General features: G+C 34.4%; 53 protein-coding genes and 1 pseudogene (1 of these 54 running past the window's edge). 28 read left to right on the plus strand and 26 right to left on the minus strand.

Annotation, left to right across the window (positions count from 1 at the left end; all coding sequences use genetic code 11):
- Positions 1 to 731 precede the first annotated feature (731 nt).
- Positions 732 to 934: pseudogene (locus TY19_RS25435) on the plus strand (IS982-like element ISPasp3 family transposase); the annotation flags it as partial.
- A 122-nt stretch (positions 935 to 1,056) separates the two neighbouring features.
- On the opposite strand, the gene TY19_RS25440 reads toward TY19_RS25435, so the two are convergent.
- Positions 1,057 to 1,704 carry a histidine phosphatase family protein gene (locus TY19_RS25440; RefSeq protein WP_042281978.1) on the minus strand — a complete coding sequence of 216 codons (648 nt, stop codon included), beginning with the start codon at positions 1,702 to 1,704 and terminating at the stop codon, positions 1,057 to 1,059.
- A gap of 37 nt (positions 1,705 to 1,741) precedes the next feature.
- The gene (pgeF, locus tag TY19_RS25445; RefSeq protein ID WP_042281980.1) at positions 1,742 to 2,512 is read right to left on the minus strand and encodes a peptidoglycan editing factor PgeF; all 771 of its coding nucleotides are present in this window, start codon (positions 2,510 to 2,512) and stop codon (positions 1,742 to 1,744) included.
- 181 nt (positions 2,513 to 2,693) lie between these two features.
- On the opposite strand from pgeF, the gene TY19_RS25450 reads away from it, so the two are divergent.
- On the plus strand, positions 2,694 to 3,332 hold the full coding sequence (locus TY19_RS25450; protein ID WP_042281983.1) for a hypothetical protein: 639 nt from the start codon (positions 2,694 to 2,696) through the stop codon (positions 3,330 to 3,332).
- 7 nt (positions 3,333 to 3,339) lie between these two features.
- Here the strand turns inward: TY19_RS25450 and TY19_RS25455 are convergent, their stop codons facing one another.
- The 5 genes from TY19_RS25455 to TY19_RS25475 form a co-directional block, all read right to left on the minus strand.
- Positions 3,340 to 4,236, minus strand: coding sequence for an HvfC/BufC family peptide modification chaperone (locus TY19_RS25455; protein WP_042281986.1), 897 nt, complete (start codon positions 4,234 to 4,236; stop codon positions 3,340 to 3,342).
- Between the two features lie 6 nt (positions 4,237 to 4,242).
- Positions 4,243 to 5,103 (minus strand): MNIO family bufferin maturase, encoded by an 861-nt coding sequence (gene bufB / locus TY19_RS25460; protein WP_042281987.1) that lies wholly within the window; start codon positions 5,101 to 5,103, stop codon positions 4,243 to 4,245.
- A 116-nt stretch (positions 5,104 to 5,219) separates the two neighbouring features.
- Entirely contained in the window at positions 5,220 to 5,852 is a 633-nt protein-coding gene (locus TY19_RS25465) for a hypothetical protein (protein WP_042281989.1), read from the minus strand.
- Between the two features lie 28 nt (positions 5,853 to 5,880).
- Positions 5,881 to 6,333 (minus strand): hypothetical protein, encoded by a 453-nt coding sequence (locus TY19_RS25470; protein WP_148300663.1) that lies wholly within the window; start codon positions 6,331 to 6,333, stop codon positions 5,881 to 5,883.
- Positions 6,334 to 6,354: 21 nt separating this feature from the next.
- On the minus strand, positions 6,355 to 6,849 hold the full coding sequence (locus tag TY19_RS25475) for a hypothetical protein (RefSeq protein WP_042281992.1): 495 nt from the start codon (positions 6,847 to 6,849) through the stop codon (positions 6,355 to 6,357).
- A gap of 269 nt (positions 6,850 to 7,118) precedes the next feature.
- Between TY19_RS25475 and TY19_RS25480 the strand changes: the two genes are divergently transcribed.
- Positions 7,119 to 8,321: an MFS transporter gene (locus TY19_RS25480; RefSeq protein WP_011176406.1), complete on the plus strand. Its 1,203-nt coding sequence runs from the start codon at positions 7,119 to 7,121 to the stop codon at positions 8,319 to 8,321.
- A gap of 84 nt (positions 8,322 to 8,405) precedes the next feature.
- On the opposite strand, the gene TY19_RS25485 is transcribed toward TY19_RS25480, so the two are convergent.
- From TY19_RS25485 to TY19_RS25505, 5 genes are all read right to left on the minus strand, one after another.
- The gene (locus TY19_RS25485; protein WP_042281994.1) at positions 8,406 to 9,383 is read right to left on the minus strand and encodes a hypothetical protein; all 978 of its coding nucleotides are present in this window, start codon (positions 9,381 to 9,383) and stop codon (positions 8,406 to 8,408) included.
- A 330-nt stretch (positions 9,384 to 9,713) separates the two neighbouring features.
- A complete protein-coding gene (gene rsmD, locus TY19_RS25490) occupies positions 9,714 to 10,292 on the minus strand; it encodes a 16S rRNA (guanine(966)-N(2))-methyltransferase RsmD (protein ID WP_042282077.1) in 579 nt (192 codons plus the stop codon).
- Positions 10,293 to 10,299: 7 nt separating this feature from the next.
- On the minus strand, positions 10,300 to 11,571 hold the full coding sequence (locus TY19_RS25495; RefSeq protein ID WP_042281996.1) for a DUF4864 domain-containing protein: 1,272 nt from the start codon (positions 11,569 to 11,571) through the stop codon (positions 10,300 to 10,302).
- 47 nt (positions 11,572 to 11,618) lie between these two features.
- Positions 11,619 to 12,650 (minus strand): tetratricopeptide repeat protein, encoded by a 1,032-nt coding sequence (locus tag TY19_RS25500; RefSeq protein WP_039360516.1) that lies wholly within the window; start codon positions 12,648 to 12,650, stop codon positions 11,619 to 11,621.
- A gap of 83 nt (positions 12,651 to 12,733) precedes the next feature.
- Positions 12,734 to 13,666, minus strand: a complete 933-nt coding sequence (locus TY19_RS25505) for a DMT family transporter (RefSeq protein WP_042281997.1) — start codon at positions 13,664 to 13,666, stop codon at positions 12,734 to 12,736.
- Between the two features lie 453 nt (positions 13,667 to 14,119).
- Between TY19_RS25505 and TY19_RS25510 the strand changes: the two genes are divergently transcribed.
- Together TY19_RS25510 and TY19_RS25515 are read left to right on the plus strand one after the other, a co-directional pair.
- Positions 14,120 to 14,809 (plus strand): response regulator transcription factor, encoded by a 690-nt coding sequence (locus TY19_RS25510; RefSeq protein WP_042281998.1) that lies wholly within the window; start codon positions 14,120 to 14,122, stop codon positions 14,807 to 14,809.
- Positions 14,810 to 14,869: 60 nt separating this feature from the next.
- The gene (locus tag TY19_RS25515) at positions 14,870 to 15,322 is read left to right on the plus strand and encodes a hypothetical protein (RefSeq protein WP_052354884.1); all 453 of its coding nucleotides are present in this window, start codon (positions 14,870 to 14,872) and stop codon (positions 15,320 to 15,322) included.
- A gap of 597 nt (positions 15,323 to 15,919) precedes the next feature.
- Here TY19_RS25515 and murI read toward each other — a convergent pair.
- The 7 genes from murI to TY19_RS25550 form a co-directional block, all read right to left on the minus strand.
- Positions 15,920 to 16,741, minus strand: a complete 822-nt coding sequence (gene murI / locus TY19_RS25520; RefSeq protein WP_042281999.1) for a glutamate racemase — start codon at positions 16,739 to 16,741, stop codon at positions 15,920 to 15,922.
- Between the two features lie 3 nt (positions 16,742 to 16,744).
- Complete coding sequence (locus TY19_RS25525) at positions 16,745 to 17,425, minus strand: LysM peptidoglycan-binding domain-containing protein (protein WP_226988509.1); 681 nt, start codon at positions 17,423 to 17,425, stop codon at positions 16,745 to 16,747.
- 28 nt (positions 17,426 to 17,453) lie between these two features.
- Positions 17,454 to 18,194 carry an OmpA family protein gene (locus TY19_RS25530; protein WP_039360502.1) on the minus strand — a complete coding sequence of 247 codons (741 nt, stop codon included), beginning with the start codon at positions 18,192 to 18,194 and terminating at the stop codon, positions 17,454 to 17,456.
- A gap of 301 nt (positions 18,195 to 18,495) precedes the next feature.
- Entirely contained in the window at positions 18,496 to 19,905 is a 1,410-nt protein-coding gene (gene tolB / locus TY19_RS25535; RefSeq protein ID WP_042282001.1) for a Tol-Pal system protein TolB, read from the minus strand.
- Between the two features lie 61 nt (positions 19,906 to 19,966).
- On the minus strand, positions 19,967 to 21,031 hold the full coding sequence (locus tag TY19_RS25540) for an energy transducer TonB (RefSeq protein ID WP_042282002.1): 1,065 nt from the start codon (positions 21,029 to 21,031) through the stop codon (positions 19,967 to 19,969).
- Positions 21,032 to 21,046: 15 nt separating this feature from the next.
- Entirely contained in the window at positions 21,047 to 21,475 is a 429-nt protein-coding gene (locus TY19_RS25545; RefSeq protein WP_042282003.1) for an ExbD/TolR family protein, read from the minus strand.
- A gap of 14 nt (positions 21,476 to 21,489) precedes the next feature.
- Entirely contained in the window at positions 21,490 to 22,242 is a 753-nt protein-coding gene (locus TY19_RS25550; RefSeq protein ID WP_042282004.1) for a MotA/TolQ/ExbB proton channel family protein, read from the minus strand.
- A 390-nt stretch (positions 22,243 to 22,632) separates the two neighbouring features.
- On the opposite strand from TY19_RS25550, the gene TY19_RS25555 reads away from it, so the two are divergent.
- The 11 genes from TY19_RS25555 (at position 22,633) to TY19_RS25600 (ending at position 36,271) form a co-directional block, all read left to right on the plus strand.
- Positions 22,633 to 24,876 carry a protein-disulfide reductase DsbD family protein gene (locus TY19_RS25555; protein ID WP_052354885.1) on the plus strand — a complete coding sequence of 748 codons (2,244 nt, stop codon included), beginning with the start codon at positions 22,633 to 22,635 and terminating at the stop codon, positions 24,874 to 24,876.
- A complete protein-coding gene (locus TY19_RS25560) occupies positions 24,864 to 25,661 on the plus strand; it encodes a TatD family hydrolase (RefSeq protein ID WP_042282005.1) in 798 nt (265 codons plus the stop codon). The genes TY19_RS25555 and TY19_RS25560 overlap by 13 nt, the downstream gene beginning before the upstream one ends.
- Positions 25,662 to 25,904: 243 nt before the next feature.
- The gene (locus TY19_RS25565; protein ID WP_042282085.1) at positions 25,905 to 26,867 is read left to right on the plus strand and encodes a succinate dehydrogenase cytochrome b558 subunit; all 963 of its coding nucleotides are present in this window, start codon (positions 25,905 to 25,907) and stop codon (positions 26,865 to 26,867) included.
- A gap of 14 nt (positions 26,868 to 26,881) precedes the next feature.
- Positions 26,882 to 28,765, plus strand: coding sequence for a succinate dehydrogenase flavoprotein subunit (gene sdhA / locus TY19_RS25570; RefSeq protein WP_011176387.1), 1,884 nt, complete (start codon positions 26,882 to 26,884; stop codon positions 28,763 to 28,765).
- Positions 28,766 to 28,782: 17 nt separating this feature from the next.
- Positions 28,783 to 29,553: a succinate dehydrogenase iron-sulfur subunit gene (gene sdhB, locus TY19_RS25575; RefSeq protein ID WP_042282006.1), complete on the plus strand. Its 771-nt coding sequence runs from the start codon at positions 28,783 to 28,785 to the stop codon at positions 29,551 to 29,553.
- 102 nt (positions 29,554 to 29,655) lie between these two features.
- Positions 29,656 to 31,209: an ArnT family glycosyltransferase gene (locus tag TY19_RS25580; RefSeq protein ID WP_042282007.1), complete on the plus strand. Its 1,554-nt coding sequence runs from the start codon at positions 29,656 to 29,658 to the stop codon at positions 31,207 to 31,209.
- A gap of 636 nt (positions 31,210 to 31,845) precedes the next feature.
- Positions 31,846 to 31,935 carry an AURKAIP1/COX24 domain-containing protein gene (locus TY19_RS27330; RefSeq protein WP_075882539.1) on the plus strand — a complete coding sequence of 30 codons (90 nt, stop codon included), beginning with the start codon at positions 31,846 to 31,848 and terminating at the stop codon, positions 31,933 to 31,935.
- 227 nt (positions 31,936 to 32,162) lie between these two features.
- Positions 32,163 to 34,040: a tRNA uridine-5-carboxymethylaminomethyl(34) synthesis enzyme MnmG gene (gene mnmG / locus TY19_RS25585; RefSeq protein ID WP_042282008.1), complete on the plus strand. Its 1,878-nt coding sequence runs from the start codon at positions 32,163 to 32,165 to the stop codon at positions 34,038 to 34,040.
- Positions 34,041 to 34,046: 6 nt separating this feature from the next.
- A complete protein-coding gene (locus TY19_RS25590) occupies positions 34,047 to 34,766 on the plus strand; it encodes a lipoate--protein ligase family protein (protein ID WP_042282009.1) in 720 nt (239 codons plus the stop codon).
- Between the two features lie 184 nt (positions 34,767 to 34,950).
- On the plus strand, positions 34,951 to 35,367 hold the full coding sequence (locus TY19_RS25595; protein ID WP_042282010.1) for a DUF1761 domain-containing protein: 417 nt from the start codon (positions 34,951 to 34,953) through the stop codon (positions 35,365 to 35,367).
- Positions 35,368 to 35,635: 268 nt separating this feature from the next.
- On the plus strand, positions 35,636 to 36,271 hold the full coding sequence (locus tag TY19_RS25600; RefSeq protein WP_042282011.1) for a hypothetical protein: 636 nt from the start codon (positions 35,636 to 35,638) through the stop codon (positions 36,269 to 36,271).
- A 59-nt stretch (positions 36,272 to 36,330) separates the two neighbouring features.
- Here TY19_RS25600 and TY19_RS25605 read toward each other — a convergent pair whose 3' ends face one another.
- Positions 36,331 to 36,852, minus strand: coding sequence for a methylated-DNA--[protein]-cysteine S-methyltransferase (locus TY19_RS25605; protein ID WP_042282012.1), 522 nt, complete (start codon positions 36,850 to 36,852; stop codon positions 36,331 to 36,333).
- 173 nt (positions 36,853 to 37,025) lie between these two features.
- On the opposite strand from TY19_RS25605, the gene TY19_RS25610 reads away from it, so the two are divergent.
- Positions 37,026 to 38,456 carry a DNA-3-methyladenine glycosylase 2 family protein gene (locus TY19_RS25610; protein WP_042282013.1) on the plus strand — a complete coding sequence of 477 codons (1,431 nt, stop codon included), beginning with the start codon at positions 37,026 to 37,028 and terminating at the stop codon, positions 38,454 to 38,456.
- A gap of 30 nt (positions 38,457 to 38,486) precedes the next feature.
- Here TY19_RS25610 and ligD read toward each other — a convergent pair whose 3' ends face one another.
- The 5 genes from ligD to TY19_RS25640 form a co-directional block, all read right to left on the minus strand.
- Positions 38,487 to 40,973, minus strand: coding sequence for a DNA ligase D (gene ligD / locus TY19_RS25615; RefSeq protein ID WP_042282015.1), 2,487 nt, complete (start codon positions 40,971 to 40,973; stop codon positions 38,487 to 38,489).
- A gap of 402 nt (positions 40,974 to 41,375) precedes the next feature.
- A complete protein-coding gene (locus TY19_RS25620; protein ID WP_052354886.1) occupies positions 41,376 to 42,746 on the minus strand; it encodes a BTB/POZ domain-containing protein in 1,371 nt (456 codons plus the stop codon).
- Positions 42,747 to 43,151: 405 nt separating this feature from the next.
- Positions 43,152 to 43,829, minus strand: coding sequence for an O-methyltransferase (locus TY19_RS25630; RefSeq protein WP_042282018.1), 678 nt, complete (start codon positions 43,827 to 43,829; stop codon positions 43,152 to 43,154).
- Entirely contained in the window at positions 43,826 to 44,680 is an 855-nt protein-coding gene (locus TY19_RS25635) for a glutaminyl-peptide cyclotransferase (protein WP_052354887.1), read from the minus strand. Before TY19_RS25635 ends, TY19_RS25630 begins: the two co-directional genes overlap by 4 nt.
- A 7-nt stretch (positions 44,681 to 44,687) precedes the next feature.
- The gene (locus TY19_RS25640; RefSeq protein WP_042282020.1) at positions 44,688 to 45,158 is read right to left on the minus strand and encodes a nucleoside deaminase; all 471 of its coding nucleotides are present in this window, start codon (positions 45,156 to 45,158) and stop codon (positions 44,688 to 44,690) included.
- A 222-nt stretch (positions 45,159 to 45,380) separates the two neighbouring features.
- On the opposite strand from TY19_RS25640, the gene TY19_RS25645 reads away from it, so the two are divergent.
- The gene (locus TY19_RS25645) at positions 45,381 to 46,316 is read left to right on the plus strand and encodes a phosphatase domain-containing putative toxin (protein ID WP_052354888.1); all 936 of its coding nucleotides are present in this window, start codon (positions 45,381 to 45,383) and stop codon (positions 46,314 to 46,316) included.
- A 195-nt stretch (positions 46,317 to 46,511) separates the two neighbouring features.
- Positions 46,512 to 47,720, plus strand: coding sequence for a hypothetical protein (locus tag TY19_RS25650; protein WP_042282022.1), 1,209 nt, complete (start codon positions 46,512 to 46,514; stop codon positions 47,718 to 47,720).
- 34 nt (positions 47,721 to 47,754) lie between these two features.
- Here the strand turns inward: TY19_RS25650 and TY19_RS25655 are convergent, their stop codons facing one another.
- Positions 47,755 to 48,435 carry a hypothetical protein gene (locus TY19_RS25655; RefSeq protein WP_052354889.1) on the minus strand — a complete coding sequence of 227 codons (681 nt, stop codon included), beginning with the start codon at positions 48,433 to 48,435 and terminating at the stop codon, positions 47,755 to 47,757.
- Between the two features lie 149 nt (positions 48,436 to 48,584).
- On the opposite strand from TY19_RS25655, the gene TY19_RS25660 reads away from it, so the two are divergent.
- From TY19_RS25660 to TY19_RS25700, 9 genes are all read left to right on the plus strand, one after another.
- Positions 48,585 to 50,237 (plus strand): glycoside hydrolase family 3 protein, encoded by a 1,653-nt coding sequence (locus TY19_RS25660; protein ID WP_052354890.1) that lies wholly within the window; start codon positions 48,585 to 48,587, stop codon positions 50,235 to 50,237.
- 9 nt (positions 50,238 to 50,246) lie between these two features.
- Positions 50,247 to 51,065: a hypothetical protein gene (locus TY19_RS25665; RefSeq protein WP_052354891.1), complete on the plus strand. Its 819-nt coding sequence runs from the start codon at positions 50,247 to 50,249 to the stop codon at positions 51,063 to 51,065.
- 198 nt (positions 51,066 to 51,263) lie between these two features.
- On the plus strand, positions 51,264 to 51,833 hold the full coding sequence (locus TY19_RS25670; RefSeq protein WP_052354892.1) for a biotin transporter BioY: 570 nt from the start codon (positions 51,264 to 51,266) through the stop codon (positions 51,831 to 51,833).
- Between the two features lie 444 nt (positions 51,834 to 52,277).
- Entirely contained in the window at positions 52,278 to 53,645 is a 1,368-nt protein-coding gene (locus TY19_RS25675) for a sodium:solute symporter family protein (RefSeq protein WP_042282024.1), read from the plus strand.
- A gap of 250 nt (positions 53,646 to 53,895) precedes the next feature.
- Positions 53,896 to 54,333, plus strand: coding sequence for a hypothetical protein (locus TY19_RS25680; RefSeq protein WP_042282026.1), 438 nt, complete (start codon positions 53,896 to 53,898; stop codon positions 54,331 to 54,333).
- Between the two features lie 177 nt (positions 54,334 to 54,510).
- Positions 54,511 to 55,563 carry a DNA polymerase IV gene (gene dinB, locus TY19_RS25685; RefSeq protein ID WP_042282028.1) on the plus strand — a complete coding sequence of 351 codons (1,053 nt, stop codon included), beginning with the start codon at positions 54,511 to 54,513 and terminating at the stop codon, positions 55,561 to 55,563.
- Positions 55,564 to 56,317: 754 nt separating this feature from the next.
- On the plus strand, positions 56,318 to 56,539 hold the full coding sequence (locus TY19_RS25690; protein WP_052354893.1) for a methionine adenosyltransferase domain-containing protein: 222 nt from the start codon (positions 56,318 to 56,320) through the stop codon (positions 56,537 to 56,539).
- A gap of 1 nt (position 56,540) precedes the next feature.
- On the plus strand, positions 56,541 to 56,837 hold the full coding sequence (locus TY19_RS25695) for a methionine adenosyltransferase domain-containing protein (RefSeq protein WP_052354894.1): 297 nt from the start codon (positions 56,541 to 56,543) through the stop codon (positions 56,835 to 56,837).
- A 74-nt stretch (positions 56,838 to 56,911) separates the two neighbouring features.
- A protein-coding gene (locus tag TY19_RS25700) for an F-box protein (protein ID WP_042282030.1) crosses the window boundary here: on the plus strand, positions 56,912 to 57,671 show its 5' end (the start). Its footprint extends 1,439 nt past the window's final position; 760 of the gene's 2,199 nt are visible here — the first part of the coding sequence; it begins with the start codon at positions 56,912 to 56,914; the stop codon falls past the right edge of the window.

A 57,671-nucleotide genomic window follows, 5' to 3' on the forward strand; every position in this document is an offset into this window, starting at 1 on the left:
TTAGCAGAGCAGCATCGCTTATTGTTAATGGCTGCCTAAAAACCCAAAATTCAGGTTAATAAAGTGTTTCGTCATTGCAATATTAGTAGAAAAAATAGTAGTTTTTACTTCTACTTCTTCTGGTTTATTTTCCGATTTAATTATAATTTGATTTGTTAAAGTAGAAATTGGTAAAGACATGAAATCTTTAATTTTTGTTTTTATTTAATTATATACTTTGAAAAAATAAATTCAATTAAATTTATTTGTTAATTAAAATTCAATTTTATTTTATTTATTTAAATTATGATAATAAACATTTATATTTTATAAATAAATTGTTGTTTTTACATTTATTTGTTTTATGAATATGCTCATGATTTATAATTAATTAATTTTGATATTTTATTTAGATAAATTTTTTTTGATTATTTATTAAAATTGAATATTAATTATCTTTTCTGTTAAAAATTAAATTTATAACTTTCCTATGTTTTTAAAATAGTTCGTAATTTAAAGAAAACTCAATACAATATACACTCTCGTACCTTGACATATTTGGTAGTGCCAAATAGGTAAGACTATTTCAATAAACTAACTAATTAGGTAGACTAATTATCCTAACTCAAGCGAAGAAGAACAATGAGATGTACACACCTACGGCTCGGGTTTGGTAAAGAGGAATGGTGATATAAGACAATAAAAGCAAAATTTTCACTGTTTAGAGCATGGCAAACAGTGGAGCGAAAACAATAAAGCCAAAATTTCAATCCCTTCACTTAATCGGTTTACAATGATTTTGTAAACTTGAAGCACATTAGAAAAATTATTGAGGGGGATCTGGCATGATATCAAGACTGATGCCTAGAAAAATTTATGTAACGACGTTTAATGGATGTGAGATTAAAGTGTTAGGATTTTAGTAGCAGCTGCAACAAATTTTTTAACAAATTAGTTATTTGCAATTTACATTAAATATGTAAGTTTAAATCTTTATCTTTTTAACGAACAGACACAAATTTTAATCGATAGTATGAAGATCAATTATTGAATTCGGATTTTAACTCCCTTATAAGGTCAAAATGTTGAAGAGGAGGCTCTTGAAGTCTTAATCCCATGATATTCCGCAATAGTCATTTCACCTCTATTATTGGCACGTAATTTAATAAATCCACAATTACCTACATGCCATCTGAGTTCACTTTTAAAATCCAACTGATAAAGAACTGAGCGTAATAATCCTCCGTGGGAAGACAGCAAAATTGTAGAGCCTAAGTACAATGGAGAGATCTTTAAAACAAGCGTAGACAAGCGATTGAATACTTCTGCATAATTTTCAGATATTGAATCCCACTTGTAGGCTAAAAAATCTTCTTGAGTGAAAGAATCAATTTGACTGTTCTTTTGCAACCAATTTTTTAGGTCATCTATTGATTGACCTTCCCACTCGCCTAGCTGTCGCTCTCTTAAAACAGCTGTTTCCTTTATCTTAATATCTTTTGATTCGAGAACAATTTCTGCCGTTTGACGCGCTCGGCTAAGATCAGAGGAAAAAGCTGCTGCAAAATTAATGTGATTCAGTTGCTTTTGAAGGTTCCGAGCTTGGATCTTACCTGAGCTGTTAAGAGAAATATCGATATGCCCTTGTAATTTTCCTAACATGTTCCAATCTGTCTCTCCATGCCGGATTAAATAAATATCGCAAAATAAATTTTTATCTACCATTGATGTGCCTTTTTAGTACTTTAAATAGGGCTACTTTTTACAAAAGCATAATAATTGTGGCATTCCTTCCCGTCATTTTTTCTCTCCGATAGGAAAAATAATCGTTTGGATTTGTAAATGTACTTAATCTTGCCACTTCGATGTGATGAAAAAGAATTCCCTCTTTTTGCAATTGATACTCCGTTAATGACCAAAAATCAAAATAATTTGGTTTAAATTGAAATTCCCAAAATTCTTCAGGGAATTCATTTTTATAATGAATAAATTCTGATTCCTCAGGGCCAAGACTGGGGGAAATGCAAACAAGTAAATTTTTAGGATCAGATCCAAACCGATCTTTCATCTGCGTAATAGTTTTTGCATAAATATTTTGTACACTGCCTCTCCATCCAGCATGAACATTCGCAATCACGTGATGTTGAGGATCATAAAATAAAGCAATTTGACAATCTGCATGGGTCATCATTAAAGCAATACCTGGTGTTGCGCAAGTTAAACCATCTGTCAACAGAATAGTTGGAGGAGAATCGATCTCCACTGGAGCGACTTGATGGCCATGACAAGCATGCCCATGAATCATTTTAAATGTATGAGGAGTGCCATTTTTTAGACTGTTTTCAATCAAGCTACGATTTTTTTCAACTGAGATTGGATTGTCTCCTACAGAATAGCTCACATTCAATTGATTAAAAGGTTCAACACTATATCCCCCTTTACGAAGAAAAACAGCATGTTTTAAGTGAGGAATATCTGTTAAAAGCTCAAATTCTAACCACTCGAGCCGATCTTCTTTGAAATGTCGCATCATTTAACCGTAGTAGGATTATTATTATTATTGAAGAGTAAAAAAATTTATGAAGAAAAAGGCAAAACTTTGCGGGGTAACAGACAAATGCTATTGACTTCTGTGATCTGCTAATTTATAAATTTTCTCAAACTTCGATTGAAATAAGAGATAACGTCAGTATTTAACCCTTAAGTTGAAAAATATGAAATTTAATTCTTTCCTTCTTTTTCTTTTACTTCCTATTTGCTTATGTGCATCTGATTGGACTTTAGAGGTTCGAGGCGCTTATTTTCAACCCTCTTCTAAACAATTTAGAAAAGTTTATTCTTCTTGTTTAATTGACTACCAAGTCGAAACATCCAAACGCGTTCACCCATTCTTTGAAGTTTGGGCAGGGATCAATTGGATGAATAAAAAAGGAAATTTGCGCGATGACTATAGCATGTTTAAACAAAAGAATCGAATTTATATTCTTCCCCTCACTTTAGGCTTTAAGTTTACCTATCCTTTAACAAATTATTTAGATATTTATACGGGAGTAGGAGCTTGTTATTCATTTTTGCATATAAAGCATCGCTGGGAAGATTTTAGTCGAGACAGCAGCTATTCTTCTTACTTTTCTTCCTTAAAAAAACATATTTCAAAGCACGGAGTAGGAGTTGTTGCAAAAGTTGGTTTAAGATGGACAATAGGACCAACGACGTTTATTGATCTATTTGCTGATTACTTTGTCCAACAATTTCATTTTTCACGCAAACATGATTTTAATGGGAATCATGTTTGGAAGCACTTAAATTGTGATGGTTTGAAGTTAGGGGCTGGCTTTGGGGTCTATTTCTAAGACCTCTTCATTTTTCAATTAGCCAATGTTGCTGAGCCCAATTTTGGATCCATTTTTGTAGATGATTGCAAGCTTGCTCGTAAAGTTTTGTACTTTGCTGTTCAATCTTTTCGCAAGCTTTTTCAAGGCTTATGCCTTGTTGAAGAAGTTGAAGTAAGAAAAACTCTCCTTCTAATACCTCTCTCCACGCTAATATATTTTTTTCAGTACGATAAAGAACGTAGTAATGAATCTCTTCTTTTTTAAGTAGGGGAATGCGGTGATTCGTCCAATAATGGATATCCTGTTTTATTAATTCTTCTCGAAATAAAAATAAATTAACATTCCAATTAAAAAGATGAATATGAGGCTGAAGAAAAAGTGTTTTACTTAAAATCTCTTCCGGATTTTGTTTGGTGAGTTCTGAGAGATTCAAAGGAATATGCTTAGAAGCAATCCAACTAGCTGTAAAAGCCCAGTCAAGTTGAACAGCTTGTTCTATCAGTGAATGATCCGGTCTCTTATAATTTTTAGAAATCCAGTCCGGTAAACGCTCTCCTACTAATGATAATGCCCAGTGATTGGGAGGACATTCCGATAAATAAGGGATGGCAATTTTTTCTTTAAATATTTTGCAACCTGTCAAACGTACAAGAAGCGGAAAATTTGTATAAAGTATATTAATTAATCGCCACCAGTATTGTTGATTATAAATTTGTATGCATTGATGAGGAAGAAGCGTAGGGCTTGGAGCAATATAGTTTTTTGCTTCCTCGGAGATTAAATCTCCGTTTTTAGTTTTATAATGAATCGTATCATTTTTTGCTAAAGGTGTAGTAATAACATTTGCAAACCATTCCTGGATTAGTTGAAGATCTCTTGGAATATTTACTTGTTTACAACTTGAGTTGGGAATTCTATTCATTTATCCTCAAACAAAGTTGACTAAAGAAGGAGGTAAAGGAGAAGAAATATTTTTTTGAAATTGTTTGGCTTTTAAAGCTTCTTTCCAAGTTTCTTCAAAAGATAAAAGATTGTCATCCCATTCAAGAAGAGTAGAAACTCCTCCAGTCAATGGATAGATTTCTGCATATAATTCCCAGACTTCATCTCTGACGGGATGATCGTGTGTATCTAAGACATAATCTCCAAAATCTTGGTGGCCTGCTAAATGAATTTGAATGACTCGTTCTAGGGGAATATTTTGATAGTAAAGTTTGGGATCAAATCCATGATTTCGACTAGAAACATAAATATTATTGACATCTAGCATCATGTAAATGTTTGCTTTTTCTACGATGGCAGCATAAAATTCCCATTCTGGCATTTGATCTTGTGTAAATGCCACATAAGAAGAAAGATTTTCTAAAGCAAAAGGAATTTCTAAATAATCTTGAACAATCCGAGCTCTTTCTGCCACATAATCAACGACTTCTCGTGTATAAGGAAGTGGAAGTAAGTCATGGTAATGAGCACCTGGTTGGTGTCCCCAACATAAGTGATCAGAGACCCAAGGAGTTTTTGTTAGTTTAGTGAGCGCTTTGAGTTTTTTTAAGTACGCGTAATCAAGAGGAGCAGAACTTCCAATTGCCAAGGATACCCCATGTTGAACTACTGGATAGCTTTCTAAAATTTTTTGTAAATACTCTAAAGACTTACCCTCATCTAACATAAAATTTTCACTGATGATTTCAAACCAATCGATTTCTGGCTTGAATTTAAAAATATCTTCTAAATGGGGAAAACGTAATCCAATACCAATGCCTAAATTTGGAATTTGACGGGGTGCCATTTTTTGCCTATCTAAAAAGTCATTGAACGTGTCTTGTCAGCTTTTAAAAATGTTTAGAAAAAATAAATGTGCGCAACCACTATTGGCACGCACATGCATCTATTTGACAAAACAGATTAACGAACCATTACGTCTGCTTTTTCAGTTCTTTTTTGCGCTTCTTTAACAGCCAAATTCTTATCACGGTAATTATCTTGGCTAGCTAATTGAATTGCTAAAGCCTTACCTTGAGTACTTAAGTTATCATAGATCTTACGTGTTTCACCGTTAAGTGAACTCACTAATTGCTCTTCAGAGATTGTATTAGACACTGCAGATGTTGCATGGTTATAATCAACTTCTTCTGCATTGTTATAACTGTGATAGCCATTAGCGTTTGATTGATACTGCGTACCCGTTTGAGAATAAGAATGATTAGAGCTATGCGCTGCATTCCAGTCATTATTCTTGCGATTTGGAGTGCTTACACTATCATTTCCTGGACTTGTGCTTGTCCCATTATAAGTATTGCTTATATTTTCATAGCTACTATTTGAATTCATTTGGTATGAATTATTATTCGCATCATAGGAATTTGTGCCAGTAGAGTTGTCAGCAATTTCTCTTTTGCCTTGTGTAGGATGATAAGCTCCACAGCTAGCCGCTGCAAGTAATAACTCTTGCGAATGTTGATCAGCTTGAGCGACAATAGGCAGAGCTGATGCGAGCATCAGAGCTGCTAAAGCTGATTGAGTTAGACCTTTCTTCATAACTTTCCTCGCATAATTTAATTTGTAATTATTTTTTAGTCGTCGGATTTGTTGTTACTCCGTCACGTGTATTCATCCCATTGGGGTTTTTGGCATCTATCGAATTTGTTGTCGTTGGTAACGTATTCCAGTTACTATTAGTATTAGATGTAGCATCTGCTAGATTTGAATTACTAGACCGGTTATAGTTGTTTTTAGCTGTATTACCGTTGTTATTAGATGCTGTTGTGTGATTTGAATTGTTTAATATGTTGTCTATTTTTGCACTTGTTTCTTTTGGAGGAGGGGTAGCTGCACCACAACCATGAGAACCGTCGCTTGCACCGCAACCTGCCGTCGCAAGCAATGTCTCAGAAATTACCCAACCGTCAGTCGCTGTTCCATCTGTTGCCTGAGCAGTAACAGGGCTAGATGCTAATACTAAAGCTGTAAAAGCGGCTTTCACTAATTGTTTTTTCTTATTTTCCATTTTTTCCTCCAAAAAGTTAATATTTTTGTTCTCTTATCTCTTTATTTGATAATAAGTATCTAAATTAGCTTTGATATTTCGATCATAATACCGACGATCAGTTTTATAAGTGCCATTAGGGGTGCTATGATATCCATTGCTAATTCCAGAGCCGGTACTTGTTCCCGAATAGCTGCTTATCCCAGAGGGATAATTCCCTGCATTAAAACTTGTATTGTAATATCTATTAGAACGGTTCGCTCTGTCAGAACTTTGTTTTGAACGACAAGAATAGCTAGTTTCAGACCCTCTAGAATGTCCTTTATAAGAGTAAAGGCTATTGTCACATCCATACGAATAATTATCAGCTAAATCACTCTGAGTAGAATGAGATTGAGAATCAAAACTCACTTGATTGTCACAATCTCCCTTGATTAAGTTGGGAGAATAGCTTGAAGCTTCTTTACAATTTGCTTGTGCATTAATGGATTGAACGGAGGCTAATAAAAGCGTTGCAAAAACAACTTTTGCTAAATTTTTAATTTTCATAAAGCCTCTATGGTATAATTAAAAGAGGGGATAATTCACTAAGTATTTTTTGAATTTAACCTGACCATAAAAGCAATAAGAATTTTTTGTCCATCATCATTTGGAAATTTTATCCGATAAAAAGTGTTTTTCTTGAATTGATAATCGAAACTATTTAATCATTAATCTATTTAAAAAAATTTATAATTATTTTATTATATTTATAATATTAATTTAATTTATCTAATAAAAACTGTTGTTATATTCGATAAATTTTGAAAAAGGTTTGTATGGTTTTTTCTGCGAAACAATCTATTCCATTATCGTTAGCTCCGTTACTGGCTTTGACATGGTTAGCACATTTTTTTATTGATACAATGCTAGGAATTTGGCCTGTCTATAAGTCGATGGCTCAATTAGATTTCGCCAAAGCTGGCCTTGTCGTTGCAGCAGGAGCATTTATTGGGGAAGGAGCTCAATTATTTTTTGGAGCATTTAGTGACAGAGGTTATCGAAAGCATTTAATGATTTTAGGATTGCTATTAGTGGTTGCTAGTACACTTGTAGTCCAATTTAGTCATTATGGGATTTTATTTTGTCTTTACTTATTTACCTGTTTAGGTTCAGGTAGCTTTCATCCTGCTGCAGGCAGTTTAATGGGAAGTTTGATTCCAACGAGGCGAGGCTTATTAATGGCTATTTTTGCTTCAGGGGGGAGTTTAGGACTTGCTTTTAGCCAACTAATTTTTTTATTTGTGTATAAAAATATGAATGGACAAACGTATTTACTAGCCATCCCCGCCATTATTTTGAGCTTTTTTTTGATTTTTTATCGTTTTCCCGTGATACAATCTGTTCAGCATACTTTAAAGAAGGGGATTTTAAGAGATTTTAAGGCTTTTTTTTGTCATATTCCTTTGCGAATGCTTTATTTAGCACAAGTGGCCAATCAATCCATTTTATGGGGGATGATTTTTATTTTACCAGATGCTTTAAAAACCCTAGGTTTAGCCGAATGGATTTATTATGGAGGAGGGCATCTATGCTTAATTTTGGGTGGAGCATGTATGATGGTGCCAGCTGGCTATTTAGCTGATAAATACTCTCCTCGGCAAGTCATCTTATACGCTGGGATAGTCAGTTGTGCGACTTTTTATTTTATCTTGTTTTTTGGAAGTTTTTCTATGTGGCTTTCTCTCCTATTACTTTTTATTTTAGGAGCTTCATTGACGCTTGTGAATCCGATTGGAATTGCGCTTGGTGTACGCTATGCACCTGGGCAGGCAGGATCTATCAGTGCTTTTTTAATGGGGATGGTTTGGTGTATATCTGAAGCAATCGGTCCAGGATCGGTTGGGTTGATGACAGCTTTTTTTGAGAATTATGCACCTATCAAAGCGTTGGCTGTGCTTGGTTTACTATTCCTCATTCAAATTTATGCAACATTCTCTCTTCCAAAAGAAGAACAAGAATTAGTTTTTTCTCCTTGTTAAACAATCTTCATTTTTTAACAGCTATTTCAGAAATTTGGTTTAGCTCGATGTGAATGAGGAGTTCCACATCGAGCTAAGATGGACTTAGAAAGAATGGGACAATGCTGCGTTGATTCCAACCGATTCCCATTTAAGTTCATCTTTACGGGTATGAGATTTCAACCATTTATAATCCAAGGAAATCTTTCCATACCAACAATTAGATAAACAAAAAGTTGTTCCTAAATTTGTATTGAAACCCCAAGCCCAACGATTACGATGGTAATGGTCAACAAAATACACACCTGTCCAAGATTTTCTTTTACGGTGGCAACTATCTAAACAGTGGGCTTCTAATTCTGCATAGAGAGTCCATTCTTTATCAAGGGCGTAGGCGATATCAGTGCCTAAATAAAATCCATACCAGTTAAAACGGTAAGTACTTGTCTGTCTTGATACATTAAGTCCCAGTTTATTGGCGATAATGGGGTTTGAGTCACTGGATGGTTTTCCAAAAGGATTAGAGTCATTACCATAGAGTGGGTTAGACGAAGAGATAGGAGAAAAATAAGACAAAGAAGAGGAAGAATCTTTTTTTCCTTTAACTCTTAAATGTTGGCGATGAAAAGAAAAACCGATTAAAGGAACCACATTCAAACGTCCGTAACAGAAACTTAAAGGAAAACCTGTGGCGATGTCAAAGTCGTAGACTTCACTTCTTTTTTTAATAGGATCATGTGTATTTACTAAAATATCTTTGTTCAATAAGGGTGTATCCAACTGAAAATGCTCTCTTGCTTCTCCTTTGAAAGATGTGCCGTAGTCAGCAGATAAGCGCACATAATATTTTGAGCCGATCCATTTTGCTTTTGCATAAGCCATGTACAACTCAAGTTTTTTAAATTGTATATGGGAATCCACATTTCCAGAAATCTGATCCAGCTCTAAATTTTTTAACTTCCAATTCAGCTTATCTCGTCTCCAACCTACACCCATTTCCACACTTTGTTGACAACTTGCAATACACAACGTAGATAAAGTCGTTAGGCAAATGGCCATCAAAGCGACCAGAGATTTAAACATGAATCGTCTCCTTTTCAAATTAACGCGAGATAGATAAATTTCTTACGCTCGCCTGGAATTAAACATCTTTTGAATACATCACTTGTATGTAGAGTGCTAAAATAAAGCAATAAAATTTCAAAAATTTAAATAGATAATCACTTTTTGAAGTTTATTAATGGGATAAAAAAACTAAATTATAATGAGAATTTCTTTATTTGAAGACTGGCTTACCACTGCAATAAGAACAACAAGATTTGCACTCTAATAAATTGAAAAGATGAATTATTTGTCATCTCAATCTAATCAATTTCAAATCAGAGTGGAAAAAGCGAAGTCATTTTTATTATTCTAGTTTATGAATGAATAACGCTGTAGAGAAGAATGCCCTATTTTTCTGCTATTAATGAGTTGAAGTTTTTTTAAATCGTTCAATTGAGGGGAAAAACGACTGTCTTCTTCAATAAAAAGAGTTCCTTTTTCTGCTAGTAAGTCACTTGTATCGATGCAACGGATAATTTTCTCGCTATAAGAAGGCTCGTTTGCATAGATCTGTTTAGCATAGGGAGGATCGGCAAAAATGATATTAAAACGTTTTTGTTGTTTTTTGAGGTATTCTAAAAGAGTAAATACTTCTCCATATAATAGTTGACATTGTTGTTCGACACCTAAAAGAGAGGCATTTTTTTGCTGACATTTTAAGGCTTCTTTGCTGGAATCAATAAAGGTTACTGATTTGGCTCCTCGACTTAAAGCTTCAAATCCTATCGCTCCTGATCCAGCAAATAAATCAAGAAATGCTGTTTCTTCAATAAAGTTTTGACAAATGTTAAAAAGAGCTTCTCTTAAGCGACTAGCTGTTGGACGTGTTAAATCGTCTTTAGGAGTTACTAAGCGTTTATGGCGATATAGTCCTGTAATGATATACATAAAGAAATCACTCAACATTAAAATCTATAATTTTATTCAAACCGGAAGAGGTGGTGATAATCAGTCTGTAATGTCCTTTTGGCCAGCCAGCTGATGGAGGAGTAAAAACAGACATCAATAGGGTATCTCCCTCTTCTTCAATAATTGCTTTCGCCGGGATCGATGTCCCACTTTCTAAATGTTGAAGATTTAACTGAATAACACTGTTTTTAGCCGCATTAGCTATTTCTAGATCAATATAAAGATCTTTCAAATCCCCTTTAAATTCTGTTTGTGGATGATCAATGGATCCTTCTTTATTAACTGAAGATCCTAAATGATAAGAACCAAAACTCATTTTTGTTGTTTGCAAATGTTTAGGATTTTTTTTTGCATGCTGACGAGACTCTTGAGCACCTTCTTCTGGAGATAGGATTCGCATACTCCAAACTTTCCATGCGTTGTCTTCGTAAACAAGATAATACTTAACATAAGTGGTCAGGTGATTTGTTTGCAGAATGACAGCAAGTGTTCCTATTCCATCACTTACTTTCCGTTTATGATATGAGGCTGTTTGATAATCCTGTAAAATGGAATAACGCTTCACAAAATTTTCAAATTCAATTTTTGAAGTTGTTTCTTTGAATTCCTCTGCAGAATATTCTTCATATGCCTTCAAAAGTTGATTATTTTGAATTAATTGAAGTTGGTTTTGAACAACGTTAATTAAGTCTTGAGCATTTGATAAAGTTTTTTCTGTATAGGGGCTTAGTGATTGAAGTAAGCGGATACTAAGAATTTTCCATTTATTATCTTCCTTGATCAATCTGTATTCTACAGGAATATTAATGTGGTTTTGAGTGGAGAGGTTTCCTTTTAATGTACTTACATTATTTTTAATGGCGCGTTGCGTAAAGTGAGCAGAGTGATTGTTTAAAAAAGCAGGATAAGATTCTACAAATTGACGATATTGATCTAGCGATGTCGCTGCTTGAAATTCTTTTGAAGTATATTCGTAATAAGCTTTAGAAATCTCGTTATTTCTAAGAGCCTCTAATTGTTTATCAATGACATCGACAAGAGTTTCTGTAAATAAAATCCCTCCCGTGACTCCAACGAGTAATAAAAAGGCTACCCCAATTAAAATTTTAAACCAAAGAGGCATTTTTTTCTTTTTGACGGACTGAGAAGAGGGAATTGTAGCAGACGCGCCAGAAATACTTTTATGAGAAGGGGTTCCACAAGAAGGACAAGTTTGATCATTTTTACCGATTTCAGTGCCACATTGCGAACAAAACATAGCGTCATTTTCCTTTGTGAATACAATTATCTGAATATAACAAATTTTTAGATCGCGTAGGCGCCATAAAAATGGATTAAACTTTCTGCTTTTTTATAGTTCGATTTTTTTAAAATTTCGTAAATTTGCAGCCCTTTAGCGTTTAAGCCCTGTTCAAAATAAAGTTTACCCAGTTTAAATAAGGTTTCTTTATCCTCAGGACATAATTGCAAAATAATTTCATATTCTTTGATTTCTTCTTCGGGCATTTGAAGATCATGATAACTATAAGCTAATTGAGCATGAACCCATGGATCTTGAGGAGCATAATCACTTAAAATTTTAAATTCTTCAATAGCTCGTTCGGCAATGTATCTAAATTTTAACTGAAAAGATTCGTTGTATTTAGTGGCTGGCAGCCATCGGTCGTCATCTAAACCCTCTATAGTTCTAGGATCAACATACAGTCCAGATAACATGACATAAGCATTAGCAAGTCCTGTATGAGCTTCTAGATCAGTTGGTTCAAGTCTAACTAACTTGATGTGCTCTTCAATACATCCTTGAAGCAATAATTCTTTCATCGTATGAACATCTTGCCAATGAACCCAGCAACTTATTTTTTCGATCATCGGAAATAAAAAATTTAGTCTAAAAGGAACTTGGTAGATGACATATTCTTTACCGTGTAAATCTGCGGCTAGTCGACAACAGGCATAGGCAATAGTGAGATGATATTCTGGAGAATCTTCTAAATCTTGAATATTTAATTCACATGCATGAATAAAATCAGATTTTAAATCCATTAATTGCTCTGTTTTCCGACTCTCAAAATAAACTTTCAGAGTAAAGTAAGAAAAAATTGTTGCCACAATTAATGCTAAATGAATTGCTAAAACAAATGTTTGCGCTAAAAAAGTGAGGTGGATAAAAAAATAAATTATTTCCGCTGAGAGTAAGCTGAGAAAAAAGATATTAAATAGGGTATAGGATTTGATAACACGTAAAAATTGTTCTATTGCAGGCTCCATCAAAGCTTGCGTACGATTTTTATAAAATTCTCTATCAAATTCTAGTATAATTTCTTTTTCAGCAGCCATAACCCTCTGATTTTCCTGATATCTAAGAAATTTTTATATCATTAGTTGACAAAATTTAAACAAATATTTTTTGAAAATTTTTATTATTCGGACAATTGAGGCTGAGAAAGCAATTTTCCTCGATAGCTTTGTTGCAATTCTTCTTTATCAAATAAAACTAGCCCTAAAAAAACTATTCCAAATGAAATATAAAATGGCCAAGTCACTACCTCTTCTAAGAAAACCCATCCAAATAGTGCTGTAAAGAGAGGAGTTGTGAAACCAGCAAAAGAAATAAAAGTTGCTGAGTATTTCTTCAATAAAGTTCCATAAAGATTATAACAGATAAGATTGGAAATCAAAATGAGTAGGAAAGTACATTCTAAATAAATGGGTATGTTTGTAACGGGAATAGGTGACCAATTTTCAACCAATAATGAATGACAAAGAGCAAATGCGCCCCCTATAAACATACTTGTTCCATTAGCGGTTATAGGAGAAAGATTATTTTCTTTAACTAATTGCATCAGAACAATCCATCCATAAACACTGCAGATAGCAGCCATCATGACAGATAATTCTGCCCAAGAGAAAAATAACAGATGGCCGGTTGCTTCCTCCGAAGATGTTTGATTCATTAAAATAGGCAGAAAACCCATAAATCCAATTAATAATCCCATCCATTTTTTTGTTGTTAATTTTTCTGAGAAGAGGGTGTAGCAAAACAAAGCTGATAAAAATGGAGATAAACTATAAATGAAACATGTCTTGAATGATGTGAGATATTTTAATCCCCAGAACTCAAAAACATTTGTTAAATAAATGTTAAAAGCCGCAAGTTGTACAATACGCCACCAAGTTTGCTTATCAAATGAGAAGTGTTCCTTATTCACAATTTTTTGATAACCTAATAAAAGGCATCCAGCTAATAACATTCGGGTTCCTACCAAGAAAAAAGGTTGAGAATATTCCAATCCTGTTTTAGCAATCGTGAAAACACTTGCAAATAAAGCATACAAAAGAATGACGTAGAACATAAAACCTATTAATTCATTTCATTTATTAATATAAACGGCAGAGGTTGCAAGATTGTTTTTCTTGCCTGATCCTTTGCTTTAGAGTTTTTTTGGATAAAAATTTTCTTTAATGAGATTAATTTCGAAAAATTTATATTCAGTATATCCTTCTTCAAAAAAAAAATAAAGTTAAAAGGGTTAGTTCTCTAATAAAATTATCATTCTATAAATCTTTGAAAACAAACTATTTAATAAATAAAAATTTTAAAAATTTTCAATTAAAATTAAATTTTATTTTATATTAATGAAATAACACATTTATATGATTTAAATTTTTGTTATAATAAATAATAGATGTATTTTAAATGTTAGCTGTAGTTATCAAATGGAAATAAAAATAATTATAATAAAAAAACTTGAATATTAGAAAAATTTAAATTATAAAATACCAATTCAGTACGCGGAGCTATTAAAATGCAAAAAACAAAAATATTGCTTATTGAAGATGAAGAGGATATAGCCTCTTTGATTAAACTCCAGGCAGAATTGGCTGGATATAAAGTCCATCTGGAAATGGATGGATTAAATGGTTTTTTGGCTATAGAAAGAGAAAAACCAGATGTTATTATCCTTGATATTATGCTACCTGGATTAAACGGACTAGATGTATGTCGTAAAATCAAAAGTAATCCTGATTTAGAAAATATTCCTATTATTATAATTTCAGCAAAAAGCGAAGAGCTCGATGTTGTTTTAGGACTTGAGCTAGGTGCGGATGATTATGTCGCTAAACCATTTTCTCTAAAGGTTTTATTTTCACGTATTAAAGCTGTTATGAGACGTGGAAAAGAAGGAGAAAAGGAAGCAAAAACATTAGTTTTTGGCGAATACACCATGGAAATCGATCGGTATTTGTTGAGAAAGAAAGATAAGTCTATTGCTTTAACCCTTTCTGAATTTGGAATTTTGAGACGCTTACTTCTTAATCGTGGAAAGGTATTGACTAGAAATCAATTATTAGACGATGTACAAAATGACGAAGCCTTTATCATCGATCGTAACATTGATGTGCATATTGCCTCTTTGAGAAAGAAATTAGGTCCTAATTTTGATGGTATTGAAACTGTCAGAGGGGTAGGTTATCGTTTTAAAGACGATGAATAAGATAAATTAAAACTGAATTAATCCTTTGCAGGATTAATTCAGTTTTTCTCGGGTATGAGAATGTGGGTTCTAAAACTTATTATTTTTAGCTTCTTTTTTTTATCCTTTACAACTTCCTCACAAATAACTTTTGAAGAATTACAAAGCGAAAATTATTTTTTCGTGCCTGAACAACCCGTTCAAATCAAAGGCTTTATTTATCAATCTCCTGAGAATACCTTTATACTAGCTTCTCAACCTAATTTAAAAAGTTGTTGTATTGGCAATTCTCATCAAGTAGCACAACAAATTTTTTTGAAAGGAATTGATAAAATTTCTACTAATCAAATAGTGACAGTTCAGGGGATATTAAAGTTACAAGCGCAAGAGGAAGGGAAAAAATTAAGGCAATTTTATATTTTAGAAAATGCAGAAATCATTTCTCAGAAAGTCCTTCCTTTTTGGACGGTAATTTTTTGTTTCATTTTTATCATTTTTTCTTTTTTCGTTTCTAAGAAGAAACAAAAAACATAACTTTTTCAAGGCTTATGCCTTTGCCTCCCAGAAAAAATCTTGTTAAACTCAAAATTTAGGTTTAAAAAGCCGTAACGAGAATGATTCAATTTAGAACACTTCTTAGATATCAAAAAGTATTTTAAACATTAAATGAACGACACTCGATTTTTAAAGGTGAATGAATTTACCTTTATCTTTAATGGTCGTGTGACTAGGAATGAATTCATCACTAGAGTACTGATATATTACTTTTTCCACATCAAGTATTCTGTTTGCTGAATATTTTTCAGGATTTCCACTTTTTTAAAAGTTTTTAAAATAAGTTTCCCATCTTTTAGGTAAGCGTTAATTTGATTGACAAAACCTAAGCTGTTTACCATAGCTCATCGTTGCCACAAGGTTAAACTACAATTTCATATAATTAACTGCTTGTAAACTATTTATTTGAATAATGTATTTTCTTGTATATAAATATTAATTTTAATTAATGTTGAATTTGATTTATTTAAAGCAACCAGAGAAATAAGAAATGTTATTATTTCTGCAGGGAATATTCAATTAAATTTTCTAATAAAATGCGATAATTCGGTTTTTAATTGACTGAACTCAAATAGATTACGAATGAATTACTTTGTGCAATTCTACTAAAGGAAGAGGAGATTGAAACAAATATTCACCAAGTTGGCGAAATTTCTCTGGATCATCTGTGACGAAATATTGGTGAATTGCGTGTTGATTCGAATGGACAAGTTGATGACTTTCTAAAAGTTTTTTGACGGTTTGGGCACAGGTCAAGGCTGAATCTATAATTGTAACAGATGGGCCCACTATTTCTTCAATAAGGGGTTTAAGTAAAGGATAATGGGTGCAACCAAGCAAAATAGTATCGACATCTGCCTTCTCTAAATTTTTTAAATATTCTTGAATAATGAGTTTTGAAGCAGAATGATAGAGAAAACCTTCTTCAACGAGAGAAACCAATAGAGGACATGCAATTGGAAAGATAATCGCATCAGGAATTAGTTGATGAATTGCAGATTGGTAAGCACCAGATTCAATGGTTCCTTTAGTTCCTAAAACGGCTATACGTTTGTTACGTGTTGTTGCAGCTGCTAATTTAGCCCCAGGTTCAATGACGCCTATGATTGGGAGTTGAAAGAGTTGTTTTAATTTTGGAAGCGCTAAAGCTGAGGCTGTATTACAAGCAACCACCAATACTTTAATTTGCTTTTCAAGTAGAAAAATAGCATTTTCAATGCTATAGCGAATAATTGTTGCTGCGCTCTTATTTCCATAGGGTACTCTTGCTGTATCCCCAAGATACAAGAGGTTCTCCTGGGGCAGCAAACGAATCATTTCTCGCATGACTGTTAACCCCCCTATCCCTGAGTCAAATAAACCAATAGCATGAGAAGAAGCAAGGTGATTGAATGCCATAGATTAAGGAAGTTTAAGTACTTGTCCGACCACAATAAGATCAGAAGTTAACTGATTACATTCTCTCAAAATTTTGACAGTCGTTTTATTAGCCTTTGCAATTTTTTCTAAACTATCGCCGGGTTGGACCTTGTATGTTTTAGATGAATTTATCACTTGTTTGTTTGCAATTTCTTGTGTTGCTGTTTCTCTTGCCTGCCAGACATCTATGAGAGAATGCAAAGCTACCTCCAGGCTGCTAATATGCTGATCCTGTGCTTCAAGGATTTTCTCAACATCAATCAATTTTTGTTTATATTGAGCTAAAACATTTACCGAATCATTGGCATGATTTTTTAATTGTCTAAGATCATTCATCAAACCGTTGACAGCTTTATCAAGAGTATCAATTTTCCCTTCTAAATTAATACTCATCGCTCGTGTATATTCTCTTTGCCCCTCTAAATCATCTACAATTTGTTGACGAATTTGATCAAGTGAACTTTCTTGATTATGCAATTTGTTTTCAAAAATGCGTATCTCTGCTTCATGATTACTTAATTCGTGTTTAAGATCGGCTAAACTATTCTTAAATCGGATTGTATTATTATCAATAACTGGACGAGTAGATTGTTGATTAGGCAAGTTAGAATGTGCCGAGTAATTTGGATAAGTTGCACTCATGCAATTTAAAAGTGGGAACATGATTAGTGTTCCCATAAGAAAAGAAAATTTAACGTTCATAAATCTTGAACTCTACGCGACGGTTTCTAGACCAACCTTCTTCATGTTTTTCTAAGACGACGGGTCGTTCTTTCCCATAAGAAATGGTAAAGAGATTATCTGGATTAACATCTTCACTAATCAAAAGATTACGAACGGCATTGCTACGACGGGAACCTAGAGCCAAGTTATAAGCTTGAGGTCCTCTTTCATCGGTATGCCCTTCAATAAAAATATAAACATTTGGATGGCGACGCATGAAATCAGCAATTTGATGAATTGTTTGTAAATTTGCCTGACCTTTAATCATACTGCTATCATAATCGAAGTAAATCGTTTTAAAAATGGCTGCGAGTTGGGGAATCATGCAAGGATCTTGAAAAGATTCAATACTCGGAATGGAACTACCTATTTCACCAGGCGTTTCTCGAGGTTGGCGAGCAAGGATATCAGCCATTGCAAACTCATTGTTGGCTTGATCTTGTAAGGGAATGAAGTCTGCGCGAGAATAATCACAGTCTTGAAAACCTCCTTCTTGATGACTATACTCATCATCTACGCATTCAAAATCGTTTTTTGAATGAATTTGGCGAGAGTCGCCATGTTTGCCGCCAAGAGCCCTTACACCACGGTTCATGTGCCGGCCAGCTGATTTTGTATCTTCCCAAACATCGCTACCATTTCTTGCGCAACTTTGAAGTAGACAGGCAGACCCTAATAAGGCTACTAAATAAAAAGAATATATTCTCATAAGATTTTCTCCGGAAATTAGAGAGAGCTCATTGAAGTTTTGTAAGTGAAAAACAGTTTCTTTTTGAAATTTACTCTATTTGCAAAAAAAAAATTTTGAATGAATTTGTAATTAAATTTTTGAGAAAAAATAAAATATAACGTTAAAAAAAATTGATCATAAAAGCTTCAAAAAAAACATTTTAGCAAATTAATGAAATCTCGAAAAAAGTCGAACTTAGTTTAACAAAAATCATGTCAAATTAGCAAAAAAAAACACTAGCATTCTCAATCTCTTATCTAATTAGATGATAAACAAGCGATTAGCGATCAAAACGTAACTCCCAATTGGGATAACGTTTTTCTCCTTTTCCTGAAGTTATGCGAGTTGCCTCTGTTTGATTCAAATTAATCAAATAGAGCTGGCTATCATTTGTATCAGCTGAATTATAAACAAGATGAAGGCTATTGGGGGCCCACGAAGGATTTTCCTTGTTAACAGATCCTTGCGTTAATTGTTTTTCCTGGTTGGTTGTAAAATCGTAAATCCAAATTTGCCTAATCCCATCAGTTCGGGAGCAATAAGCAATTTTTGTTCCGTCTGGTGACCATGCAGGAGCAGAACTTTCTCGATTGCGCTTAGTAATTAGAGTTGCCTTTATATTTTTTAAACTTGTTCCAGGTTCTGGAATGGCAATGACGTAAATTTTTGGAGAACCATCTTTATCAGATACAAAAGCTACTTTGGTTCCATCAGGATTAAATGAAGGAGTGCTTTGGGTAGCTAATTTAGCAGAGAAAATTTGCTGCGGTTTTCCAACAACACCTGTTTCAGGATTGAAAAGTTGCAAAAATAAATCGGGATTGCCAGTTGCGTCGCTAATAAAGGCAATTTTATCTCGTTGTTGAGAAAGTGTAGGCATCAGTTGATTACCTTTAAGCTTCAATAAACGCTGTCCTTTGCCATCTTTTAAATTCGCAATATAAATTTTTGATTGTCCAACTTGATAAGAAACATAAAGAAAATTGCCTGATAAAAAACCTTTTTTGGGTGGAATGTAAGTAGGATTCACACAAAAAGATTTTTCTTGAGTAATTTGTCGTGCATTTTCTCCATCGTAATCAGCTTCCCAAACTTCGGAAGAAAGTTTTTGTTTATTATCGACAAGAGGAGTTTTAACTGTGTACAAAATTTTAGTAGAGGCAACTCCCTCCACTCCAAATAAGGCTTTATGAATAGTGTCTGCAATACGATGAATTAATCGGCGATCTTGGGATAAATCACCGGTTAGCATAACGGGATCACATTTTTTAAGATTTTGTGTATTCGTACTTAATATAAATACCTGAAGAAAGTTTTCTTTGATAATACCTTTGATCACATAAAAAATATTTTGTGCTTGCCAAGCTTGAGCAATACCTAAATCTTCTAGCTCACCTGCATTGGCTAACTGGTCATTGGAGGCATTTCTTTTTGATAAATAAGTAGATCCATTGTGATTAAGATCAAAGGTTAAGATATCTTCCAATTGTTTAAGATAGGATGGAGAAAAATTTGTCTGTTCTATAGTGAAAGGAGCTAAATAAAGAGGAACGAGAGAAGAATCTGTCGAGAGGCGAACAACAATAGGGTCTTCGTCTATCGCATGAGCAAAAAAGGGAGCTAAAGATAAACAAAAGCGGATGAGAAATTGTATCCAATGGTTAGATGTTTTAAAAAAGAATGCATACATAAAATTTCTTGGGTTTTTAATAATCTAATAGATTTTTTAGTGAATAAACTTGTAATCCAGGTTAATAATCGTTATTTAACGTAACTAAAAAAGTGTATTGTGAAAGTCCTTCAAATCGAGTTCCGAAAGCTGGAAAATAAATCGTGGGAAGGTTTTTTTCTATGTACTGTTGATTTTTTGAACTTTCACTTTTTACAATGCTAATTTGAGCAATTTTGCCTGTTCGGTCGATTGTCAATTTAACTTGTACAGATCCGTAATCGGGTAATTTTAGAAAAAGTTTTAATCGTTGAGCAATTTCGTCTCGATAACTGCTATCTCTTCCATTTAACTCTCCTTGAACACTATTTCCTTGAGGTAAAGTGTCAATTTGTAGATTTTGAATCTGTTTTAGACTAGGGGATTCTCCAATTTTAGTTAGCGTGGTAGAATTGGATTTTTGTTTTGCCTCTCCTATTTTGGCTAGATTTTCTTTAGCTTTAGCTAAGAGCTGTTGCTCTTTTTTTAGAGCAGCCTCTTGAGAGGCTGCTAATTCTTGCTGAAGTCGCTTGTCAGCATCTTTGGCAAGAGCTTCCTTAGCAATATTTTCTTTTTTAACAGCCTCTTTTTTTTGTTTTTCTTTCTCAAATGTTGATGCTGGAGTCGCTTTTACTTTTTTCTTCTCTGCTTGTTTTTGTTCAGTGGTTTTTTTTTGTGGGGGTTCAGTTTTTTTTATTTTTGGTGAAGAGGCTGTATTTTTTTTTGGTTCAGTTTTTGGAGAGAGTTTAGATTCTAACTTAAGTTCAGATTTTTTTTCAGTCACTTTATGTGGTTTAGAAGAGTCTTGTGGTTTTGTCTTAGCAGGTAAAGGATTTTCTGGTGTTAAAGGTAACGAAGTGGATGAAATTAAACTCTTATCAATCTCTTGTGTAAGCAAAGTTTTTATAGAAGAGGGAGGAGCGGAAGGTTGCAGGATAAGTGTCGAGACTACTAATTTCGTCGTTTGTTGTTTTTCTGATGAAATTGACGATGTAGAATTAACTAATAAAATCAGTAAATGAAAAAATATGACGGCAATAGCAATCAACCACCAAGCTTTTTGCTGGGTATAAGATTGAAAAAAGAGAGAAGTTGGATCATTGTGCATAAGCAATGGGTTGCTTTAAGCAGGTTTTAAAATAATGTCTACTTTTGAAAATCCTGCTTCTTCTGCAGCATTCTTGACTAGTTGGTATGTCCCGAAACAGGCTTTTTTATCATGAAAAATTTGAGGAGTAATTTTGGGATGTTTCAATTTAATTTGTTTAAGCTTTTCGGCTAACAGATGAGGAAGTATAAGTTCTTGATTTAACCAAATCGTGTTATCAGATCTTACATGAATAGTAATCGGACTACTTTCCTGAACAGACTGATGATTATTTAAATTGAACTTTGGCGCATCAGCAAGTTCGACATGATCTTGTTCTAATAAGGGGGCAATTACAATAAACATAATCAAAATAACAAATACAACGTCAATTAAAGGTGTCAAATTCACGGCAGGTTCATCGGGAATTGAAGTGTGAGAAAAAGAGAAACGGTTTCTAATCATTGCGCTCACCTTTTCTAAGCTTCTACTTTGCGATATTGTAATTCAACAGCAGCTAAAATGTCGTTTGAAAAACCTTCCATATCCATCGAAAAATCACGAATTTCATTTTTTAAATAATTATATCCAATTAAAGCGGGAATTGCGTCGAGAAGTCCCAGAACTGTGGTAGCCAAGGCAAGGGATAGTCCACTAAGTACCATTTGATGAGTACTTCCACCTGATTGATGAGATTGTAATTCCGCAAATGTTGTCAAAATCCCCCAAACAGTTCCCAATAACCCTAGAAATGGTGCCAAACTGACAGTTGTGGAAAGAATGTAAAGATTTTTTTCTAAATATTTTATTTGAGAAGCAACTTGAGTGGATAAATGAGAGGCAACGTAGTCTATATCACTTAACGAAAGAAATGTGGGTGATTGCGGAGTGTTAGATAGTTGAGTATGAAAATGGCGATTTTTAGCCAATACATCTAAAGTTTGTCGTTTTAAAACTTTATAGAGGTCTAAAAAAGGATTAAGGTGTGTTTTGTTATTTATTGTATCATAGTCGAGGCTAAGGGGATTCGCTTTTTGTAATTGAAAAGCTTCATGAAATCGAAAGGCATATTTTTTGGCTTGAGAAGTCAACCATAATTTATGAATTAAAACAATCCAGCTACAAATAGAAAGAATATATAAAGCTAAAAAAATTAGTTTACCTAATACATCGGATTGAGAATAAGCTTCAAAAAAAGGATTGTTAGCTAATATATTAACATTTACATACATTTACAATACCTTTATTATTTATAATAATTTACTTGAATATAAATTTTCAAATTTATTATACTAATTATCCAATGTGATTAATATCAAATAGCTGATTATACCCTATTTGTCATGTTTTGTAAAAATAAAAACTAGATTTAAATAAGAAATTTTTGATGACTTCACCTTAGATTCGAACTTTGAATTATTTTCGCGAAAATTCAGTTTTTTGTTTTTGTTTTAAAAAGATCAACTTGGGAAAATAGGCTTGCCAATTTTCCTTCAGAAGATTTTTTGATACTGATCAAAGTTTTGACTTTCAAAGAATAAACAAAACTCACGCAAAGTGAAATTTCATCCCCCTTCATTTGAAAGGCTTCAATAAGCCATATAAAGCCAGGAGATGTTTGAATGAACAATTATATTCGTTTCTTTTTATTATTAATTGGGTTTGCTTCCCCCCTACCGTCTTTTGCCACATTCGAAGGTTCTGCCCATGTACAAGTTCAGTTAATTCAAGAAGAAGAGACAATTCAGCCAGGCCATCCTTTTTGGGTTGCCCTTCATCTTAAAATCGAAGATGATTGGCACGTGTACTGGAAAAATCCGGGGGATGCGGGAATACCATTAAAAGTTGAGTGGACATTACCTCTCGGGTTTGAAGTGGGGCCTTTACAATGGCCTTTTCCTGGAAAATTTAAGGTGGCTGATATGGTGGGATTTGGATATGAAGGAGAAGTTGTCCTACTAAGTTTAATTACCCCTCCTGCTAATCTCTCTATTGGACAAACTTTCCAATTGAATGCTAAACTCAAATGGCTTGTTTGTTCAGATCTTACGTGTCAGCCAGGATCAACAACGACAGCCCTTCAAGTTGTCACTCAAAATGATGCGCCAAAATTAAAAACTGAAACGGCTACTCTTTTTTCCCAAGCACGTTTGAAAATTCCCAGTTTTCATGCAGAAGTAAAAACTGTGCGTAAATCAGGAATTGTCCAAATTGAAATGCCTCACGCGAATCAAATACCAAATGTTGACCCCGTTATTGGAGTTTATTTTTTTCCTGAAGAAAAGGATGTTATTGATTATAAAGTTGATCCTGTTCTTGCTGCTGCTTCTAAGCAAGATCAGCGATTTTTAGTCAATTTAAAAGGAAGCGATGAGATTGGGGCTAAAAGTCAGACTTTAAAAGGTGTTTTGGTTGTGCATACTCAGCAAGGGAATGAAGGAAGAGTCCAAGCTTTTGATATAGATACACCAATCCACGAAGTTGGCGAAAAAGAGTTAATCAGTCATTTGGACACTCACTCGATAAGATCTTCCACGCTTGAAATGGAAACTCAAAAAAACAAAGCATCATCTTTTGAGTTTGAAGGAGGAATTGCTCTTGCTCTTTTATTTGCTTTTTTAGGGGGGATGATTCTAAATTTAATGCCTTGCGTTTTACCTGTTATGTCATTCAAAGTGATGAGCTTTGTTAAAATGGCTGGTCAAAGTCGTTCTTTAACGATCAAACATGGTTTAATGTTTTCTTTAGGAGTCATTCTCTCATTTTGGCTACTAGCTTCTGCAATGCTAGCTCTACGTGCCTATGGTCAAGCTGTAGGTTGGGGATTTCAATTGCAAGAGCCTATTTTTGTGGTTATTTTAGCCTCTGTTTTATTTATATTTGCGCTGAGTTTATTTGGACTTTTTGAGTGGGGAATGTTTTTTGCTTCTTGGGCGGGGCAGACGCAAGCTGAAAAAGCAACTCAATGGTCTGGTTACATGGGTTCTTTCTTAAGTGGAGTTTTAGCAACAGCTGTTGCTACACCTTGCACAGGGCCTTTTTTAGGTTCTGCTGTGGGATTTGCTGTCACATTACCTGTTTTTCAATCATTATTAATTTTTACATTCCTTGGATTAGGAATGTGCTTTCCTTATTTATTACTTGCTAGTTTTCCAGCTTTTTTGCGGTTTATGCCCAAACCTGGTCCATGGATGGAAACTTTTAAAGAACTTATGGGATTTGTTTTACTAATCACTGTCTTATGGTTAATGTGGGTATTTAGTGCACAGACAAATACTTTTTCTCTTATCTGCTTAATAGCTGGTTTCTTGAGCTTTGCTATAGGAGCTTGGATTTATGGGAAAGGGAGTCATCCTCTTATAAGTTCAAAAAAGCGAATAATTGCTTATGTCACCGCCTTATTCTTCATCTTAATGGGTATAGAAGCTATTATTTTACCAAAAGATTCGTGGAATGATAGTTCAACTTTTTCTCAGATTGGAAATGCAGAGTGGGCTGGATGGGAGGTATTTTCACCGAAACGAGTTGCCGAATTAAGAAAAAAAGGAACACCTATTCTGATTGATTTTACCGCTAAATGGTGTTTGATTTGTCAGGCCAATCATATCGTTTTAGGTTCTAAAGAAGTTGATAAAAAACTTTTGGAAAAAGGTGTTGTTAAAATGATAGCCGATTGGACCAAGCATGATCCAGTGATCACTGAGGCTTTGAGCCAATTTGGACGCAATAGTGTGCCCCTCTATGTTTTTTATGGAAGTGATCAGAAGCAAGAGCCTACTATTTTACCTCAAGTACTCACTTCTGATATTGTCAAAGAACACATTAATTCAGTTTTGAATTCTAAAGAGGTAGCATGGATAGAATGAGCTATTCTCTTTCATTTATTGACTCTCACGCCCATTTAACAAGTTCTCCTGTTTACGAACAAATCGATGTTCTTTTAGAAAGAGCGCAAAAAGAGCACGTTCATCAAATAGTCAATATTTGTACTGATCCCGAATCGTTAAAAAAAGGGATAGAGCTTTCCAAAAAATATCCTTGGATTTACCAAACGGCTGCAACCCCTCCCAATAATGTACAAAAAGAAGGTGAAGCAGCATTTGAAACGATTGCAAATTATGCTCGTAAAGGTTATTTAAAAGCGATTGGAGAAACAGGATTAGATTATTATTATGATTACTCTTCAAAAGAGATTCAAAAAGACTTCTTCCATCGTTATTTGCATTTAGCTCTTGAATGTCAATTACCTGTAGTCATTCATTGTCGAGAGGCATTTGCAGATTTTTTTGAAATTATTGACGCAGAATATCGAATTGACTGTCGTCATGCTCCAGGTGTTTTACACTGTTTCACAGGAACAATTGCAGAAGCTAAAGAGGTCATTAAAAGAGGGTGGATGCTCTCTCTAAGTGGGATTGTCACTTTTAAAAAAAGTTTCGAGTTGCAGCAAGTTGCAAAAGAAGTTCCTCTGTCCCAATTATTGATTGAAACAGATACGCCATATCTAGCCCCTCAAAAATATCGAGGCCACCCCAATGAGCCTTCTTATATCATAGAGACAGCTCGTTTGATTGCTTCTTTAAAAGGTATTTCTCTAGAGGAAGTGGCACATACGACTTCTGAAAATGCACGTTATTTATTTCGAATTTAATGATATAAATTTATTTATTGAAAGTGTTAAATATTTTTTTACGATCCATTTTTGAAATTATATTTAAATTTTTTGACATTTAATGATTGTAAAAATTAATCATTTCCTATTTTTATGAATAAATTTATTTTGATTTTATAATGAATGAAAATATCATTATATATGATCAATTTTAAATTGAATTGGATCCACTAGCTAGGTATATATAGACTCAAAACATTGGAAATCGTTTTTGAGTATCCCATGACTTATACTTATCAAGCTCCTCCTATTCCTAAAGCTTTTATTTGGCGAAGAGCTCATTCTTTAACAGGCCTTTGGTTAGTTTTATTTTTGATCGAACATTTACTAACTAATTCTCAAGCGGCGCTTTTTGTTGGAGATGATGGAAGTGGCTTTGTAGCGGCAGTCAACTGGATAAAAGGATTACCTTATTTACCTTTGATTGAAATCAGTTTATTAGGATTACCACTTTTAATTCATGGATTTTGGGGCATTCATTATTTATTTCAGGCAAAATACAATACTCAGCCTTCTGATGGATCACAACCTTCTCTTCCAGGGCATTTTCGCAATCATGCCTATACATGGCAAAGAATTACTTCGTGGATTTTATTGTTTGGAATTGTGGCTCATGTCATTCATATGCGTTTTTTAGAATATCCAGTAACTGCTCAAGTGGACACTCAACATTATTATCTCGTTCGCTTGGAAAAAGATAATGGTTTGTACACCCTTTCTAAAAGACTAGGATTTGATCTCTACTCTCAATCGCAAATTCAAGAGATAAAACAAACTATTTTCTCCCATTTAGGTCCTTTAGTTGCTTTGGAAGAAACTCCTGAGCAATTAATTGCAGCTCAGAAAAATCGCGAAGAAAAAGCTTGGGTAGAGGCTTTTGAGAGTTTACATATAAACGCAAATCAGTTAGTGGCCGCATCAAAAACTTTTGGTATCGCTGAATTATTAATTGTAAGAGATACTTTCAAAAAACTAAGCATGATTTTTTTGTATACTGGCCTTGTGATTGCTGCTTGTTTTCACGCTTTTAATGGACTTTGGACATTTATGATCACCTGGGGGATTTCTTTGACTGCTAGATCTCAAAATTTTATGAGGAAAATGGCTACTTTACTGATGATCATGATTGCTTTTTTGGGGTTTGCGGCGATTTGGGGCACATATTGGTTTAATCTCTCACATTAATAGGAATTGGTAAGATGTCTAAAGCTAAAGAAGTAATCGTGGTTGGAGGGGGATTATCAGGGCTTTCTACGGCTATGAAACTCGCAGAAAATGGTTGCAATGTCAAAATCGTCTCAGTCACAAAAGTGAAACGCTCTCATTCTGTATGTGCTCAAGGAGGAATTAACGCAGCGATGAATTTAAAAGGAGAAGATGATTCTCCTTTGATTCATGCCTATGACACGATTAAAGGAGGTGACTTTTTAGCTAATCAACCTCCTGTTTTAGAAATGTGTTTAGCAGCTCCAGCAATTATTCAGATGATGGCACGGTTTGGGTGTCCTTTCAATCGAACTTCGGAAGGAAATTTAGATTTTAGACGCTTTGGAGGCACGCTTTATAATCGAACCGCTTTTTGTGGTGCTTCTACTGGACAACAGCTGCTTTATGCTCTAGATGAGCAAGTTAGAAAATATGAAGTGATGGGGAGAGTTGAAAAATTTGAATCTCATGAATTTATGCGTCTGATCTTAGATGAACAAGGACTCGCTAGAGGTATTGTCATGATGGATCTTTTTAACATGAAGTTAGATGTGCTAAAAGCCGATGCTGTTGTGATAGCAACGGGAGGAATTGGAATGATTTTTAAAAAATCGACAAATTCCACGTTTTGTACTGGAGCTGCTAATGGCCGTTTATTTAAACAAGGCATGATTTATGCGAATGGAGAGTTTATCCAGATTCATCCAACAGCTATTCCGGGGCATGATAAACTCCGATTAATGTCAGAATCTGCCCGTGGGGAAGGAGGACGCATTTGGGTTTATGGGGATTCTTCTAAACAGATAAAAAAAGCGGATGGAACTGAAATTCCATGTGGAAAAACAGGAGAGCCTTGGTATTTTCTTGAAGAGTTATATCCAGCATTTGGAAATTTGGTTCCCCGCGATATTGGTGCAAGAGAAGTTTTACGTATATGCGAAATGGGATTAGGAATCAATGGGGAAATGCAGGTTTATCTCGACGTATCCCATCTATCGGATGAGAAAAAACAAAAGCTTAAAGCGATTTTGGAAATTTATCAAAAATTTACGGGTGATGATCCAAAAAAGGTTCCTATGCGAATTTTCCCTGCTATGCATTATACAATGGGGGGGGCGTGGGTTGATTGGCCAGCTGCGGATGATCACGATCGGTTTGATCGTTTTAGACAAATGACTAACTTACATGGATGTTTTAATGTTGGCGAATCAGATTACCAATATCATGGAGCTAATCGTTTAGGAGCCAACGCGCTACTCTCTTGTATTTTCAGTGGGCTTGTTGCCGGGCAAGAAGTACCTAGATATTTAGATCAATTAACCCATTCTTATCGAGAAACTCCATCTTCAGTTTTTGAATCAGCTTTAAATGCCGAACAAGACATAAAAAAAGATTTATTATCGAGGAAGGGTATTGAAAATATTCATCGTTTACATGACGAATTATCTGATTGGATGCTTACAAATGTAACAGTTAAACGAAATAATGCCGACCTACTAAAAACCCTTAATAAATTGAAGGAACTGAGAGAGCGATATCAACACATTTCGCTAGATGATCGAACGCAATTTGCTAATCAAACATATGCTGTCGCCAATCAGTTTGGGCCTATGCTCGAGATTGCTATGGTAATTACTAAAGGTGCTCTTTTACGGAATGAATTTAGAGGAGCTCACTATAAACCCGAGTTTCCAGAGCGAAATGATAAAGAGTGGTTAAAAACAACTTTAGCAACTTATCAGGTAGATGAACCGCGCATTGAATATGCAGAAGTAGATTTACGCCATCTCCAACCTATTCAAAGAGATTATACACAGGCTAAAAAAATTAAACCCAAATTAGAAAATATCCCTGCCAATCTTATTTTACCTATTTAATACCTAGGAGATTTTTGATGGTTCGAACATACATTTTAAAAATATATCGGGGAGAACCGGGATCTCAATATTGGGAAGAATTTGAGCTTGCTTTAATTCCTTATGCGAATGTGATTTCTTCATTAATGGAAATCCAACGCAACCCTATCAATATTAAAGGGGAAAAAGTCAAACCTGTCGTATGGGAGTCAGGTTGTTTAGAAGAAGTTTGTGGGTCTTGTTCAATGCTTATCAATGCTTATCCTCGGCAAGCTTGCACAGCTCTTATTGAACCAATTTTGAATGAAACAAAGAATTTGATTATCACTTTAGCACCTCTGACCAAATTTCCTTTAGTGAGAGATTTGATTGTAGATCGTAGTCGCATGTTTGAAAATTTAAAAAAAGTGCATGCATGGATTGATGTTGACGGAACTTACCAGCAAGGTCCAGGGCCAAATATTGGTCCAGAAAAGCAAAAAGTGATGTATTCTTTAGCGACCTGCATGACTTGCGGCTGTTGCTCCGAAGCCTGTCCTCAAGTTAACATGCATTCTCCGTTTATAGGTCCTGCGGCAATTTCGCAAGTTCGCTTATTTAATGCAAACCCGATTGGAAAAACGCAAAAAGAAAAGCGTTTAAGGCCTTTGATGCAGGAAGGGGGAGTTAATGATTGTGGAAATAATCAAAACTGCGTGAGGGTTTGTCCAAAAGACATTCCCTTAACAGATTCTATTGCAACAATTAGTCGCGATGTCACAAAACAAGCAATTGAAGATCTTTTTAGTTTTCCTGATAGACAAGACTAACCATTCATTTAATAATTATTAATTAAAGTTAAAATACTAATGACTGTCAATTAATAATTTGTTATTATACTAAATTTAATTTTTTTAATTCTATAGGATATAATGTCCCTTCATACCTATTATTTTAAACGCTTAATCTGGGTTTTAATTGCAAAAACCTGCTTCATCGTCGGATTTATTATTTGGGGTGGGGTGGGATTGGGACCTGACGAAGCTCAATATTGGACTTGGAGCCAAAAGCTTGATTGGGGATACTACAGTAAACCCCCTGGCGTTGCTTGGCAAATTTGGTTAGGAACACAGTTGTGGGGGCAAACAGAATTAGGAATTCGTTTTTTTTCTTTAATATGGTCATTTTTACAGTCTTATTTAGTATTTTTTTTAGCGTTAGAAGTTGGATTAAAGCCTAGAACAGCCTTTTGGAGTGGAATTGTCATGGCTTTTTCTCCTATCGGTTTGTTAGGATCTTTTCTTGCCATTACGGATGGAGGGTGTTTAATTTTTTGGACATTAGCATGCATAATTGTTGTGAGAGCTTTGCGGAAAAACCTTAGCCCTTCTCCTTTTTTGGTTGGTTTATGTTTAATGGCTGGAGCTTTATTTAAATGGCCCATCTATTTTTTTTGGGTATTTTTTCTCATCAGTCAATATCTTTGGTTTCCTCAACTTTCTTTGACAAGGCTTGTAAGTGGGATTTGTGTTTCTCTAATGGGTCTTTTACCAAGTTTTTGGTGGAATATTTCTCATGATTGGGCAACCTTCCGTCATGTTTTCTCTACTCTTCAAGGTGGGCATGGTGCAACAAGCGGGAATTTTTTTGAATTCTTAGGGGTTCAAGCTCTATTAATCTCCCCAATTTTGTTTGGATTGTTACTTTATAGTTGGTTTTATCAAGCAAAAAAAATGAAGCCTATGCCTCTTATCCACACAAGTTTTAAAAAAACTCTGTTATTTTGTGGAGGACTTTCATTAATATGCTTAGCGTGTGCTTTAGGCCTGTCACTTTTTCAAAAAATTCAGGGAAATTGGATTGTTTTTGCGTATCCGACAGCAATTGTTTGGTTAGCAGGTTTTGCTTGCGAAGGAAGTCGCCACGAGAAATGGTTGAAATTAGGAGTAGCTACTGCAGGATGCTTAGTTTTGTCTCTTTTTTCTTTTCCACTGTTTTACCAATCTCAATGGCGGCCTATTTTTATGACGTATAAGTGGAACCCTTTCAAACACAATATGGGTTGGAACCAGTTAGAACAATCATTATTAGAAGCTAAATATAACCCTTTAACCGACTTTTTAGTTAGCGATAAATATCAGACAACCAGCATCTTAAGTTTTTATGGCCCTCTGCAACAAAGAGCCTATTTTCTTAACCTTCATCATGCTCGTCAAAATCAGTTTTCGTATTGGCCAAGCATGGTGGATGACTATGCAGGAAAAACTGGTTACTTCATCTGGATGGAGAACCAACCTTATTTAGAGCGTGATTGGAAAGAAAAGTTAGACTTTTATCAAAATGAATTAAAAAACTATTTCAAGCATGTAGAACTTATGGGTCTTTTTCCCCTTCTTTATGAGCATCAAAAAGTTGTGAAAGGTGTTTTTATTTTTAGATGCACTGACTGTAAATCAAACCCTCTTCCCTCAACACAAATTTTTTAAACTGATAAGTTTATAGTCGAAAAAAGCAAAAATGGGTTATTATAAATTTGTAAGTGATTTAGCTCAAAGTTTGAGTTTTCAGCCATTTTTTTCACCGCTGATTGGGATATTTGAATATTAAGCCAATCAACGATATTTATTTTTTTGAAGGGACCATGACGCTAATGGTGCCGCTTGAATTGTACGCAATTTAAAGCAAAACCATTAGGAAACGGACCCACGTTAACAAAACGTGTTGATCGAGCCAATTCAAGTCCCTCTCAGCGGTGTTTTCTTTTTTGATAATTCATTATGTTCCAGAATAACCTTAAATTACGTTTTCCGAGCACTTTATATAAACTTGTTTCTATATGCTAAATTTGAGAGAGAATAGTTTAGAGGGTTCATTATTAACTACGGTCATCGAAAAGGGGATGGTAGAGAAGATGCTTAATCTAGTGCGTTTCAATTAGACTTTTGTTTCAAATTCTTAATCTTTACATTTTATCCTCTTTTTTCTAAACTAGTTCCATGTTTACAAAGTTAAGCAAATGACAATCTCAGTTTTGAGTTTATTTAATTGGGAAACACTTTGATTGTTAATCAATTAAATAAACTCAGGACTTAGGGCTAATATGAATAAGCATTGGAGAGGATATGTCTTCTGTTAAAAAGAAGCGCAAATACAAAATTGCGAAACACAAGCGTAAGAAGCGTAGCCGGCGTGATCGGCACAAAGGAAGATAGATTTTTTTCTAATAGACCTCAGAGAAAAATTTAATCACCACTTGCAAGCTTAAATTTATCTTAAGCTTGCAAGTTCTACTAACTCCATCCTAAGTTCTATAACTTCTTTTTATCTTATCTATAACTCCAACTAATACAAATTTATTAAATTGATTAATTTATTTTGTAAAACTTGAGCTTTTATTTTAAAATTTTGGATTTAAATATTAATTAAATGAGTGTTTTGAATGATGCTTTGGAAATTTCCTGTTCGTTATGATGTAATTGTTATTGGTGGAGGGCATGCAGGCTGCGAAGCAGCATTGGCATCTGCACGAATGGGGTTGAGAACTTTATTACTCACAATGAATTTGGATACAATAGCCAAAATGAGTTGTAATCCTGCTGTAGGAGGAATCGCTAAAGGACATATCGTTAGAGAAATCGATGCATTGGGTGGGGAAATGGGTAAAGTGATTGATGTCACTGGGATCCAATATCGCATGTTAAATGCGACTAAAGGCCCTGCCGTTTGGGCACCTCGCGCGCAAGCCGACAAACTTGCTTATCAAAGTGAGATGAAACACCGTATGGAGCGAGTCTCTAACTTGGATATCAAGCAAGGCACAATTGAAGATTTGTTAATTGAAAACGATCATATTTGTGGCGTGATTACGAAAGAAGGAATTAGTTATGATTGCCAAGCGATTGTTCTTTCTTCTGGAACATTTTTAAGAGGCCTTTTACATATTGGTGAAACAAATTATTCGGGGGGTAGAGCTGGAGACCAGCCTTCAGTAGGTATGTCAGCTAGCTTAGAAAAATATGGTTTAAAATTAGGTCGATTAAAGACAGGAACTCCTCCTAGAATCAATAAACGATCCATTGACTTTAGTTGCACAGAAGAACAGCCAGGTGATCCGGGAGTCAAATTTTCTTACGATAATGAGGGAATCCCTCGTTTGCCGCAAGTGTCTTGCTACATTACTTATACGACAGAAGAAACAAAACAAATTATTTTATCCAACATTCATCGCTCTCCTATGTATTCAGGCAAAATCAAAGGAGTGGGACCTCGTTATTGCCCTTCCATTGAAGATAAGGTTGTTCGTTTTTCGGATAAAGAACGCCATCAAATTTTTTTGGAGCCTGAAGGACTCCAAACCCAAGAAGTTTACGTCAATGGAGTCTCTTCTTCATTACCCTTTGATGTACAATTGGCATTTATCAAAAGTATCCCTGCACTTCGTCATGCTGAAATCATGAGACCTGCTTACGCAATTGAATATGATTATGTTATAAGTGGTCAAATTGACTTTTCTCTCGAATGTAAAAAAATTGGAGGCCTTTTCTTAGCTGGCCAAATTAATGGAACGTCTGGTTATGAAGAAGCTGCCGGCCAGGGGTTAATGGCAGGAATTAACGCTGCGAATAAAGTGATGGGTAAAGCTCCTCTAATTTTAAAACGTTCGGAAGCATATATAGGAGTGATGATCGATGATCTAGTCACAAAAGGCTTGGATGAACCTTACCGAATGTTTACAAGTCGTGCAGAGCATCGTTTATTACTTCGGCAAGACAATGCCGATCTTCGTTTAAGACGCTATGGCTATGAAGTGGGATTAGTCGATCAAACGCGTTATGATCGGGTAAAAGAAAAGCAAAGAATCATGGAGGAAGAAAGCGAACGTTTAGCAAAAACATTTAAGCAAGTATCTAATAAGGGATATACGTTGACTCAATTATTATGTCGACCCGAAAATACATATGCTTCCTTGCTAAAAGAATATCCAGATGTGATGCAAAATTTTGGAGAAGAAATTAATTTTCAAATTGAATTAAACATAAAATATGCGGGTTATATCGATCGCCAAACAAGTGAAGTGGCAAAATTGGCGCATGTGGAGAAAATTCAAATTCCGATAGGGTTTGATTTTTCAACTGTAAATGGTTTGCGTAACGAAGCAAAGCAAAAATTGAACCAGATCGCTCCACGTCATTTAGGCCAAGCTTTACGCATTTCAGGAGTTTCTCCTGCAGATATTTCGATTTTAATGATTGCTCTTACGCGATATCAAGAGCCAATAGAAAAAGAACGGCTAACATCTGATTGTTCCGAGGCATAAGAGGTCATGCTTGAATGTAATGTTGTACAGTTAAAGAACGTTCCTATTTTAACCCAGTTAAAATGGGAAGAAGCTTTACTACGTACAAAACACGACAACTGGTGTTTAATTAATCAAGGCTCACCGCCAGCCGTTGTTTTAGGGATTTCTGGGCGTGTTGATGAGTTAATTAATTTAGATTATTTCTATCAAAACCCAATTCCTTTGATTCGTCGTTTTAGTGGAGGAGGAACAGTGGTGGTGGATGAAAATACCATTTTTGTCACCTTTATTTGTCATGCTTCACAATTATCTATTTCTCCTTTCCCTCAACATATTATGCAATGGACAGAAGAGTTTTACCGTCCTATTTTCCCAACTCACCCATTTCAGCTAAAAGAAAACGATTATGTTATGGGCCTAAGGAAATTTGGAGGTAATGCGCAATCGATTACTAAAAATCGGTGGTTACATCATAGTTCGTTGCTTTGGGACTTTTGCTATGATAAAATGCAATATTTATCTCTTCCTAAAAAAAGACCTCATTATCGGAAAGATCGATCCCATTTAGATTTCCTTTGTTCGTTAAAAGATTTTTGTTCCGATCAATCAAAGTTCCAAGATCAACTCTTGAATAGACTCGAACAGAAGTTTTCTCTAAATCATTGCTCCATTAATGATTTAGAAGAAATATCTCAAATTCCTCATCGTCACATAACTCAAGAGATTTTTTTAGATTTTTTATGAATTTTTTTATCATAAAAAATGTTTCCCTTTTTACTATTAATCCTAAATAGTTTTCATTAAGGATTAAAAGTCTATTGACCTGCTTTTGCAATTAGATTAAATAAGAATTAAAGAAGCCATCGCGTCTAAAGATTAATAACCTAAACTTTATAAATAATTAAAAAAATCTAATCAGGAGAAAAATATGTTTTTAGAAAATATTTCTATAAATTATACCACTATTTTTTTTGCGGCAATGGCCTATTTTATATTAGGAACTATTTGGTATTCTCCAGCTATGTTTGGGCACCGTTCTAAACGGTACGAAGAAGTTATTAATCCACCGATTAAACAAACATCGCTTGCATTAGCTTATATCGGAGAATTATTAATTTCTTTTTTTATAGCTTACACTTTGGCTATCTTTATACAAATCACGCAAGCGAAAGATTTTCTAGAAAAGATTGTCGTCGTTATCTGGATTTGGTTTGGTTTTGTGGCGACAACGCATTTTTCACCGGTACTTTGGGATAGAAAAACCTTAAAAAGTTTTTTCGTTCATGCAGGTTTTATGTTATTTGGATTTTTATTAATAGGGTCGCTCATTTCAATTGTACATTGATTTAAAAATTGTTTGTTTAAAATGATTTTGGTTAGCTTATAATTGGGCGTATTTTATCACCTATAAATAATGTAGATAGGTTGCTTAATACTTTCCAAAACTCAAGTAACAATTAGCCAAAATTCTAAACTTTGTATTTCTTTATATAAATGGGATTTAAAATTCATCGGAAAAATTAATTTAAAATGTTTTTTGCGAGAATCAATTTGCATGAATTTCTAAAAAATATTTTAATGACAATAGAATAACAAAACAAAGGAGTGATGTTATGGTTCAAGGTGATAAATCGAGTTATACGAATAAACAAAAAAGACAAGCAGAACATATTGAAGAAAGCTATGAAAAGCGTGGTGTGAGTGACAAAGAGGCGGAAAAACGCGCTTGGGCTACAGTTAACAAGTTAACTGGTGGCGGCTTAAAAGGTGGGGCAAAAAAATCAAGTTCATCAAAAGCAGCAAAGGCTAAAAAAAGTGCAACAGCTAAAACAGCTACCAAAAAGGCAACAGCGACAACAGCAAAAGGAGCCACAGCAGCTAAAAAACCAGCTGTAAAGAAAGCAACAACTTCTGCAGCTAAAAAGCCTACTCTTACAAAAAAAAGTCCGGCAGCTAAGAAAGCAGCACCAGCTAAAAAAAGTGCCCCTGTAAAAAAGGTATCTCCAGCAAAGAAAGCCACAACAGCTAAAAAATCGACAATAACTTCTCCTCGTACTAATACAATCAAGAAAACGACAGCGACTAAAAAAACGTCGGCAAAAACGGCTTCTAAAAAAGCACCGGCGAAAAAGGTTGTAACAGCAACAGCAAAAAAAAGCTCAGTCACTAAGAGGAGCAGTACTAAAAAAACAACACCGAGCAAAAAATTTTCTAAGAAGGGTATTTTAAGCTCTATATTTTCTTTTTAAAAGATATTGTTTTCTTCTAAGTTTAGTCGCTTAAAGGATATCGCTTTTAAGCGACTTTTTTATTTTTTTAATTTACTTTCCAATTGAAGATATTGCAACTTGCGTTCAATTCCCCACCGATATCCAGATAAGTTTCCGTCTTTTCTAATAACTCGATGACAAGGTGTCACAAGAGCTAAAGGATTAGCCGCACAAGCTCCTCCTACAGCACGAACAGCTTTTGGCGAGTTAATTTTTTTTGCAATTTCTGCATAGCTAGATGTTGTTCCAATTGGAATTTCTCTTAAGGCTTTCCAGACAGATCTTTGAAAGAGAGTTCCTCTTTCATCCAAAGTAAAGTCTATTTTTTTGAGAGGATTTTCCATTAACTCAATAATTTGAGAAAGTATGTTTTTTGTTTTGTAATCATCATGAATTAAATGAGCTTGAGGAAAACGAGCTTGAAGAAGTAATTGAAGTTCTGCAGGATTTTCCCCTAGAATAACTGCGCAAAGCCCTACTTGGCTTTGAGCAACAATGACTTGTCCAAAGCTAGAATTACCGATAGAAAAAAATATTTGTTCTACATGTTTGTTATGCATGTTTTATCCCTCTCTTTAATGTTGTTCTAACAAGAATATCTAATTTTATACTTTAAGACTCGCCATTTTAGGTCATCAAATCTTTTAACCCTTTCCTAACTTTAATGTCCGAAAGTGGCTAGAAAATTTTTTGAAAACCTTTTATCATTAAAAAGATGAAGATAGAACAAAAAATGTATTTTAAAGCTTATCTTTCCCGCGATGCACGTTTTGATGGGATTTTTTATGTGGGAGTCCTTTCTACTGGAATTTACTGTCGGTGTATTTGTCCTGCGAGAAGACCAAAAGAATCAAATTGTCGCTTTTTCAAAAGTACAGGGGAAGCTGAAAAAGAATTTTTTCGACCTTGTTTGCGCTGTCGTCCAGAGCTAGCACCGGGTCTGTCCCCAGTAGATGATGCTCATCGCCTTGCCAATCTTTTGATTTCTTCTATGCAAGAAGGATTGTTCGATGAATTAGGACTTGAAGATATTGCCTTAAAATTCAATTTAAGTTCTCGTCAAATTCGGCGGGTCATTCAGAAAGAATTTGGTGTCTCACCGATTCAATTATTGTTAACTCGCCGGTTACTTTTAGCAAAGCAGTTATTGACGGATACCGATTTGAGTGTGATAGATATTGCTTTTGCTAGTGGATTTTTTAGCTTGCGTCGTTTCAATGATGCTTTTAAAAAGCATTATCGCATGCCTCCCAGCCAATTAAAAAAAGAAGATCAACGAAAGAAAACTTTTTTTTCTTCCGCATACATTACGCTGCAATTGAATTATCGTCCTCCCTATGATTGGATAGGTTTTTTAAATTTTTTATCTATTCGTTCTTTAAAGGGAATAGAGCTAGTTAAAAATAATTGTTATTTACGTACTGTACAGATTAGAGAGTATAAAGGTTGGATTCACGTTTCTCATGTAGAGGATAAACATTGCCTAAGAGTCAAAATTGATTCTTCTTTAGTTCCTGTGCTAGCGATATTATTAGAGCGAATTCGCAATTTTTTTGATTTAAATGCTAGGCCTGATAAAATTTCTGTCCAACTTGGGCAAGATCCCTTTTTAGCAGAAGAAGTGGCAAAAAATCCAGGTTTGAGAGTTCCTGGAACATTTGACGGATTTGAGCTAGCATTTAGAGCTATTTTAGGGCAACAAATTACTGTCAAAGCAGCCACTACACTCGCTAGTCGATTTGTAAAAGCATTTGGTGAGGAATTTAAAACTCCCTTTGCAGAGTTGCATTATTTATGTCCAAGTTCTCAACGCATTTCTTCTTTAAAGTGGGAAGAAATTGCGACTATTGGAATTATTCGTGCAAGAGCTCAAACAATAATTGAATTAGCCAAACAAATGTCATCAAACACTCTTAAATTAGAAGCAGGCGTTAATCTGAGTTTGACAATTAAACAATTAACATCGATAGCAGGGATTGGCCAATGGACGGCTCATTATATTGCTTTACGGGCTCTCCAATGGCCTGATGCATTTCCAAAAGAAGATGTGGCATTGCGAAAAAAACTTGGCAAAGTAACGGCGAAGCAAGCGGAGAAATTATCACAAGTGTGGCGTCCATGGCGCAGCTATGCAACGTTGTACCTGTGGCAAAAAAAGGACTAAAATAGCTGATTCAAATTTAACGAACTTTAATTAATCATCTAGTTGTTTGAGAATTTTTTCCAAATTTATTCCTTTACCAAGAATTGGTTTGAATAAATCACCTACTTTTTGAAATCTTTTTAAACAATTTTTTATAGTAAAATCTGTTGGGCGAAGACCAACTTTCACTTCTTTCCATGACAAAGGGGTAGAGACAGGGGCTTCAGGTTTGGGGCGAACGGAATAAGGAGCAACGACGGTTTGTCCAAAATTGTTTTGTAAATAATCAAGGTAGACTTTGTTTTGTCTATTTTTAGGGTTTCTTTCTAAAGAAGTGAGATCTGGTATTTTTTCATGAGCTAAGTGAGCGATCAATTTGCCAAATTGTGTGGTTTCTTCAAAAGTATAACGAGCCCCCATCGGAATATAAATATGGAGTCCGGTAGCCCCAGAGGTTTTGCACACGTGAGGGATGTCTAATGGATCCAAGATGTGGTGAATTCCTTGAGCGACTTCAATGACATGATCAAATGAAATGCCTTCAGGATCCAAATCAAGGATTAAATAATCTGGATAATGCAAAGATTGCCTTCGAACATTAAAGGGATTTAATTCAATACATCCTAAATTGATTACATAGAGTAAACTTTGCTCATTATTGATGATAATATAGTGTACCTCTCTTTCTTCATGAGAGATGGTTTCTATTTGAACCCAATTGGGTGCATGAAGGAGATCTTTTTGATAAAAACCAGGCTGACCAATTCCATTTGGATAACGATGGAGCGTTTCTGGTCGATCTTTTAAATAGGGCAAAATTAAAGAAGATGCCGATCGATAGTACTCAAGCAAATCTCCTTTTGTATACCCTTCTTGGGGCCAATAAACTTTATCTAAATGCGTAAAAGATAATTCCGTATGGATGCTAGGTTTTATTTTTTGTTGTTTAGAAATGGAAGGAGTTTCTTGTAAAATTTTTTTGACTTTTACTTCCTCTTCTAGCACAACTTCTTGTTTTTTTTTATCTTCGCGAAGATCGATAAAAATCGCTTGTCTCATGATTTTTTCTTTTGTCCATTCAGCAAATTGGATTTCGCAAACTAGCTCAGGTTTTACCCACGTGGTTGGTTGATGAAGCTTGGGAGGAAAAGAAAAAGGGCAGGTTTCTTGAGGTTTTAAGAGATCACGCACATAAGTTAACGATTTTTGATCGAATCCACTGCCTGTATGGCCCACATAAAGCAATTCATTATCTTTGTAGACTCCTAAAAGTAGAGATCCGAAATGCTCTCTGGAACCTTTCGGAGTTGTAAAGCCACAAATAATTGCTTCTTGTCTTTGATGAGTTTTAATTTTTAGCCATTTTTTACTGCGCGTGGATTGGTAGGTACTATCAATTCTTTTAGCTACAATTCCTTCAAATCCAGCTTGAGAAGTCACTTTAAAAAAGGCTTTTCCTTCTTGAACCAAATGTTCACAAAAACGAATGCGGGGATTTTTTGGTAGAATTTGTTTGAGCAGCTCTTTCCGCTGTAAAAGGGTTAATTCTCGTAAATCGTTATTTTTTAGGTAGAGAAGATCGAACACGTAGTAAACTAAAAATCCTTCTTGGTTTTTTAGGTAATTTTGAACGAGTTGAAAGCTTGGTTGTCCATTTTCATTTAAAACGACAATTTCTCCATCTAAATAAGCATCGACTGTCATTTCATTTAAGGCTTTTACAATCGGATCAAATCGTGAGTTAAATGAAAGATGATTACGAGACCATAAAAAAACGGATTGGTTGTGAATTTGAGCTAGCGCCCTGTATCCATCCCACTTAATTTCAAATAGCCAGTCGGGATGGTCAAAAGGTTTATCGACCAAAGTGGCAAGCATGGGTTTGATTATTTGTGGCATGGTCGTTTTTTGGGTTTCTTTTTGAATAAGGATCGAATTACGCGTTTTTCTGGGATTTTTACCAGTTGTTTTTGGATCTGGAGAAATGATTCGTTGAGATAAAACAGATTCATTTTTTTCGAGAATGGATACTTGAGAAGCATACTCATCACTTTTCTTAATGAGTAACCATTGCTTGTCATCGCCTTGAAATCGAATAAGAGAAAATTCGCCTTTAAGTTTGTGCCCATTTAAAACAAATTTTAAATGTCCTTTTTTTAAACCTTGTCTTATGAATTGTTCGGACTCTTTTTGGGACTTTGCTCCTAGAGCTGAATAATTACCTTTATCCCAAACGATAACTTCTCCTGCTCCATAATTTCCTTTTGGAATAGTTCCCTCAAAATTATGATAAGAATAAGGATGATCTTCAACTTGAATGGCTAAACGTTTATCATTGGGATTGAGAGAGGGCCCTTTAGGAATAGCCCAACTTTTAAGAACTCCGTCTAATTCTAATCGGAAGTCATAATGTAAATGAGAGGCGTTGTGCATTTGCACGACGAACAAAAGGCTTTGAGAGGAATGTTCTTTAGTCTTTTCGTGTGGTTCAGTTGTCTCGTTAAAGTTTCGTTTATTAAAGTATTCTTTTAATCCCATATCACCTCCAAAATTATCTAAGCAATTTTTTTGTTGACGGTATCTATAAACTTTCTTTCAATATAGTCATAATATCTTTGACAAGAGTAAGTAATGTTGAGTTTTTTTGTGTGAACTTTTCTTTCCTTTGACTTTATCTGCAATAAAGTCTTTAAGTTCCTTTGTATACGTTATCCTAATAGTCTTCGTGATGAAAATGGGAAATGAGTTGATCAAGCGATGAGTTTCGGGGCTATTGCGACTTCTTTATTCGTATTTATCCCGCTTTCTAAAATATGTAAAACTATAGGATTTTCATTTCATTCAAGTAGCGCCATTGATTTAATACCAACAAATTCTCGTAAGGCTTAACGATAGCAATATATTCTCGATTATGTAAAACAAATTTTCTAAATCGAGAGTTTAGCGACGCAGATCCAAATGTGTTGTAGCTGCTAAGAATTTAAAATGCGCTAATCCAGCATCGGTGAGCTCATAGCAATTAGCCAGATCTAGATGCTGCAAAGCGACTAAGGGCCTCAAATGCACTAATCCTGCATCGGTAAGGTAAGAGCATTCACTCAAATTTAAATGCTGTAAAGCTACTAAGGACGTCAAACGTGCTAATCCATCATCGGTAAGTTTCCAGCATTGCATTAAATCTAGATGTTTTAAAGCGATTAAGGGTATCAAATGTGCTAATCCAGCGTCTGTGATATTTTCACAATTTGTTAAATTTAAATGTTGCAAAGCGACTAAGGGCCTTAAGTGCGCTAGTCCTGCATCGGTAAGTTTCCAACATCGCATTAAATCTAGATGTTTTAAAGCGATTAAAGGTTTCAAATGCACCAATCCTGCATCCGTGAGATCACAACCAATCAGATTCAAATGCTGTAAAGCGACTAAAGGGGACAAATGTGCTAATCCGACGTCCGTGATTCTGAAACATTCCGTTAAATCTAGATGCTGCAAAGCCGTTAAGGATGTCAAATGCGCTAATCCTGCATCCGTAAAATTCCAGCATCCTTGGAGATCAAGCAATTTTAAGTTTTTACAATTTTTTAAAGCTAAGAGATGAGCATCTGTTAAGTCAGCATTGTTTGAAAAATTGAGTGCTTCTATCTCATTCGAGAAGTGATTTATAATCCTTTCAAACTCTGCTAACTGAGAGGTCTGGTTTAATAAGGTGCTCACAACGGTAAACTCTAAATAGCTTTTCAAAGGGTTTAATCGACATTGCTGCGCAAAATTTAAAAGCTCTTTTAATCCGAATAAACTCTCTTTAGTGGAGCTAAAGGGTTCAAGTCTTTGTGATTTGTACCCATCAATTAACTGCTCTTCTAAGTTTTTCACTACTTCCGTTAATTCATAATAATCGGCTAGTTGAATAGAAGAAGGAATCTCTTCCAAAGGAACTTTAACGTTAGCATCCATGACGCAATTCAGCAGATGCATAAACTCCTTTTGTGTCAAAGCGAGAGGATGTTGCAGGGTTTCTTGAAAATTTCCTGACCAAAGAGTCTTAAAATAAAGGGATTTTTCTCTTAACATGGCTAACTGAGAATGAGAAATAGTCAGAAAAATTCCTTCTTGAAAACTTAGTTGAAGTTCTTCAGATGAAGATGAAAGATCGGGAACTTGAATCATTGGCGCATTAGTTTTTTCTAGATTATCCAAAGAATTGGCTAAGGAGTTAACTTCATCTCTAGGAGAATCGCTAACTTCTTGAGATTGATAGTCAGAAGGGGTCATTGTATTGACAGGATAACTATAACTTAGGTTAGAAATATTCAAAATGACCATCCAAATGAGTTAAATAAATTTTAATTGATAGATATTTTAACAAAATGACATATAGCTAAAAATCATTGCAAGAGTAACCTGAATTTTGGCTTTTCAGCTTAACTTTGTAAATGCTGCTAATGTCTTCCGTTGCCGAAACCTTGCCGAAAGGGATTTTTGGGAAGCTAGTTGTTGACAAGAGGGGTTATTTCGAAAGCACTTTCACAGTAAATAATTCATTAAAAAATATTTCTTAGATTGAATAGACACACCACAGAAATGCCGAACCAACCTAAAAAGCCATCCATTAACTTAGCAGAACAACATCGCCTATTATTAAAGGCTACCTAAAAATCCAACATTCAGGTTAATTTTATTAAATAGCACCCCAAAGAAGAAGTGTAATTATTAGAATGTTTAGGACTTTTTGACACGAGCAAGAGCCAGACCGTCTAATCTTCCTTCTCGTACAAGAGTGGGAATGAGGACTGTTTCAAGTTTTGGATGAACAGCCAAATAATCATTAAAAGCATAAATGGTTTGAGCTTCTTCGTGATTTGGGTAACCGACATGCTTACCTTTCGGGATGAGATTATCAATTAAAATCAATGAACCAGGTTGAGATAAATGAATAGCCCAATCTAAATAAAGGACATTGTTTTCTTTATCTGCATCAATAAATACAAAGTCAAAAGAGGCTAAATTCTCCGTTGCAATTTGAGCTAATAAATCTACCGCATAGCCTTGCCGAATTTTAACGAGGTGACTTAACTCAGCTTTATGGAGATGCTCTTGAGCAATTTGGCAATACTGGGGGTTGGCTTCGATTGAAATCATATATCCTGTTTCTGGTAATGCTCGAGCTAACCAAACTGTACTATATCCACCCAATGTGCCAATCTCTAAAATATGTTTAGCTTGCAGAGTTGAGGCTAAAAAATTAAGGAGCTTACCTAGATAAATAGGAATTTGAATGGAAGGAAGGCCTTTAATAACCGAGTTTTGACGTATGTGATGTAAGACCGCATCTTCTTGTCCAAACCGTCTGTCTAAATACTCTCTTAACTCTTCAGGATTTGGATGATTTTTATTCATGGAACAGTCTCAAATTTAACTTCATATAAGTAAGGCCATAATTTTCCAGTTAAGTAAAATGTGTGAGTTAACTCATTGTAAGCAATGCCATTTAAAACGGATTCGTATCCAAGACTTTGTTTGATTTTTTTAGGTAATAATTGAGAGGCATTAATGATACCATTGACGATGCCTGTCTTTTTATCTAATCGGATGATATAATCTGCATTCCAGACATTTGCATAAATATACTTTTCCACGCAGATGAGATCATTCAAAAACTTCACGGGTTGTCCATTCCAGGTAACTGGGATCGTTTTTTCAATGGTAAAATCCCGGGGATGACGTTTCACGAGTTCAGAAGATCCATTACTCATATAAAAAGAATCATCTTCTTTATCATAGCAAAGACCCCAACCCTCTCCTTCATAAGTGATTTGCCGTATTAAACGAATAGGATTTATTTGATAAATAAGAGCAATTCCTTCTTTCCAGGTCAATTGGATAAGTTCTTGATGGTTTAAAGTAATACCTTCTGCAAACAGGTGACGAGGAAGCAAATACTTTTGAATTGTTTGTCCTGTTGAAGGATTTATTTCTTTTAAACAAGATTGTCCGTAAAGCCCAGTGCTTTCATATAGTTTATTTTGATAGAATACTAACCCTTGGGTAAACGCATTTGTATCGTGTGGGTAGGTTTGAACAATGACTAGATTTAATATTTCAACTTTTTGATTATCAAAACTGTATAGAGAAAATTTCCATAATAGAACTAAAATAATTAAAAATTTTTTAATATAAAAATTTATTTGTTTTGTTTTGTTTACTTTTCTATTTTTAGGGTGTGGAATGGTAATTTCATCTGTTTTCATATCGTTTTTAATAGAGCCGCCTGTTTAATGAATGCCATTTAACAAAAACTTCTTCACATTGTTTTGACGAATCTGGATCAAATATAGCTAGAACCTCTCTTTTTTCCGGGGGTAGCAATAATTGTTCGTAAAAAAAAGCGTCGTCAAATCCATATTGGGCAGCACACTCTTTTTTTACACCTATATACACTTTTTCAATTCGAGCCCAATAAATAGCTGCCAAGCACATGGGACATGGTTCTGCGGTCGTAAATAATGTACATCCTGATAAAATGTGAGTCTTTAAACGACGAGCAGCTTCGCGAATACAATTCATTTCTGCATGGCAAGTTGGATCCTGTTCTTTCAACACAGTATTATGTGTGACAGCAAGTATTTGGCCTTGTTTGTCGACAATACAGGCTCCAAATGGGCCACCCTCATCTTTATCAATTCCTTCATAAGCACTTTCAATAGCACGCCTCATATAATCAAACATATCTTCATTCTCGAATTAAAAAAATTAATGATGAAAATCCTTAGTTTGACTAAGGTTCTCTCTATTCCTCTATATTTAGACATTTTCTTAATGATATTTTAACATATTTTTAATCAATATTTGATTAACAGCTGTTAATTTACAATAGTATTTGATTAAGTTTAAAATATTGATTTTTCTTATATCTAAAAGTAAAAATAGAGATTAAACAAAAGTTACATAATGAAAAATATATATATTTTGCTCTTTCTATTTAGCTTAGGGGTAGTAGCGCAGTCATTTCTCTATCAACACCAACCCACTTTATTTCCCATTGTTGACGCTCCTTTAAATTCTGAAAATCACTTACCAAAAAAATGGAGAAGCACAAAGCAAATTTCTCAATTAGTTGGAAATTATGCTAATTTAAAAGGTTTGACTCAACTTCATTTATCTGGTAGTGGGCAATTTTCTCAAGAAGATTTAGAAAATATGTCTCGAGAAATCAAGGGGAAAGCGTTTGTTCTTGATTTAAGAGAAGAATCACATGGTTTTATCGATGGAACACCTATCAGTTGGACTGATGGCTTGAACTATGGTAATGTGGGTAAAACTCTTCGTCAAATCGAACTAGATGAGCAAAAACGATTGAAATTAACAGCTCAAAAAGGATCTATTATTGTTGATTTATCAAAAGATTTAGGCGAGAATTTTCAAAAATTTTTTGTTAGGGAAGTGAAGACAGAGAAAGAATTAGTAGAATCTTTTGGCTATACATATATTCGTTTGCCAATCACAGACCATCATCGACCGGTTGATTCTGTTGTCGATCAATTTATTGAAATTGTTCTAAGCCTTCCTGCTGATTCTTGGATTCATTTACATTGTAAAGGAGGAAAAGGGCGTACAACAACCTTTATGACTTTATATGATATAATGCATAATGCTCAAACTGTCGGATTGAATGATATTTTGTCTAGACAAACATTGTTAGGTGGAGCAGATCTTGTTCAAGCCGAAAAAAATGAAACTTATAAACAAAAACCTGCCAAAGATCGTATCGAGTTCATTCGAGCTTTTTATACTTATTGCCGGGAGGTTCCCAATTTTGAAATGACTTGGTCTGATTGGGTTCATCAAAAACAATTAGTTGCCTATCAGACTTCTTCTTCTAACTAATTATTTCTAAGTCAAAATTATCGAAGCATCTCAAAAAAAATTTAAAGTTATTCAATTTTCTAATTCGTCTAAAAATTTTTGTTTAAATATCTTATTAAAAAATATTAACTATAAATGAGAAAAACATTTAATTTTTTTTAATTTTAATTTTTATAATATACATAATAACAATTAATTATTAATAGAGTTTGATTTATGGATTATTATGATTTATTAGCTATAGCTACATCGGCAGAAAAAAATAGCTTTGTGGTTAAATTCGCTGCATTATGTGACAAAATAGGATTATTACAATTTCGACAGATCCGGCATTTTTTTTCTATCAGCTTTACTAATATTCAGAAAATCAATGAGTATTTTATTCAAAAACATCAAGATTTGCGCCGAATTAAAATAAGTAAAATTGCTGGAGAGGACGAATGGAATAGAATGTGTAAAAGGTGGAAGGTGTCTATTTACAAACACGATCACCTTATTATCATGCTTGACCAATTATTTAAGCACCGGATGGAAGGCTCTCCCCATGTTGCTTCACCAAATAATGCAGACTTGCAAAGGAAACTTGCGTCGATTAATCCCGATTTATTTCAATGGGGTGTAGAAACATTAAATAAACGTACTCAACTAATGCAAGATCATTTAGCTCATATTCCTGGCTATAAACAAATTGAAAATCAGCTTCAAATCGATGGAGTGACTTATCAAGTTGTAACTTCAGAAGTCACTCAATTTGCAGAACCTGAAAAACCTCTTGTTTCCTGTGGTTCATCTGCAAGCAGAGAAATGATTTTATTAGATCCTCAAAATTCTCCTGTACTCAATGACAAATACAATCAATTTGAACAATTGATTATGAAGTTTATGCGAGCTAAAGGTAAGCCTAATCTTTCTCCTAAAGAGCTTTTGATACTCACAAATTATTTTATGTCTACTATTGTCTTTCCTAAAGATTCATTGGCGAATGAAAAAATTAACAAGCTAGTAACCAATTCTCAAAATGATGCTGCTATATATAAAATCAATTCCCAACCTTGTATTCCTATTGATGTATTTATTGTTAATCAAGTAGGGGTCTGCCGGCATCATTCGCTAGTGGCTGCTTTCTTTTTAGATAAATTTATTCAAACTCATCCTGATATTGGTTTCACTGGCAAGGTTCAAATTATGCGTGACGAGCTTGTCAAAGATAATCGAGTAATCGGAGCCCATGCTTGGATAACTTTGGGCTTTAACAATGATCAGATTTTGTTACTAGACTCTTTAAATGGATTTTTAGGGGATTTAAATGAGGAAAGTTTTCAGAAAAAAATCCGAAAAGTATTCGGAGACAAAGCGATTCGTCACCAATTAGAAAAAGCAAAACGAATGTTGCAAAAAGGCAATGGTGAAAGAGTGGTTAATTAATTCAATACAGCCACAGTCTAGAAAAGTTTTCTAATTACCAATAAATTCGCCAAGTTCCATCTGCCCGGATCGCATGTCCTTGTAAAGTGATGCGACAATCAGACTCATTAAATCCTTTGGCTGGAGCAATTTGGTGGATAAGCAAACCGTTATGTAAGACCATTTTTCCGACTTCATACTCTATATAATGGCTTGGAATGTCTTTAACAGCTTGCGCTGGATTTAAAAGATCTTGCGGATCGTAGGGTTTATCCCAATAATTTAATCCACCTCCTTGTTGAGGTAAGGCAAGAGCTAAAGTAAAACTTAAAGGGTTAGACCAATCTACTTCTTTGTAATGGCTCCAATTTGCTTGTTTAAATTGAAGATCGAAATGGATTTTGCCACCTTGTTTAACAAATTCTGGGCAAGATAAAAAAATATGAAAACCAGGGAGTGCAAGAGAAGACTCATACATCACGTCGCTTTTTAATTCTTTTTTTAAAATGTCTAAGATCCGATCATATAAGTCTGAAAAATGAAGCATGAGAAAAAGATTATTAGATTCAATTTTTTTATCGTAAACTGTAAGTTCGATGTTTTTATCTAAATAAAGGGCAGCACCCAAGGTGTAAAAACGTTCTTGCCTTTTGCTCCAAAAAAAACGCAATTTTTCAATTTTATGTAGTATAGCTTCTGTTTCTGTTGAATTTAAAACAGGGATAGGTAACAGCATAAAGTTTCCTTTGTAGAATTAATCTAAATATCTAGAGACCATTCTGAATAAATTTTTACGACTAATAAGAAGTTTTTTAGAGAGACACGAATTGTTTGTTTTTTCCAATATCTGGTATAAGGATTACTTTTCTTCTTTAGGTCTTTTTTATGTTTACTATCATTTCAAAAAAGTTTCCATTCATTTACAAAAAAAATTTATTATTATTATTTTTTTTGTTTGTTTCATTAAAGGCAGAAAATACTGTTCCTAAGCTTGAAGATTTAACTTTAGAAGAAAAAATTGGTCAATTATTAATCGTTCATTTTCGAGGGGAAGATTGTAATAAAGAAGCTCTTCAAATGATATATGAAGCTCATGTAGGAGGAATTATTTATTATCCATGGTCAAATGGTTTAAACTCTCCTCTTCAAATACAACATTTAAGCGCCCATTTACAAGCTGCGGCATTTCAAAAAAAAAATAAAATCCCTTTATTAATTTCAGTGGATCAAGAAGGGGGAGTTGTCAATCGTTTAACCAAAGGGATGACTCTCTTTCCTGGTAACTATGCTTTAGGTCAAACGAAGGATCCTCAATTAGCCTTTGAGTATGCGAGTGCGTCAGCAAATGAACTTCTAGCGATGGGAATCAATATGAATTTGGCTCCTGTTATAGATGTCAACACGCAACCTTGTAATCCAGTCATTGGAATTCGCTCTTTTAGTACTTGTCCAGATGAAGTTGTTCGATTTGGTTCAAAAGTAGTTGAAGGATTTAACAAGGCTGGATTGATTGCAACTCTAAAGCATTTTCCTGGCCATGGTGATACAAATTCCGATTCGCATCATACTTTGCCTATCGTTGACAAAACGCTTGTTGAATTAGAAAAAGTCGAACTTGTTCCCTTTAAAGCCCTCGCTTCTCAAACACCTGTTGTCATGACTGCTCATTTGCTTGTTCCTGCACTTGATGCTTTGAATTGCGTAACATTTTCGAAATCTGCGATTGATGTTCTAAGAAAAGAGGTCGGAGAAAAAGGAATCATTTTAACAGATTCGCTTGTCATGCAAGGGGTGTTGCAAGATGGCAAAACTGTAGAAGAAGCTGCTTTAAAAAGCTTACAAGCAGGGCATGATCTCTTACTACTAGGAGGTAAACGACTTTTAAATGAGTCTAGCGAGTTTGAGTTGGAAGCTAAAGACGTTTTAAAAATTCACCAATTTCTTGTTAATGCAGTTAGACAAAATCTTATTTCTGAAGCGAGAATTGATATCTCGGTAAAAAGGATTCTTGCTCTTAAGGAATCCTATCATCTTTTTCAATCAAAAGAAGAGGATTTACAATTGAGGAGGAGAGAACTTTCTCTTCAAAAAAATCAAGCTTTGGCAAAAAAAATTGCAGAAAAAGCCTTGAGTAATCTAAATGAAGATTTAAAAATTTCATTTCAGAATCCAAGGATTACTTTAATTGCACCTGACATTTTAAAAGAAGAATTAAAAAAAACAGATTGGTTAACATCTAATCAAAATGTGCAAGTCATTTTGTTTGACGCCAATTTAAAAGAATTTCAAACCGTTTTGGAAAAGTGTCAAGAAATTAATGTTTGTGTATTCTTTTTTTACAATCATAAAAAATATCCGAATCATTTAGATTTCTTCAACTTTATTAAAGCTCATAAAAATAGCGAAATGATCGCTGTCGTTGTTGCCGATTCCAATATCCAACATGATTTGGCAGATGTGACCCTATATACTTACAGTCCTTGCGCGGTTTCACTTCAATGTGCTAAAGAATATTTAATGACAATTTTTGAAGAATAAAAGGAGAAAATGAAAGAAGTATTGTTGCGTCTATTACTTTTAATGTTTTTCATCTCTTTTAATTGTTCTGGTTTGGCAGTAGTCATTAATCCTGCTTTTTCAATTAATCCTGATGAAGCCCAAAAAATGGGAATGCTAATTTGGAAAAACGAATGTGGGGCTAAGCAAGAAGGTCTTACAAGTTGGAATAAAGGAGAGGAATTTGCATCAGTTGGAATAGGTCATTTCATTTGGTATCCACCTGGGAAACAAGGTCCTTTTAAAGAAATGTTTCCTTCTTTATTAATTTACTTACAAAAGCACGGAATCCTTTTACCCGAATGGTTAAAGGTAGCGCAAGGATGCCCTTGGCAAACACGTCAAGTCTTTTTGGATGCCCAAGAAAGTACTAAAATGAAAGAATTTCGTCAATTATTAGTCGATCACATTGATTTGCAAATTTGTTTTATGGTTGAAAGGCTTTCTTACGCTCTTCCTATTTTACTTAAACATGCAAAACTTGAAAAACAAGATCAAATCTCTAAACAATTTCATCGTTTAGCTCAAACTTCTAATGGATTGTTTGTCCTTCTTGATTATCTCAATTTTAAAGGAGAGGGAATTTCTTTTCAGGAATGCTACCAAGGGCAAGGGTGGGGATTATTGCAAGTATTGGAAAGAATGCAAGGAAGCGAACAGGGAAAAGTTGCTATTGAAGAATTTGTATGTGCCGCAAAAGAGATACTCAAATTAAGAGTTCAAAATGCTCCCATTGCAAGAGGTGAGCAGCGCTGGTTAAAAGGTTGGTGTAATCGAATTGATTCTTATTTACAAGTTTCACTAAAATAAAATTTTTTTTCTAAACTAGAATCGTATAAAAAAATGTTTTTTAAGAAGTCTATTGACGACTATCCTGGAGTCTGTTTATTATAGAAGCACTTAATATGTAATCTCAGAAATAAAGTGATAAATTCAAACATTAATTGAGAATTTATTTTTTATCATGGGTTATCTCTAGTTTAAATTTTGAACCCTCATAGGTATAAAATGGCCAACTCTGTAGATCTTAGCCACGTTGATGAATCAACTAATTTCCTAATTAAAAATTGGAGTGTTGCTTTTCAAGTGTTAGCAGCTTCTTTTTTTCTTGCTCTCTGTGCTCAAATAAAAATTATACTTCCATTTACGCCGATTCCATTAACAATGCAAACGCTAGCGGTGATGATAATTGGAGTCACACTAGGAAAGAGAAATGGGGTATGGGCGATTTTAGCTTACTTTGCTGAAATAGCGGTTGGTATGCCAGTTTTATCCAATTTCGAAATGAATCCTCTGGTTTTCTTTGGTCCTAAAGCTGGGTATATTTTTGGATTTCTTGCCCAAGTTTATTTAATGGGATGGGCTGTAGAAAAAATGAAAAAACATCACATTCAGTTTCTCGCTTTAATGGGTTTTGTGGCTTGTATTACGCAACTTGCGATTGGAGTATTAGGTTTAGCTCCTTTTGTGGGTTGGAAAAATGTGATAATGATGGGATTTTATCCTTTTATCGGGGGTGAAATGTTAAAAATTTTCTTACTTTGTATATTTCTTAAAACTTTAAGAAAGCCTATTTGATAATAAAATTGGGACCCTTCAAGCCTTTCTTATTTAGTTGAAATAAAAAAGGCTGTGGGTCATTTATTTCCTAGAAATCGAGCAATGTATCGTTGACTCTAAATATTATGCTATTATAAAATAAATTATCCGCCGTTTTTGTTTTAGCGTCTATTATAGATAAAATAAAAAAGAGAAATTTTAAATTAAGGATGTTATATGCAACGAAATAATCTATCCCGTTTTAGGCCGTTAATTAATTCCTCTTCTTTAATTTTTCTTCATCATTCCCACCCTTGTTTTCATTAAAATTCTTGTGAATTTCGTTTGTTTTGTTAATTAAAATTTTCCATTCAAATTTTAAATGTTTTTGAAAGCGTAAAAATTTAAAAATAGATTTAAAAAATCTACTTGTAAATTTTTAAAGTTCTTATTCCATACAAGTTTTTTTATGACAGGCACCAAATGAATACGTCTATTTTTATTAGTCTTGTAGTGATTATCCAAATTATCTGTTTCTTAGCAGGGAAAAAAGCCACACAAAATTTAAAAAATCAACAAGATTATTTTTTAGCAGGAAAAGATGTTTATTTTTTTCCTTTATTGATGACTTTTATTGCCACCCAAATTGGAGGAGGATTGATTTTAGGGTCGGCAGAAGAAGCATACCGTTATGGTTGGGGAGTGTTATTATATCCTCTCGGATCATGCTTAGGGTTTGTTTTATTGGCAATGGGAATTGGAAAAAAAATGGCTCAGTTTCAAGTTTCTACTGTTGCTCAACTATTTGAGATTGTCTATCAATCGAAATTTTTAAAACAAATAGCCTCTCTTCTTTCCATAGTTTCCCTCTTTATGATTTTAGTTGCACAAGTCATTGCTTCTAAAAAATTCATGGTCAGTATGGGTGTCGACCAACCTGTGTTTTTTATGGCTTTTTGGGGATTAATTATTATTTATACCGTGATGGGTGGTTTGAAAGCAGTTGTTTCCATTGATATTATTCAAGCATTATTTTTTATCTGTGTGTTTGTTGGAGGTTTTTTCTTTGTTTTGATCAGCCAAGAATCTACATGGGCGCTCTCTTGGAAAAATGGTTTTGATGCTTTTGCGGGAGACCCTTATGCATCTAAACTCAGTGGATGGCTATTAATGCCTCTACTTTTTATGGTCATAGAACAAGATATGGCACAACGATGTTTTGCAGCAAAATCCCCAAGCATTGTCACAAAAGCTGCGGCTTGTGCGGCTATTTGTACATTTGGAATTAGTATTATCCCTATTTTTTTTGGAGTATTAGGAAAGCAAATGGGTCTTTCTATTCCCAGTCATTCTAGTGTTTTTATAGAAGTTTCTAAAACAATCACCAATCCCACCTTTGCTGCTTTTTTAGGATGTGCTGTGCTGATGGCTATTATTTCAACAGCCATTTCTCTTCTCAATGCAATCAGCTCGAATTTAAGCCAAGATTTTGACTTTGTCACTTTAGACAAAGTGGATGGGGTTAAAATTTCGAGATTATTAACAACGGCTATAGGGGTGGCCGCATTTCTTGCCTCATTTGGTTTTGGCGAAATTGTTGATTTGTTAATACAAAGCTACGAACTATCTGTTTATTGCTTATTTGTACCTGTTTTTGCGGCTATGTTTAATAAAAAAGGATCTTCATCTGCAGCTTTTTTAGCGATGGGATTTGGTGCGATTGGATTTTTTCTTTTTCGTGATTTACAAATAAATTTTCTTAAAGAAATGTCAAGTATTGGCTTGTCCGCAATTGGAATGGGTCTCGGTTTTTTTTGGGATAAAAGGCAGGTGAAATCTCAAGTTTTTTAATCGTGGGAGGCTTTTTTCTCCCTGCTTTTTAAGGTTAGAAGCCAGCTTTATTTCTTAGATAATAATTTACCTTAACTACCTGACAAATTTGTGAGACGGTTAAATTTCCCTATACAAAGTGATTAGATATCTTGTAAAAGAAGGTATGGATAAGCTGAATTGGAAATTTTCCTGCTGAAAGTTGAAATTTTTGCTTTTGTAAATCAAAAGAGAAACTCTAATTGAAGGTAGGATATTCTAGGAGGAACGTATGGTATTTTTACAAAGATTAGGAACGTTTATTTTTTGCTTTAGCAGTTACTTTCTCTTCTCTTTATCTGCAGAAACGCAATCGCAAAAAATTGATGATGAAAAATGGGAAGAAAAAAGAGAAGAATGGTGGCAGCAACAAAAACGAGATCAAGAAAAAAAAGAAGAGATTAAACGCGTGCAAAAACAAGTTGATGAAGCACGGCAGGAAGATCAAAGAATTCAAGAAAAGATGGATGAGTTACATCGTGAAGAGTTAAAAGTACAAGCCAACGTGGATGCTTCTCAACGTCAACAAAAACGCGTTCAACAAAGAAGGGATGCTGCAAATCGACAACAACAACGAGTCGTCAATCAAATGTTTCAAAATAAGCAATTAGACGACCGTCTTTATGAGCAAAGACGAGAAGATAGAAGGCGTGCAGATTCTAAAAGATAAGAAAAACACATCTTTTTTAACGCTTTAGCAAAGCTAAAAAACGAGTTTCCTATTTTCAGAGTCTATCGATAGATAATTTGCTTTCTGCTATCTTGTCTATATGCTGCCGTTATCCCTAAATAATAAGTGATAAAATATTCAGATTAAACTTCTTAGCAATTTATTATTCTTTTATTTATGGCACTTCGAAAAATCATTCACATAGATATGGATGCTTTCTATGCTTCTGTTGAAATGCGAGATGATCCTTCATTAGTTTTAAAGCCAATCGCGGTAGGGGGTGATCCAGATAAACGAGGAGTTATTGCAACAGCCAATTATTTAGCTCGTAAATTTGGAGTACGCTCTGCTATGCCCTCTTGGAAAGCTAAACAGCTTTGTCCAGATCTAATTATTTTATTTCCTGATTTTGATAAATATAAACGAGAAAGTAAAGCTATTCATGAGATTTTTCATCTATTTACAGATTTGATAGAACCTCTTTCTTTAGACGAAGCTTTTTTAGATGTGACAGATGTAGATGCCTTAAGAGGCAGTGCAACGTGGATCGCGCAAGAGATTCGGCAATTAATTTGGAAGGAAAGAGGATTAACCGCGTCTGCTGGAGTAGCTCCTAATAAATTTTTAGCTAAAGTGGCAAGTGATTGGCATAAACCAAATGGTCAGTTTGTGTTAACACCTAAAGAAGTTGATGCTTTTATGGTCCATCTTCCTGTTGAGAAGATTTTTGGAATTGGCCATGTCATGGCAAAAAAATTACACAGTTTAGGATTAATGAATTGCGGGGATTTACAGACACTTGACATGACAACTTTGCAAAAACTTTTTGGAAACCGTGCTTGGAATCTTTATGAGCTATGCCGAGGAATTGATCATCGTTTTGTCATATCAGATCGTATTCGAAAGTCATTAAGTGTAGAGTCCACATTTTTGGAAGATTTAAATAATTTGGAGCTTTGTTATCAAGAGATTCCAAATTTGATAGAGAAGTTGATGATTCGATATGAGAAAATTTCTAATCAATATTATAAAAAAAAACCTTTTATCAAGATCAAGTTTGCAGATTTTACAACTACTACGGTCGAAAATACTTTTTTTAAAACATTTGATTTAGAAACTTATCAAACGTTAATTCGAATAGGATGGGAAAGAAAAAAAGCGCCTGTTCGACTTCTGGGACTCGGAATGAGTTTAAGTCTTGAAGAAGAGATTCAATTAACACTTTTTTAATGGCTATTTTAAAGAGTTATCGTATAGATCATTTCTTTCTTTAATTTAAAAAATTTGCCTTAAAAGCCATCAAAGAGGATAAAAAGGGGGAGGGGAGTATTTTTATCCTGAAAACTTTAAATTAAAAAAATGAAAAATCAGACAATTAAAAACTCGTAGGCAAAGGTTTAGTCATATCTCACTTTCTTTTTACTTCTGTATCCGTTGCGATTGAACATCCTGAAAATGGCAGATCAAATTTCAGTTGCCATTTAGATGCTTGTTAATGATCGATCAGAATGCTCAAGTGACCTGTGTAATACTTGTTTGCCGAGGGATGGTTTTTAGTGTGGGGGAGATCACCATTTGATTATTAAAAAATTGCTCGTAGACTCAGACAATCAAAGAAATTGGTTATGAAAATCCCGAGTTAGGATTCGATTATCAATCTTGTGGCGTAATAACCTCTCTCAGTAAGCAATCCCAAGATATTGCCCAGGTCGCGTTAATGAAGCATTTGGTTCTTTTCTTACCAGGAACAAGGGGCCGGGAAATCAGAGGATTATGTATGGCTATGCTCTTGTAAGTAAACTGTGCATGAAGAGACAAAAGAGAAAGCTAAAATATTTATGACCAGATGCCAAATCTCAAGTGACTCTTGAATATGATCAAAATCATTAACCGATTCGAATTCATATCATTGTTATTTCAACCCGACATTTTGAGGAAGTTAGACAAGAGGAGCTAATTTTAGATATAAAGCAACTCATTCGAGATGTTGTACCCTCTTATCTCATCGATGAAAATACTCTTTTTTATTAATTCAACAGGTCGTTTCGTGATAGGAGGGTCCGCAAGTAATCGTGATTTAACAGGTCGAAAAATTGTTGTAGATACTTATAAAAGAAGGGGAAGGTATGGTGGTGGCGCATTTTCGAGAAAAGTTTCCTTTAAAGTCGATCGTTCCGCTTGTTATGCTGCGCGTTATATAGAGTAAAATGATTGTGGCTGCTAAATTGGCTCGACGTTGTGAAGTGCAGTTATCCTATGCCATTGAAATTCTTTACCCTATCTCGATAAAAGTAGATACTTTTGGTACGGGAACTGTCAGTGAAGCAGAGTTGAATCGCATTATTCCTCTAATTTTCGACTTGACTACAAAAGGAGTTATTCAAATGCTTAATTTAAAGCGTCCCATTTATCGTCAAAAAGCTTACGAAGGTCATTTTGATCGTGAAGGATCTGACTTTACCTGGGAAAATAGATCGTGTTGCTTCCTTATTAAACAAAATTAATTAAAAATAATTAATTTTATTTTTAAATTTAAATGTAATAATTTTTTTTAATTTAATTAGAAAAGGGAAAAATTATGTGTTCAGTGACTTCAATCTCTGAGTATGCTCAGGAAATTCATCTTGCTCTTCCTTATAATCAGCCACGAATTCAAGAGTTATTAGAAACTAGTTATTCTGAAATTTTAGCTAAATTTTATGAAATTTTTACTCGGTTCCCTAAAAAGTTTTCCGAATTAACCGATTTGTACGAAGAAAATAATGAACGTGTTATCTTAATTAAAAAAAGACAAGTTTTGTCTGTTCCTGAAGAAAAATTATATCGCGCGCTTAAAAAGCTAGTTTCAATCTCAATAAGGACAACTATCCCCTTGGGGGAAATTTCTCAACCTAGTCTGTTTAATTCTCTAAAAACTATAAAAGACAGCGAATCACAAAATGAAGGAGAACTTAAGCTAAATGTTTTGCCAGTAGAGATATTAGAACAAATTTTTTCTTATGAAAAAACATGGAATAAACTCGGTCAAATTGGCTTAGTTTGTAAAAAATTTCATAGTATAGTCACAGAGCCCTTATTTTTAAGAAAATTTTTTAATCAGTACCCCCATCAATTTTCAACGATTCGAACCAATAGCTTGAGCCGCCGTTTACTTGATTGGACAAATTACCTTCCTTCCTCTTTTTTTCCTCGACAAAACAATCTCTCTGATGGCGATTTGCAAAGTCTAGCAAGACATACGGTAAAGCTTGAAAATTTAGCGTTGAACGGGGGAACTTATACTCCAAAAGGACTTGCAAATTTACTTCAACAGTCACCCAATTTGCAAACATTAGAAT

Source organism: Candidatus Protochlamydia sp. R18 (assembly GCF_000648255.1).
Taxonomy (GTDB): Bacteria; Chlamydiota; Chlamydiia; order Chlamydiales; family Parachlamydiaceae; genus Protochlamydia; species Protochlamydia amoebophila.

Bases quoted from the DNA above. Each gene is read 5' to 3' on its own strand.
- TY19_RS25635 (WP_052354887.1), bottom strand. From the start codon at position 44,680: ATGAAAACAGATGAAATTACCATTCCACACCCTAAAAATAGAAAAGTA.
- TY19_RS25440 (WP_042281978.1), bottom strand. From the start codon at position 1,704: ATGGTAGATAAAAATTTATTTTGCGATATTTATTTAATCCGGCATGGA.
- TY19_RS25680 (WP_042282026.1), top strand. From the start codon at position 53,896: ATGGTATTTTTACAAAGATTAGGAACGTTTATTTTTTGCTTTAGCAGT.
- rsmD (WP_042282077.1), bottom strand. From the start codon at position 10,292: ATGTATATCATTACAGGACTATATCGCCATAAACGCTTAGTAACTCCT.
- TY19_RS25485 (WP_042281994.1), bottom strand. From the start codon at position 9,383: ATGTTTAAATCTCTGGTCGCTTTGATGGCCATTTGCCTAACGACTTTA.
- dinB (WP_042282028.1), top strand. From the start codon at position 54,511: ATGGCACTTCGAAAAATCATTCACATAGATATGGATGCTTTCTATGCT.
- TY19_RS25545 (WP_042282003.1), bottom strand. From the start codon at position 21,475: ATGATTAGAAACCGTTTCTCTTTTTCTCACACTTCAATTCCCGATGAA.
- TY19_RS25650 (WP_042282022.1), top strand. From the start codon at position 46,512: ATGGATTATTATGATTTATTAGCTATAGCTACATCGGCAGAAAAAAAT.
- TY19_RS25695 (WP_052354894.1), top strand. From the start codon at position 56,541: ATGATTGTGGCTGCTAAATTGGCTCGACGTTGTGAAGTGCAGTTATCC.
- TY19_RS25670 (WP_052354892.1), top strand. From the start codon at position 51,264: ATGGCCAACTCTGTAGATCTTAGCCACGTTGATGAATCAACTAATTTC.
- TY19_RS25480 (WP_011176406.1), top strand. From the start codon at position 7,119: ATGGTTTTTTCTGCGAAACAATCTATTCCATTATCGTTAGCTCCGTTA.
- TY19_RS25665 (WP_052354891.1), top strand. From the start codon at position 50,247: ATGAAAGAAGTATTGTTGCGTCTATTACTTTTAATGTTTTTCATCTCT.
- TY19_RS25500 (WP_039360516.1), bottom strand. From the start codon at position 12,650: ATGGCTGCTGAAAAAGAAATTATACTAGAATTTGATAGAGAATTTTAT.
- TY19_RS25580 (WP_042282007.1), top strand. From the start codon at position 29,656: ATGTCCCTTCATACCTATTATTTTAAACGCTTAATCTGGGTTTTAATT.
- TY19_RS25560 (WP_042282005.1), top strand. From the start codon at position 24,864: ATGGATAGAATGAGCTATTCTCTTTCATTTATTGACTCTCACGCCCAT.
- TY19_RS25455 (WP_042281986.1), bottom strand. From the start codon at position 4,236: ATGAATAGAATTCCCAACTCAAGTTGTAAACAAGTAAATATTCCAAGA.
- ligD (WP_042282015.1), bottom strand. From the start codon at position 40,973: ATGGGATTAAAAGAATACTTTAATAAACGAAACTTTAACGAGACAACT.
- TY19_RS25655 (WP_052354889.1), bottom strand. From the start codon at position 48,435: ATGCTGTTACCTATCCCTGTTTTAAATTCAACAGAAACAGAAGCTATA.
- bufB (WP_042281987.1), bottom strand. From the start codon at position 5,103: ATGGCACCCCGTCAAATTCCAAATTTAGGCATTGGTATTGGATTACGT.
- mnmG (WP_042282008.1), top strand. From the start codon at position 32,163: ATGATGCTTTGGAAATTTCCTGTTCGTTATGATGTAATTGTTATTGGT.
- TY19_RS25565 (WP_042282085.1), top strand. From the start codon at position 25,905: ATGACTTATACTTATCAAGCTCCTCCTATTCCTAAAGCTTTTATTTGG.
- TY19_RS25605 (WP_042282012.1), bottom strand. From the start codon at position 36,852: ATGCATAACAAACATGTAGAACAAATATTTTTTTCTATCGGTAATTCT.
- sdhB (WP_042282006.1), top strand. From the start codon at position 28,783: ATGGTTCGAACATACATTTTAAAAATATATCGGGGAGAACCGGGATCT.
- TY19_RS25495 (WP_042281996.1), bottom strand. From the start codon at position 11,571: ATGTTTTGTTCGCAATGTGGCACTGAAATCGGTAAAAATGATCAAACT.
- TY19_RS25645 (WP_052354888.1), top strand. From the start codon at position 45,381: ATGAAAAATATATATATTTTGCTCTTTCTATTTAGCTTAGGGGTAGTA.
- TY19_RS25530 (WP_039360502.1), bottom strand. From the start codon at position 18,194: ATGAGAATATATTCTTTTTATTTAGTAGCCTTATTAGGGTCTGCCTGT.
- TY19_RS25590 (WP_042282009.1), top strand. From the start codon at position 34,047: ATGCTTGAATGTAATGTTGTACAGTTAAAGAACGTTCCTATTTTAACC.
- TY19_RS25640 (WP_042282020.1), bottom strand. From the start codon at position 45,158: ATGTTTGATTATATGAGGCGTGCTATTGAAAGTGCTTATGAAGGAATT.
- TY19_RS25550 (WP_042282004.1), bottom strand. From the start codon at position 22,242: ATGTATGTAAATGTTAATATATTAGCTAACAATCCTTTTTTTGAAGCT.
- TY19_RS25600 (WP_042282011.1), top strand. From the start codon at position 35,636: ATGGTTCAAGGTGATAAATCGAGTTATACGAATAAACAAAAAAGACAA.
- TY19_RS25675 (WP_042282024.1), top strand. From the start codon at position 52,278: ATGAATACGTCTATTTTTATTAGTCTTGTAGTGATTATCCAAATTATC.
- TY19_RS25450 (WP_042281983.1), top strand. From the start codon at position 2,694: ATGAAATTTAATTCTTTCCTTCTTTTTCTTTTACTTCCTATTTGCTTA.
- tolB (WP_042282001.1), bottom strand. From the start codon at position 19,905: ATGTATGCATTCTTTTTTAAAACATCTAACCATTGGATACAATTTCTC.
- TY19_RS25510 (WP_042281998.1), top strand. From the start codon at position 14,120: ATGCAAAAAACAAAAATATTGCTTATTGAAGATGAAGAGGATATAGCC.
- TY19_RS25595 (WP_042282010.1), top strand. From the start codon at position 34,951: ATGTTTTTAGAAAATATTTCTATAAATTATACCACTATTTTTTTTGCG.
- TY19_RS25690 (WP_052354893.1), top strand. From the start codon at position 56,318: ATGTTGTACCCTCTTATCTCATCGATGAAAATACTCTTTTTTATTAAT.
- TY19_RS25555 (WP_052354885.1), top strand. From the start codon at position 22,633: ATGAACAATTATATTCGTTTCTTTTTATTATTAATTGGGTTTGCTTCC.
- TY19_RS25540 (WP_042282002.1), bottom strand. From the start codon at position 21,031: ATGCACAATGATCCAACTTCTCTCTTTTTTCAATCTTATACCCAGCAA.
- TY19_RS25630 (WP_042282018.1), bottom strand. From the start codon at position 43,829: ATGAATAAAAATCATCCAAATCCTGAAGAGTTAAGAGAGTATTTAGAC.
- TY19_RS25660 (WP_052354890.1), top strand. From the start codon at position 48,585: ATGTTTACTATCATTTCAAAAAAGTTTCCATTCATTTACAAAAAAAAT.
- sdhA (WP_011176387.1), top strand. From the start codon at position 26,882: ATGTCTAAAGCTAAAGAAGTAATCGTGGTTGGAGGGGGATTATCAGGG.
- murI (WP_042281999.1), bottom strand. From the start codon at position 16,741: ATGGCATTCAATCACCTTGCTTCTTCTCATGCTATTGGTTTATTTGAC.
- pgeF (WP_042281980.1), bottom strand. From the start codon at position 2,512: ATGATGCGACATTTCAAAGAAGATCGGCTCGAGTGGTTAGAATTTGAG.
- TY19_RS25475 (WP_042281992.1), bottom strand. From the start codon at position 6,849: ATGAAAATTAAAAATTTAGCAAAAGTTGTTTTTGCAACGCTTTTATTA.
- TY19_RS25515 (WP_052354884.1), top strand. From the start codon at position 14,870: ATGTGGGTTCTAAAACTTATTATTTTTAGCTTCTTTTTTTTATCCTTT.
- TY19_RS25505 (WP_042281997.1), bottom strand. From the start codon at position 13,666: ATGTTCTACGTCATTCTTTTGTATGCTTTATTTGCAAGTGTTTTCACG.
- TY19_RS25525 (WP_226988509.1), bottom strand. From the start codon at position 17,425: ATGTTCCCACTTTTAAATTGCATGAGTGCAACTTATCCAAATTACTCG.
- TY19_RS25610 (WP_042282013.1), top strand. From the start codon at position 37,026: ATGTATTTTAAAGCTTATCTTTCCCGCGATGCACGTTTTGATGGGATT.
- TY19_RS25465 (WP_042281989.1), bottom strand. From the start codon at position 5,852: ATGAAGAAAGGTCTAACTCAATCAGCTTTAGCAGCTCTGATGCTCGCA.
- TY19_RS27330 (WP_075882539.1), top strand. From the start codon at position 31,846: ATGTCTTCTGTTAAAAAGAAGCGCAAATACAAAATTGCGAAACACAAG.